General features: G+C 49.5%; 45 protein-coding genes and 3 tRNA genes (1 of these 48 running past the window's edge). 7 read left to right on the top strand and 41 right to left on the bottom strand.

The window, feature by feature from the left end:
- Positions 1-415 precede the first annotated feature (415 nt).
- The 6 genes from DL94_RS0109480 to DL94_RS0109455 form a co-directional block, all read right to left on the bottom strand.
- Positions 416-1,675, bottom strand: a complete 1,260-nt coding sequence (locus DL94_RS0109480) for an NAD(P)/FAD-dependent oxidoreductase (RefSeq protein WP_028129954.1) — start codon at positions 1,673-1,675, stop codon at positions 416-418.
- A 259-nt stretch (positions 1,676-1,934) separates the two neighbouring features.
- On the bottom strand, positions 1,935-3,506 hold the full coding sequence (locus DL94_RS0109475; RefSeq protein WP_081798796.1) for a DUF4127 family protein: 1,572 nt from the start codon (positions 3,504-3,506) through the stop codon (positions 1,935-1,937).
- A 58-nt stretch (positions 3,507-3,564) separates the two neighbouring features.
- Complete coding sequence (locus tag DL94_RS0109470; RefSeq protein ID WP_028129952.1) at positions 3,565-4,266, bottom strand: hypothetical protein; 702 nt, start codon at positions 4,264-4,266, stop codon at positions 3,565-3,567.
- Between the two features lie 13 nt (positions 4,267-4,279).
- A complete protein-coding gene (locus tag DL94_RS0109465; protein WP_028129951.1) occupies positions 4,280-4,957 on the bottom strand; it encodes a DUF2225 domain-containing protein in 678 nt (225 codons plus the stop codon).
- 55 nt (positions 4,958-5,012) lie between these two features.
- The gene (locus DL94_RS0109460) at positions 5,013-5,684 is read right to left on the bottom strand and encodes a hypothetical protein (RefSeq protein WP_028129950.1); all 672 of its coding nucleotides are present in this window, start codon (positions 5,682-5,684) and stop codon (positions 5,013-5,015) included.
- Between the two features lie 108 nt (positions 5,685-5,792).
- Positions 5,793-6,638, bottom strand: a complete 846-nt coding sequence (locus DL94_RS0109455; protein ID WP_028129949.1) for a MerR family transcriptional regulator — start codon at positions 6,636-6,638, stop codon at positions 5,793-5,795.
- A gap of 104 nt (positions 6,639-6,742) precedes the next feature.
- Here DL94_RS0109455 and DL94_RS0109450 point away from each other — a divergent pair, with 104 nt between their 5' ends.
- The 4 genes from DL94_RS0109450 to DL94_RS0109435 all read left to right on the top strand — a co-directional run bounded on the left by DL94_RS0109450 (position 6,743) and on the right by DL94_RS0109435 (position 9,147).
- Positions 6,743-8,143, top strand: coding sequence for an MATE family efflux transporter (locus DL94_RS0109450; RefSeq protein WP_028129948.1), 1,401 nt, complete (start codon positions 6,743-6,745; stop codon positions 8,141-8,143).
- A gap of 69 nt (positions 8,144-8,212) precedes the next feature.
- A tRNA-Gln gene (locus DL94_RS0109445) sits at positions 8,213-8,288 on the top strand.
- Positions 8,289-8,417: 129 nt separating this feature from the next.
- Complete coding sequence (locus DL94_RS0109440) at positions 8,418-8,792, top strand: DUF4234 domain-containing protein (protein WP_028129947.1); 375 nt, start codon at positions 8,418-8,420, stop codon at positions 8,790-8,792.
- Between the two features lie 4 nt (positions 8,793-8,796).
- A complete protein-coding gene (locus DL94_RS0109435) occupies positions 8,797-9,147 on the top strand; it encodes a DUF2752 domain-containing protein (RefSeq protein WP_028129946.1) in 351 nt (116 codons plus the stop codon).
- Between the two features lie 75 nt (positions 9,148-9,222).
- Here the strand turns inward: DL94_RS0109435 and DL94_RS0109430 are convergent, their stop codons facing one another.
- From DL94_RS0109430 to DL94_RS0109415, 4 genes are all read right to left on the bottom strand, one after another.
- The gene (locus DL94_RS0109430) at positions 9,223-9,534 is read right to left on the bottom strand and encodes a hypothetical protein (RefSeq protein ID WP_028129945.1); all 312 of its coding nucleotides are present in this window, start codon (positions 9,532-9,534) and stop codon (positions 9,223-9,225) included.
- A gap of 25 nt (positions 9,535-9,559) precedes the next feature.
- Positions 9,560-9,925: a bacteriocin gene (locus tag DL94_RS0109425; RefSeq protein ID WP_028129944.1), complete on the bottom strand. Its 366-nt coding sequence runs from the start codon at positions 9,923-9,925 to the stop codon at positions 9,560-9,562.
- 31 nt (positions 9,926-9,956) lie between these two features.
- Positions 9,957-10,295 carry a hypothetical protein gene (locus tag DL94_RS0109420; protein ID WP_028129943.1) on the bottom strand — a complete coding sequence of 113 codons (339 nt, stop codon included), beginning with the start codon at positions 10,293-10,295 and terminating at the stop codon, positions 9,957-9,959.
- Between the two features lie 176 nt (positions 10,296-10,471).
- Positions 10,472-11,095: a DedA family protein gene (locus DL94_RS0109415; RefSeq protein ID WP_028129942.1), complete on the bottom strand. Its 624-nt coding sequence runs from the start codon at positions 11,093-11,095 to the stop codon at positions 10,472-10,474.
- A gap of 143 nt (positions 11,096-11,238) precedes the next feature.
- Here DL94_RS0109415 and DL94_RS0109410 point away from each other — a divergent pair, with 143 nt between their 5' ends.
- A complete protein-coding gene (locus tag DL94_RS0109410) occupies positions 11,239-12,192 on the top strand; it encodes an AEC family transporter (protein WP_028129941.1) in 954 nt (317 codons plus the stop codon).
- Between the two features lie 131 nt (positions 12,193-12,323).
- On the opposite strand, the gene DL94_RS0109405 is transcribed toward DL94_RS0109410, so the two are convergent.
- The 25 genes from DL94_RS0109405 to DL94_RS0109285 all read right to left on the bottom strand — a co-directional run bounded on the left by DL94_RS0109405 (position 12,324) and on the right by DL94_RS0109285 (position 42,487).
- Entirely contained in the window at positions 12,324-12,632 is a 309-nt protein-coding gene (locus tag DL94_RS0109405) for a hypothetical protein (protein WP_028129940.1), read from the bottom strand.
- Positions 12,633-12,784: 152 nt separating this feature from the next.
- Positions 12,785-14,317 carry a glutamine-hydrolyzing GMP synthase gene (gene guaA, locus DL94_RS0109400; RefSeq protein WP_072023112.1) on the bottom strand — a complete coding sequence of 511 codons (1,533 nt, stop codon included), beginning with the start codon at positions 14,315-14,317 and terminating at the stop codon, positions 12,785-12,787.
- A gap of 221 nt (positions 14,318-14,538) precedes the next feature.
- Positions 14,539-18,012 (bottom strand): 4-alpha-glucanotransferase, encoded by a 3,474-nt coding sequence (malQ, locus tag DL94_RS0109395; RefSeq protein WP_028129938.1) that lies wholly within the window; start codon positions 18,010-18,012, stop codon positions 14,539-14,541.
- A gap of 71 nt (positions 18,013-18,083) precedes the next feature.
- On the bottom strand, positions 18,084-19,520 hold the full coding sequence (gene glgA / locus DL94_RS0109390) for a glycogen synthase GlgA (RefSeq protein ID WP_028129937.1): 1,437 nt from the start codon (positions 19,518-19,520) through the stop codon (positions 18,084-18,086).
- Between the two features lie 38 nt (positions 19,521-19,558).
- Positions 19,559-21,886 (bottom strand): 1,4-alpha-glucan branching protein GlgB, encoded by a 2,328-nt coding sequence (gene glgB, locus DL94_RS14635; protein ID WP_037371678.1) that lies wholly within the window; start codon positions 21,884-21,886, stop codon positions 19,559-19,561.
- A 38-nt stretch (positions 21,887-21,924) separates the two neighbouring features.
- Positions 21,925-24,432, bottom strand: coding sequence for a glycogen/starch/alpha-glucan phosphorylase (locus DL94_RS0109380; RefSeq protein WP_037371675.1), 2,508 nt, complete (start codon positions 24,430-24,432; stop codon positions 21,925-21,927).
- A 72-nt stretch (positions 24,433-24,504) separates the two neighbouring features.
- Positions 24,505-25,611 (bottom strand): glucose-1-phosphate adenylyltransferase subunit GlgD, encoded by a 1,107-nt coding sequence (glgD, locus tag DL94_RS0109375; RefSeq protein WP_028129935.1) that lies wholly within the window; start codon positions 25,609-25,611, stop codon positions 24,505-24,507.
- Positions 25,612-25,659: 48 nt separating this feature from the next.
- A complete protein-coding gene (locus DL94_RS0109370; protein WP_028129934.1) occupies positions 25,660-26,814 on the bottom strand; it encodes a glucose-1-phosphate adenylyltransferase in 1,155 nt (384 codons plus the stop codon).
- Between the two features lie 311 nt (positions 26,815-27,125).
- Positions 27,126-27,458: a hypothetical protein gene (locus DL94_RS0109365; RefSeq protein ID WP_028129933.1), complete on the bottom strand. Its 333-nt coding sequence runs from the start codon at positions 27,456-27,458 to the stop codon at positions 27,126-27,128.
- Positions 27,459-27,471: 13 nt separating this feature from the next.
- Entirely contained in the window at positions 27,472-28,080 is a 609-nt protein-coding gene (locus DL94_RS0109360; protein WP_028129932.1) for an N-acetylmuramoyl-L-alanine amidase, read from the bottom strand.
- A 140-nt stretch (positions 28,081-28,220) separates the two neighbouring features.
- Positions 28,221-28,297: transfer RNA gene (locus tag DL94_RS0109355), tRNA-Met, on the bottom strand.
- A 5-nt stretch (positions 28,298-28,302) separates the two neighbouring features.
- Positions 28,303-28,388: transfer RNA gene (locus DL94_RS0109350), tRNA-Tyr, on the bottom strand.
- A gap of 67 nt (positions 28,389-28,455) precedes the next feature.
- On the bottom strand, positions 28,456-29,580 hold the full coding sequence (gene ftsZ, locus DL94_RS14630; RefSeq protein WP_037371687.1) for a cell division protein FtsZ: 1,125 nt from the start codon (positions 29,578-29,580) through the stop codon (positions 28,456-28,458).
- 299 nt (positions 29,581-29,879) lie between these two features.
- The gene (locus DL94_RS0109340) at positions 29,880-30,683 is read right to left on the bottom strand and encodes a cell division protein FtsQ/DivIB (protein WP_037371673.1); all 804 of its coding nucleotides are present in this window, start codon (positions 30,681-30,683) and stop codon (positions 29,880-29,882) included.
- A 41-nt stretch (positions 30,684-30,724) separates the two neighbouring features.
- Complete coding sequence (locus tag DL94_RS0109335) at positions 30,725-31,669, bottom strand: D-alanine--D-alanine ligase family protein (RefSeq protein WP_028129930.1); 945 nt, start codon at positions 31,667-31,669, stop codon at positions 30,725-30,727.
- Positions 31,670-31,688: 19 nt separating this feature from the next.
- Entirely contained in the window at positions 31,689-33,080 is a 1,392-nt protein-coding gene (gene murC, locus DL94_RS0109330) for a UDP-N-acetylmuramate--L-alanine ligase (protein ID WP_028129929.1), read from the bottom strand.
- On the bottom strand, positions 33,077-34,198 hold the full coding sequence (gene murG / locus DL94_RS0109325) for an undecaprenyldiphospho-muramoylpentapeptide beta-N-acetylglucosaminyltransferase (protein WP_028129928.1): 1,122 nt from the start codon (positions 34,196-34,198) through the stop codon (positions 33,077-33,079). The genes murC and murG overlap by 4 nt, the downstream gene beginning before the upstream one ends.
- A 12-nt stretch (positions 34,199-34,210) precedes the next feature.
- Positions 34,211-35,575: a UDP-N-acetylmuramoyl-L-alanine--D-glutamate ligase gene (gene murD / locus DL94_RS0109320; protein ID WP_028129927.1), complete on the bottom strand. Its 1,365-nt coding sequence runs from the start codon at positions 35,573-35,575 to the stop codon at positions 34,211-34,213.
- A 26-nt stretch (positions 35,576-35,601) separates the two neighbouring features.
- Positions 35,602-36,552: a phospho-N-acetylmuramoyl-pentapeptide-transferase gene (gene mraY, locus DL94_RS0109315; protein ID WP_028129926.1), complete on the bottom strand. Its 951-nt coding sequence runs from the start codon at positions 36,550-36,552 to the stop codon at positions 35,602-35,604.
- 17 nt (positions 36,553-36,569) lie between these two features.
- Positions 36,570-37,937, bottom strand: a complete 1,368-nt coding sequence (murF, locus tag DL94_RS0109310; protein WP_028129925.1) for a UDP-N-acetylmuramoyl-tripeptide--D-alanyl-D-alanine ligase — start codon at positions 37,935-37,937, stop codon at positions 36,570-36,572.
- On the bottom strand, positions 37,937-39,439 hold the full coding sequence (locus DL94_RS0109305) for a UDP-N-acetylmuramoyl-L-alanyl-D-glutamate--2,6-diaminopimelate ligase (protein WP_028129924.1): 1,503 nt from the start codon (positions 39,437-39,439) through the stop codon (positions 37,937-37,939). The genes murF and DL94_RS0109305 overlap by 1 nt, the downstream gene beginning before the upstream one ends.
- 179 nt (positions 39,440-39,618) lie before the next feature.
- Positions 39,619-40,011, bottom strand: coding sequence for a cell division protein FtsL (gene ftsL / locus DL94_RS0109300; protein WP_028129923.1), 393 nt, complete (start codon positions 40,009-40,011; stop codon positions 39,619-39,621).
- Positions 40,012-40,013: 2 nt separating this feature from the next.
- The gene (rsmH, locus tag DL94_RS0109295) at positions 40,014-40,970 is read right to left on the bottom strand and encodes a 16S rRNA (cytosine(1402)-N(4))-methyltransferase RsmH (RefSeq protein WP_028129922.1); all 957 of its coding nucleotides are present in this window, start codon (positions 40,968-40,970) and stop codon (positions 40,014-40,016) included.
- A 24-nt stretch (positions 40,971-40,994) separates the two neighbouring features.
- On the bottom strand, positions 40,995-41,432 hold the full coding sequence (mraZ, locus tag DL94_RS0109290; protein ID WP_028129921.1) for a division/cell wall cluster transcriptional repressor MraZ: 438 nt from the start codon (positions 41,430-41,432) through the stop codon (positions 40,995-40,997).
- A gap of 224 nt (positions 41,433-41,656) precedes the next feature.
- Entirely contained in the window at positions 41,657-42,487 is an 831-nt protein-coding gene (locus DL94_RS0109285; RefSeq protein ID WP_028129920.1) for a polysaccharide deacetylase family protein, read from the bottom strand.
- 189 nt (positions 42,488-42,676) lie between these two features.
- Here DL94_RS0109285 and DL94_RS0109280 point away from each other — a divergent pair, with 189 nt between their 5' ends.
- A complete protein-coding gene (locus DL94_RS0109280) occupies positions 42,677-42,880 on the top strand; it encodes a DUF1858 domain-containing protein (RefSeq protein ID WP_028129919.1) in 204 nt (67 codons plus the stop codon).
- 59 nt (positions 42,881-42,939) lie between these two features.
- On the opposite strand, the gene DL94_RS0109275 is transcribed toward DL94_RS0109280, so the two are convergent.
- From DL94_RS0109275 to DL94_RS0109265, 3 genes are all read right to left on the bottom strand, one after another.
- Positions 42,940-43,377, bottom strand: coding sequence for an Rrf2 family transcriptional regulator (locus DL94_RS0109275; protein WP_028129918.1), 438 nt, complete (start codon positions 43,375-43,377; stop codon positions 42,940-42,942).
- 87 nt (positions 43,378-43,464) lie between these two features.
- The gene (locus DL94_RS0109270; protein ID WP_028129917.1) at positions 43,465-43,821 is read right to left on the bottom strand and encodes a cupin domain-containing protein; all 357 of its coding nucleotides are present in this window, start codon (positions 43,819-43,821) and stop codon (positions 43,465-43,467) included.
- A gap of 244 nt (positions 43,822-44,065) precedes the next feature.
- Positions 44,066-44,950, bottom strand: a complete 885-nt coding sequence (locus tag DL94_RS0109265) for a DMT family transporter (RefSeq protein WP_028129916.1) — start codon at positions 44,948-44,950, stop codon at positions 44,066-44,068.
- Positions 44,951-45,807: 857 nt separating this feature from the next.
- Here DL94_RS0109265 and DL94_RS0109260 point away from each other — a divergent pair.
- Positions 45,808-47,064 (top strand): diaminopimelate decarboxylase family protein, encoded by a 1,257-nt coding sequence (locus tag DL94_RS0109260; RefSeq protein WP_028129915.1) that lies wholly within the window; start codon positions 45,808-45,810, stop codon positions 47,062-47,064.
- A 22-nt stretch (positions 47,065-47,086) separates the two neighbouring features.
- On the opposite strand, the gene DL94_RS0109255 is transcribed toward DL94_RS0109260, so the two are convergent.
- From DL94_RS0109255 to DL94_RS0109245, 3 genes are all read right to left on the bottom strand, one after another.
- Complete coding sequence (locus tag DL94_RS0109255; RefSeq protein ID WP_028129914.1) at positions 47,087-48,301, bottom strand: GGDEF domain-containing protein; 1,215 nt, start codon at positions 48,299-48,301, stop codon at positions 47,087-47,089.
- A 21-nt stretch (positions 48,302-48,322) separates the two neighbouring features.
- Entirely contained in the window at positions 48,323-49,960 is a 1,638-nt protein-coding gene (locus tag DL94_RS0109250) for a GGDEF domain-containing protein (RefSeq protein ID WP_028129913.1), read from the bottom strand.
- Positions 49,961-50,034: 74 nt separating this feature from the next.
- On the bottom strand, positions 50,035-50,932 hold the 3' portion of the coding sequence (locus DL94_RS0109245) for a GGDEF domain-containing protein (RefSeq protein ID WP_037371670.1). It continues 842 nt past the right edge of the window; 898 of the gene's 1,740 nt are visible here — the last part of the coding sequence; the start codon falls outside the window, past its right edge — the gene reads right to left on this strand; the stop codon is at positions 50,035-50,037.

Raw genomic sequence — 50,932 nt, 5'->3', positions numbered from 1 at the left:
ATCAAGCTCTCAATTATCTATTAAAGAAATTGCCGATTGCTATGTTGTTCATACCAATCGATGTTTTAATAAGAAACTAAAAGTTTCTCAAACATCTGGCTTTAATCATGTTGCATGATTATTTGCATTGTTTAGTTTTCAAAGAACAATCTGTTTATCGCCTGTCGTTTCAAGCGACTCACTTATCTTATCGCATTCAGCTTAGCTTGTCAACATCTTTTTTAGAAAATTTTCAAAGCTTTGCGGCCGTTCACAACTTCTTTCCCTTTCAGGGTTTGTCGGGTTTTTGTCTGCCGTGTCTGTCAGCGACTTGTATTATATTACACGACTCCGGCGTGCCTGTCAATACTATTTTTAAATTTATTTTAAAAAATAAAGGGGAGCACTATCAGCTCCCCTTTATGGTATTTTACATTTAGAGTTTTATATTGGTGATAATACGTCCCAGACGCGTACCTGACAGCAAATTCCAGGTCCATTTAATGGCTACAGTAATATTGGTATGCGTGCCTGCCAGACGAATAAGGTGAACAAACATCCAGGCGCACCAAGCGATAAAGCCCGTCATTTCCGGGTTCATGCTGGTCTTGGCCACTACAGCCTGGCCACGGCCAATCGTTGCCATAGCTCCCAGGTCCTTATAGTGGAAAGTTTCGAGGTTCTTGTCCCCCTTGATGAGCCGCATGATATTGTCATGCGCCACCTTTGCCTCCTGCGTAGCTACCGGTGCCACCGTCGGCAGCGGGCGTTCCGTACCATGGCAGAAGTTCGCACAGTCACCGATGGCAAAGACATTTTCACTGCCATTCACCTGCAGTTTTTCATTGACAATAATGCGACCGGCTCTGTCCACTTCACCGCCGCATTCAGCGATAAACGGTACAGCCTTAACACCGGCGGCCCAAATAAGCGTCCGTGTCGGGATTTCGCCGCCATCCTTCAATTTAATAACCTGACCGTCATAACCCACTACCTGCGTATTGAGCATAACGTCTACGCCTTTTTTTCTGAGTACATCTACCGTATGCTCACGGAGATTCTGCGGCATCATCGGCAGGACATTCGGCGTTGCCTCAATGAGCTTTATGGATACTTCATCAAAATTGAGATTATGGAATTCCTTTTTCTGAATCCCTACCAGTTCCGAAATAGCTCCGGCCTCCTCGATACCGGTCGGGCCGCCGCCCACGATAACAAAGCTCAACATCTTGCGGCGTTCTGCTTCGTCCTGGGATTTATTGGCACGTTCAAACATGTGTAAAACGTGGTTGCGGATATGGACGGCCTCCTGCAAGGTTTTCATGCCAAAGGAATGTTCTTCGACTTCCTGCATGCCGAAGAAGTTCGTCGTTGCACCAGCGGCGAGAATCAGATAATCGTAGGGAATTTCCCCATGATTAGTCAGCAGCACCTGACGAGCCTGGTCCACGCCCTGAGCTTTAGCCATGAAGAACTCCACATTGCGTGCCTTGCGGAAGAACGTACGAATCGGATAAGCAATTTCATCTGTAGACAAAACAGCTGTAGATACCTGGTACAACAACGGCTGGAACAAATGGAAATTATGCCGGTCTACCAAAGTGACTTCCACATCATCTTTGCTAAACAACTTTGCCAACTTCACACCGCCAAAACCAGCTCCTACAATTACAATTCGTGGTTTCTTGTCTGCCATGAAAAGCCCTCCCAATCAAAACACATTACCATTCGTGAATTTTTTAACTTAAGCTTGTGAAAAAAAGCACTTTGCTTTCATGACTATCATAATAGCACGTTTATTTATAATTGCAATAGGAAATTTGTATTTTTCACACAATTTATTACTTTTTATCATTAGTCACATTGATAGACATATAAATTCTTCCTATTTCCATTGTTTTTCACGCATTACAAAAGGGACCTTCACCTTTGTGAAAAGTCCCTTTCTTACTCATTTATTCACTTTTACTAAAAAATTTTATCTCCCGGCGCGGATTGCGCTGCACATCGGCCTCGAACATTCTGTTCCACGGTAAAGCGACATTTATTTCTTCCAGACTTTTGAACGGTGGGAAGTTTTCACCGACAAATCTGGTCATCATTCTGGTCGTACGCTCTGCTACCGCCTGCCGCTTATCGCCCAGACGGCCGTATACGCCATCACCGCGCAGCCAGGTCAGCTGACGGGCTATGGTGTTGCGGACATTAGCCTGATAAGCCCAGTCGTCCAGATAGCGTGTCAGGAGCAGTTCATCTACGTCCGCGTCTTTCATGTGACGTACCAATACGCCTTCACCGACGGCAAACCCCGTGCTGTTAGTCGGCGTATTCCAGCCGGAATACGCTCTTATTTTGAACAACAGTCCCCGTTTTTTCAGCTCATCCATAAGGGCATTGTCAGCACCATTGGCATAAGCAATATCGGCAATTCCGACCGGATAACCGGCGCTCAGATGTTCACTGACCAGGTCGGCAAAATATTTTGAGCCTTCCCTCTCGCTCCCATCGTTAGCCCGGGAACCGGCCTCATACGTCTTGCCGTTCGGATTGGTATTAACCATCAGTACAAAATCCGCCCGCTGCGGTGTCGTTATCGGCGTTCCACCGGCCGCAATAATAGCCGAATTTATGGATTCACTGATTTTTTCATCGGAATACGCCGGCACGGTATTGCCGCCGCGTCCCCAGTTGTAACGGGTGTACACATACGGCACCTCATGACGCATGGTATTAACCGCCCTGGCCAGCAGCAGAATGGCAATTTCATCAATGCCGGCCATGGCCTGGAACTCATTTTTGCCCAAATCTTTGCCGGCTTTGGCTAAATGACGGCTCTCTAAGTGCGTGCGCGAGTAAGGCGCATTATCATCACGGCCTAAAGCCAGATAATCAAAGACACTCTGTCTGGTTAAATTTATAAGTGCTTCATTGACGGCATAATTCTTTTCACGCCGTCCCAGCCAATCCTGTAAATTATTTTTCGGGATAAGTTCTTCCAAAAAGGCCTTTTCCTTGGTTTCCCGCCGGCTCAGGCCTTCGACTTCCTGTTTGTCCTGCAATACGGTGTAACGGAAAATATCTGAACCATACTTGCGGTAATAAGGCGGTTCTTCATAGCCGGAGGCCTCCGCGCTTCGCGGCGTTCTCATTATCGAGCTGAACACATACAACGGCAGTTTCGGATTTGTCTTATGGAACTGCGAAAAACGGTTCACCCGTTCGATAACCTCAGCCTTGCTGTAGTTATGTTTGCGCGAACCCACCAGACTGCCGTAAATCATCGAATCCGAGGATATTACTGCTGCCTGTGCGTCTAGGGAGTTTTCCTTGAGCCATGACCACAGCTTATCAGGATGCCCCCAGTCCTCCCGGTTGCCCAGTATTTCGTCCGGCGGTACCACTACATTATACCCCAGCTTTTCCACTACTTCCTTAGTCTGCTTGTCAGAAATCGGCCTGTTATCATGTGGGATAAAGATAATTTTCGGCGGCTGCGCCTCTTTCGGCCGTGCCCAGGTCTGGGGCATGGCTGCAAAAATCGTCACTAAAACTGTAACAAGCACCACTATCCGCTTGTTCAAAAAATCACGCCTTTCCTTTTCCTTCCTGTTTTACAACTAAAGCCTTTAAAGCCTCTTTCACATCGTCCGGCACATTAAGTTTTGTTTTAAACATAATGCCGCCTTCCTTCACTGTAGCTCCCTGAATCTCAATCATATCCAGCATGCGGTGACCACGGAACTCTGTCTTGCCAAAATCTGATTCGGCCAAGGCCTTACTATAATCAACAGTCACCGTATTGCCTTTGATTTTTATCGGCAGGTCCTCGGAAATATCCACCTTGCCCACCATACGCTGAGCCATGCCTAAGGACACCCGCGAAAAAATCCAGGACATCAGGCCGTGATTGGGGATATTACGCTCGCGGACGCGATATACCATATAGGATTTATCACCTTCATGAACAAATTCCTTGACCTGCCCTGACAATTCCACTTTACCGATTTTGGCCGTATCCACACAGATATCCAGCCGTCCATTTTCATGTGATTTTAACACCACAGATTTAGCAGGGCCATCAGCCTTGATATTTTTAGCAATAGCCTCATTCATCATTTCATCGGTGACAAAGAGATTACCCTGGCTGATTTCGGCCAGGGTTTCTCGATTCCATGTTTCCTTTACCACCGTCAAGGCCGGGCCATAGTCAGCGACCTTTTCCTTGACTGCGGCCCAGTCTATATTACGCAGTTGTTCCTGCCAATTTGCCGGTAAATCAATAACCAATTATTTTACCTCCTCACTCCGGTTTTAACTCCCGGATTGTCTGCCACAAATCCCTGGTACGTTTATAAAGCTGTATATCCCGTTCACGCAGGCCTTGGTCACCTATCAGACGGGAAAGATACTGGGTTGCCTTTTCGTAATTCTGCAGGCGCGTATAAATGGCCCCCACCAGGTAAAGGGCCGTATCATCTGTCATGCCGCCTATCGGATAGCGTTCTGTCATTAGGGACCTGTCATAGAACTCCGCAGCCTTTTCCATCATTTCCTGCTCTTTTTCCTGTTCCTCAGAATAGCGGTATATCCACGCCAGTTCGAGGTACATGCCGGCTCTTTTGGCCAGTGGCTGTTCCAGCATTTCTGCGTAGAAAATAGCCAGTTTAAAGGCCGCTACCGCATCAGGAACGCCACGCTCTTCCACAAACTCGAGGCCAAGTTTCTTCTGGTCAAGAAACTCCTTGATTTTGCGTTTATGCGTCACAGGCATGGAGCCCAGGAAGGTCTTTTCATCAGCAGCATAGCCGCAGTGCTCGCAGAACCAAATCTTATACAGATAAGGATTGAAGTCCTTGTAGTGGACGCAGAAATCTTCATCTGTTTTCACTACGCTCAGTTTCGACTTGGTTTTCACTACCCGCGTGGCTTCACCGCAAATCGGACAGGTCTTGCTCACTGTAAACGTAAAGTCCCCCATGTCACTTCCTCCTTCAGCTCCACTATAACAGGCTTTTTTTAAAAAACACTTAAAATTACTGCCAGCCCTGCAAAGTCCAATAATCTTCTATTCCCTTAACCACGGGATAAAACACCTCTTCCACATTAGAGAGGCCTACCACCTGCCAGTGACCATCAGATTGCTGCTCCAGCGCCGCCTTCAAGGTCAGTTCCGGCACCAGACGGCCATAAGTGGTATCACTGCCCTTAATGTAAACGATGGCCACAGCCTTATTCCCGTCTTTTACTACCTCGCCCAGTCTGGCACTGTAATCACGCTGGAAAATTTCGGCCTCGCCGGCTATCCACTTAGCCTCACCCTGAGTTTTGCCCACAGGCAGTTTTTTCTCGTCCCAGAAGTAAGTAAAGCTTTCCTTGATAAACTTCAAGTCATTATCGCGCCTGTCGGCTATGTATTTTTGCATGAAAGCGCTGTCATGACGAAAAAACCAGTCCTGCGGATAAAGTCTATGCAATTTTTCAATATCTCTTACCAGAATGGCCGTGCTTTCATCGTAGGTACTGGCCAAAAGCCGATCCATATCCACATACTTTTCCACTCGGGGCTGGTCACGTTTTACTACGCCGGTCATAATCTCCTGCAGTGCATACTCCGGAGTCCGTTCGGCCTGATAGCCGTACGCCAGCGTCCCACAAGCTAAAATAACCAACACTAAAAGTATGGATAAAAACCTGCCTTTGGACATAAAACCGCCCCCTGCCAATCAATTACAATTACTTAAAGTATATCATTTATTGAAAAAAAAATAAATCAAAAATCCTCTATCAGCCCGGCCTTGCCTGCCTCTGTAAAACTAAGCCTGCTGTATCGGAATGGCTACACGCGTGATGAACTCCTGTGAATCAGCCGTACTCATATCTTCAATCAGACTTTCCTCATAAGAAAATTCTCCGGGGCTCAGCCCCTGCTCGGCCATAAAGCTGCGCAGCCTTACATAAGACGGCGTCGTGTTCATATAATCACCGGAAAAATATGTAACCACATACCGGCCAGCCGGCCGCAGGCAGCGGTGTTCCTTGGGCAGGCCACGCCAGTTTTTGTCCGTAGGAACATAGAAAAAGCTCACCGTTTGTTCCCGGCCTGGCTCCATAAAGTCCCGGCGTGCCACCATAGCACCAAAGGTGTAGCCGATCAGCATTTCACCATCAATGACCTCACGCATATGCGTGGCAAATTCAGCCTCCACCTTCTCCCAGTTTTCCTGCTCAAATAAATGCCGCAGATTGGCTGACAATACCAGCCGCTGCTCCGGCAGTTCCAACACCTCGACTTTATCCAGCCGGACATTTTTAGCCTGCGCCAGCACATGCCGCTGATTGGCCACAATCTGCTCCATACGCCGCAGTTTTTTGATTTCCTGTTTCAGCCATGCCTCCTGCCCGGCCAGGAGAGCAGCCAGTTTTTCCGGTGTACGTCCCTGCATGTATTCTTTAATTTCCGCCAGGTCCAGCCCCATATCCCGAAACATTCTTACCATATAGAAGGGATAGAACTGACGGGACGAATAGCTCCGATAGCCATTGGGCTCCACGGAATCCGGACAAAATATCCCCTCGGCGTCATAATAATGCAGTGTGCGCTTATTCACCCCGGTCATTTTGGCAAATTCTCCGACATGGAAAGTCATGTGCCGTGCCATCAAAACTCCCCCTTGACATTACAGTTACTGTATCCTTTATGCTTAATATACACGAGAAAATTTTAGGATTCAAGAATAATTCATTATCAGAAAGGAACATTTTTATGACAAAAAAAACTCATAATCCCCTGGCTTATCACCACAGTATGTGGTCACTGCTGATGTTTGCGGCCCCCTCCATCGGAATGATGATTGTGATTTCACTCTACACCGTCACCGATGGCATATTTATCGGCCGTTTCGTTGGCAGTGACGCACTTGCAGCCTCCAATATCGTCTACCCGGCGTTCAATCTCGTATTGGGGCTGGCCATTATGCTCGCCGCCGGCGGTTCGGCACTGGTTGCCAAAACTCTGGGCGAGGGTAATCGCGAGCTTGCCAGCAGACGATTCAGTCTTATCACCATCAGCAGCGTGATATTAAGCACCTTGCTGGCCATTGTCCTTTGGCTGTTTAAAGATTCGCTGCTTTCACTGCTCGGCGCCAGTCCGGCACTCTATGATGACTGCATACGCTACATCGTCACCCTGCTCCCGTTCTTTCCGGCAGCTGCCTTGATGATGATATTTAATGCCAGTTTCATCGCTGACGGCCGTCCCATTCAAGGCTTTATGGTATCCGTAGTTTCCGGCCTCCTGAATGCCTGCCTCGATTACCTGTTTATGGCCAAGTGGGGCTTGGGCATTACGGGTGCCGCCCTGGGTACTGGCTTAGGCGCCACCGCGGCCGCCCTTATCGGCCTGCACTATTTTACCTGCCGTAGCCGTCTGCTGCACTTAGTAAAGCCGGTCCTCGAATGGCGCGCCCTTGCACAGGCCATGTACAATGGTTCCTCCGAACTGGTAACGGAACTGTCTGTCGGCCTGACAACATTCCTTTTTAATGTAATTACTTTTGCCTGGGCCGGCGAAGATGGCGTGGCCGCGATTTCCGTTATCCTTTATGCAGAAATGCTCCTGACCTCCGTATTGGTAGGTTTCAGCAACGGCATTGCCCCCATCTTTTCCTACCAGTTTGGTGCGAAGAACTACCGTGAACTTCTGCGCCTGCTGCGGCTGGCCCTGTTCGGCATTGCCGTTTTCTCCCTTACAGCCTTTATCGGCTCCCGGCTTTTGGCCGAACCGCTTATCAGCCTTTTCCTGCCGGACGGCGGTGCTGTGTATGCCATTACGGTCAACGGCTTTTTACTCTTTGCGTTCAGCTTTTTGCTCTCCGGCTTTAATCTCTTTACCTCCGGCTTTTTCACCGCCATTGCCGACGGCAAAACCTCTGCGCTGGCCTCGTTTGCCCGCAACCTGTTAGGCATTGTAATCTTTTTACTGCTGCTGCCTAAAATCATCGGGTTCAGCGGCGTCTGGCTGGCCGTACCGGCAGCTGACCTGTCAGCCTTCCTGCTGTCCGCTTTCCTGCTCTATGAGCAATGGCAAAGTTTCCGTGGCCTGCAAGCCGCACAAAAGCGCCGGCAAAGCTACGCACGTTGGGAACGCGCTGCCAGTTTTAAATAATTTTTAAAAAGCTATTGACAAGAGTTAAAACTCCCCGTATAATATATTTTCGTTGACGGTTAGTCACACAGGGGTATCGCCAAGTTGGTAAGGCACGGGTCTCTGAATCCCGCATGCGTTGGTTCGAGTCCAGCTACCCCTGCCATTAAAAAATACAGGCTGTTGCTTAGCAACAGCCTTTTTTGTATAAATAATGCTCTTGTGAAGGAAAATCCCCCTCTTGCCGCGAACTTATATCATGTTATTATCCTATATTATCTGGGGAGGAATTTTTATGCAAAAAAGAAGTGTGGGATTAGCTATCGTCTTATCCCTTGTTACCTGCGGTATCTATGCTATTTACTGGATGTACACCATAACCAATGATGTCCACGAAGTAACCGGACGACAGACCACGGCCTCCGGCGGCATGGTGATTCTCTACAGCCTGATAACCTGCGGCATCTACTCTTTTTACTGGATGTACAAAATGGGCGAAAGCCTTGCCGAGGCCAAAGAACAACGCGGTATGCGTGTGGACAACAATGCCGGCCTCTTGTATCTGATACTGACATTCTTCATGCTGGCTCTTGTTTCCTATGCCCTTATCCAGAGCAGTATCAACGATATCATCGATTTCGATGAAAACGACACCGGTGCAGTTGCTTAACAAAATGAAAATGCCTGTATGCTGTCTGCTGCTGGGCATTGCTTATTTTCTGTGGGTTAAGTTCACAGGACTTTCCCTGCCGTGCCCCTTCCATTATCTGACCGGCTATTATTGCCCCGGCTGCGGCATTACCACTATGATTCTCAGCCTTAGCGCAGGCGATATACCAAGCGCCTTCGCCGCCAACCGGGCACTATTCGTACTCGCCCCGGTCATTATCTGGCTGATAATCCAGGACCAAACCGGCCTGCTAATGCAGACAGCAAAACAACGCCAAGCACATAAAGCCCTGCTCCTAATGGTGCTTATATGCCTGCTGGCCTATGGGGTAATGAGGAATGTTTATCCTATTTGAAACGTACAACAAAAGGCACTGTGATTCATCACAGCGCCTTTTTAGTTTAAACAAATCATAATTCTTCCCCAGCCCTTAGAGATATGGCTTAATATTGAAATTTGGTTTGCCCACATACCGTGCTACCAAAATCAAGGCATCGCAGCGTTTAATTTTCTTACCTTTATAGATATATTCAGATTCATCGATTAAATTATCCCCTTTTACCGTTATTCCGGCTGCTGCAAACACCCTATGCATGGTCCTTGACCCATCATATATATCATTCTTGAAACCTCTGTTCAAAAGCGCTTTTATGAATTCTATGTCACCCAATTGATTGTTTCTTCCGCCGCTCACCATTTCCAGTTCTTCTATATTGAGCTTTTGTTCCTCTGTCTTTTTCATGATCGCTGCCTTCCTTCCCACATAGCTACGTAGCCGGATAATACTGCTTAACCATCTTCATGACATCCTTATGGGACAGATTTACTGTTTTGCCGTTGCTATCGATATAAGAGTATGTATTATGGGTACCAGGCGATCCGTTCTGATTCCGTATGCCGGTATAATAGCAGCGGGCTGTGGCACTTTTACTGCCGGTTGCTGCCATGATAGCCTTTTCGACAAAAGCCTGTGGCACATGCGGCCAGCAGTTTACATCCGAGATATCCATTGGCTCTTTCTTATGGGTGCCGCAAATCCACATCCAGGTCAATATCTCGCGGGTCTCATCATCATTGCCGCCGGAAACCTGTTCCAGCTCAGCGTCTGTCATTTGCTTTATCAGCTTGTCCATATTATTACCCCCTATTCCATACAGCAGAGGATTAAACTTCTATATCCGGATTCCGCCATGGTTTGGCATCATCCTTACATCCATGTGATATCCAATACTTCAGCTCATCATGACGGATATACCGTCCGGTTGTCTTTTCCCGATACAAGTTGTCATCAAAAGCACCGGTTTCTGCCGTTATGCCAAGCTTGGCGAGCATCTTTTCGCAATCGCTGCCAATCCCGCCAAAGAGCGTAGAACATTCTTTATATATGCCGGGAAAGTGCTTCATCATCAAGGCCACGATTTCACTGGACTCTTTCCGCGTGCCACCGGAAACTGTGTCCAGCATTTCGTTATCCAGCTTTTTCTGTTCCATTCGCTTATCCATGCTAAAACCTCCTTAGGAAAAATTTTATCTCTTCTTACTCTTTATACCCTAAAAGTCATAAGAGTGTTTAGTGGTAAGTGAAATATTGCTGGCTGTAAATATATTTTTTTACTAAAAAAGCCCGCTGACTTTTGTCAGCGGACGTTTTGACTGTCAAGCAGCTTGCTCACAGCACTTTATTCTATTTCCATTTTGGCCTGTGCCTGTTTGCGTTTGCGGTAACGCAGGTACATCACGACGATAATCACAGCGCAGACGCCGACGAAAATCAGGCTGGCCTGATGGCCGATTTTCAGCATGATTTCCCAGCTCTTGCCCAGCATCATCCCAGCGGCCAGAATCATAGCCGTCCACGGGAGTGAACCTAAGAACGTCAGCGTGAGGAACTTCTTCATGTCGACATGGGCAAAACCAGCCGGCAGGGAAATGAAGGTACGCACAACCGGCAGCATACGGCTGAAGAACACAGCCTTCAGGCCATATTTATCAAACCAATTCTGGGCGATGTCCACATGGGACTTCTTCACAAAGAAATAATGACCGTATTTATCCACGAAGGAACGGCCGCCACGATGGCCCACCACATAAGCGAAGATGGAACCTGCCATACCACCGACCATACCGGCAACCAGGGCACCGGTGAAAGTCATCTGGTCAGCAAAAATCAAGTAACCGGCAAAACCGAGAATGAGCTCACTAGGAATAGGAATACACGCATTTTCCGCAGCCATGAGAATAGCCACAGCCACATAGCCCCAAGAGGCAATAAACTCTAAAAATAAGGTTGAAAACTGTTCCATTACAATCTCCTTTCGTATATCTTGGGCTATTATATCATTTAACTTCCTCTATAAGCAATGGTATTTTGTCCTTTTTTTCATTTACACTCCGAAAAAAAAATGCTAGGATAACATTATTCATTGGTGTTTTAAGGAGTGATATCTTGGACGGTGCTTCCCTGCGGATTCTCTATGTGCTTACAGATTTGATTATGCCTTTGGCGGTGGGCTATCTGCTCCATCAGCGTCATTTAGTATCTGATAGTGTCATCAATAAGGTTATCCGCTTTAATGTTATTTGTGTCTATACCACCCTGTCCCTGCTGAGTTTTTGGGTGCTGCCCTTATCCTGGAGCCTGCTGCTCGTGCCATTTTTAGGCATGCTGCTGGTATTGCTGCCCGGTGCTATCGGCTATGGACTCTTTGCCCGGCACATTGAAAACCTGCTGGACAGAGGTGCTTTTATCGCCAGTGCCATGCTGGCCAATCTAGGAACCCTCGGCGGTGTCTGTGCTTTTATCCTTTATAACGAACAGGGTTTTGCCTACTCGCAAATCATCGGCACCATGCAGAACTTTCTGCTCTGTGTGGTTGTCTTTCCGTTGGCTCAGTACTATTACATGAAACATACTTCCGCTATCCGCAAATCCAGCGGCAGCCATAACTTTCGGGATATGTTCTTCTCCATCAATCAGCTGAGCCTGTTGGGTATGACCGGCGGCCTTATCCTCAATGCCAACGGTATAACGCGGCCGGAAATTCTCGGTCAGCTGTTTCAGTATCTCGTCCATATCGCCGCCTGGATTGCCATGCTGCCGGTGGGCTTTCTCATTGACTTCCGTCAGATACGCCGCTACGCTCGCGACGTGCGCACCTTGACCTTCCTGCGTTTTGTCATTACGCCTGTCATTTTTATCGGGCTGGCTTATCTGATCGTTACGGACCCGGTACTGCGGGGAACGTTGCTTATCCTGACCTTCTGTCCCACGGCTATCAATGCTGTGCTGGCGTCAAAAATATATAAGCTCAATGTAGATTTGGCGGTTTCCTCATTTGTCATTACCACCACCGCTTACTTGCTCATCATCTTCCCGTTACTCTTTCTCTTACTTCACTAAATATATAAAAATAAAAAAGCAAGGTTTCAGCTTAATGCCAAAACCTTGCTTTTTCTTTACGACATTCCATTATCTCCCAATCCCTTCTCAACGCCTCCAAGCGCTGAGCCTTTCTTTTCCCTTAATTTCTTTTAAATGGACATTTGCGCTGCGGCCATACCAGCGAGCTGCTGTTGCAGGACAGTACTGCCATCCAGCCTGGCCTCAGAAATCACCCGGTTGCCCTGCATTTTGAGCAATACCAGGGAGCCATCAGCCAGTGTTTTGGTGAGCGTCACAGTTCCTGCACTATCCCCAGTCTCAGAAACAACCGCCTGCTTGGCTTTAGCCAAAATCTGCCCAAACGTGCCGTTTGCCGCTTGCAGGTCGTAGTCACTGCGTGCTTTCTGCTCCTGTTGCCAGTAATTCAGATTGCTGGCCGCCGCAATATTTATATCCATATTCACACCTCCTTTCACAACTGTCAGTGACCTCTACAACACTACTATCGCATAAATAGCATAAAAAGTTAATAGTTTGCGGTGATTTTAATCAAAATATAATGTGTTTGTAATAAAAAGGTTCAGGAGAATGTACTCCTGAACCCCAATGTTTATTCAAACTCAATAGTTGCTGGCGGTTTGCCAGTGCAATCGTAGAGCACGCGATTTACGCCTTTGACTTCATTGACGATACGGGTAGTTACCGTCTGCAGTACCTCCCAGGGGAGCTGTGCGCTTTCTGCCGTCATAAAGTCGGAGGTCATTACAGCACGCAGGGCAATAGCATAATCGTAGGTACGGCCATCGCCCATAACGCCTACGGAGCGCATGTTGGTCAGGGCAGCGAAATACTGGCCCAGGTTCTTGTCAGCGCCAGCCTTGGCCACTTCCTCACGGTAGATGGCGTCAGCTTCCTGCACGATTTTGACCTTTTCTTCCGTCACTTCACCGATAATGCGGATACCGAGTCCCGGGCCAGGGAACGGCTGACGGCTGACCAGATACTCAGGAATTCCCAATTCACGGCCAGCGGTGCGCACTTCGTCCTTAAAGAGCAGGCGCAGCGGTTCCACGATTTCCTTGAAGTCTACGAAATCCGGCAGGCCGCCCACGTTGTGATGGGATTTAATCACAGCGGATTTGCCCAGGCCGCTTTCAATTACGTCAGGATAAATCGTGCCCTGTACCAGGAAATCTACCGCGCCGATTTTCTTGGCCTCTTCCTCAAAGACGCGGATAAATTCTTCCCCGATAATCTTGCGCTTGGCCTCGGGTTCCGTTACACCCTTTAATTTTTCGTAGAATCTGTCCTTAGCATTAACGCGGATAAAGTTCACATCATAAGGACCATTGGGGCCAAAGACAGCCTCTACCTGGTCACCCTCGTCCTTGCGCAGCAGGCCGTGGTCTACAAACACACAAGTGAGCTGCTTGCCGATAGCCTTGGACATTAGTACAGCCGCCACAGAGGAATCCACCCCGCCGGACAGGGCACAAAGCGCCTTGCCCGTGCCGATTTTGGCCTTGAGTTCGGCAATGGTCTTTTCGACAAAGGAATCCATCTTCCAGTCACCGCTGCAGGCGCAGACATTGTAAACGAAATTTTTGAGCATGAGTTTGCCCTGCACCGTATGCAGCACTTCCGGATGGAACTGCACGGCGTAGAGATTTTCCGCTGCATTTTCCATGGCCGCTACGGGACATACCGGCGTGCAGGCTGTCACCTGAAAATCTGCCGGGGCAGCAGCGATGTAATCCGTATGACTCATCCAGCAAATGGTCTTGGCGTCCACGCCGGCAAACAGTTTGGACGCAGCGTCCTTGATGGTAACTTCCGTCTTGCCGTATTCACTGGTCGGAGCCGTATCCACCTTGCCGCCCAGTTTATGCGCCATCAGCTGGGAGCCGTAGCAAATGCCCAGAACAGGAATCCCCAGCTTAAAGAGTTCCTCACTGCAGGTAGCAGAATCTTCCTTATACACGCTGTTGGGGCCGCCGGTGAGAATAATGCCCTTGGGTGCCATTTCCCGGATAGCGTCCAGCGTCATGGTATGCGGGTGAACCTCACAATAAACGTGATTTTCACGCACGCGACGGGCAATCAGCTGATTGTACTGACCGCCGAAATCCAACACCAAAATCATTTCATTTGCAGGCTTGCTCAAAATATCGTCCTCCTGTTTCTTTATCTCTACAATGCTTTTTTAAGATTATAACACAAGGATATCGTAATTAAAAGTGAAAAAAGCCCGTGGGGCTGGTAATGCTTTGCGGCAGCGTCTGACATTATGTCTCAGCAGCGTAAAAAGTATTACCAGCCCCACGGGCGTCCTGGTATCGCTATAAACCTAAAGACAGTGTGCCCTTAGCAGCGTTTGTACTTCTTGCACAAGTTTTTCAGTTCTGCAGCATCTACCTCAAACTGGTAATCCGGCTTTAAGCACCATTTCCAGTTAAGTCCCACGGTCCCCGGGGTATTCATGCGTCCCCGTTCGTCCATGCCCAGCAGATCCTGCATGGGCACTATCGCCAGCCGGGCCTCAGAGGCCAGGGCAAAACTCAGCAGGCCTTTGGCCACATCCCGTGGCCGGTCAATCGGCTTATTCAGCAGGGCTGCCACGGCCGCCCGTGTTGCCTCATCAATATCATTGTTATACCAGCCCACGGTAGTGTTGTTATCGTGCGTGCCGGTATAGACGATACTGTTTTCCGGTGCGACAAAGCCCAGCCGTCCCTGCTCATTGAAGTGCAGGGTGAAGTGCAGTACCTTCATGCCGGGGAAACCGCAGGCCTCGCGCAGGGTCTCCACCTCATCGGTGATAATGCCCAGGTCCTCAGCCACAATTTCCATATCGCCGATTTCCTTCTTGATGATATCGAAGAAGGCCTTGCCCGGCCCCTTGCGCCAATGACCGTTGATGGCGGTTTCTGCCTTGCCGTCCACTTCCCAATAGGACTCAAAGCCCCGGAAGTGGTCAATGCGCACAATGTCTACCAGCCGGGAAAGATTCTGGAAACGTTTCTTCCACCAGCTGTAGTTTTCTTTTTCCATGGCCTTCCAGTCATACTGGGGATTGCCCCAAAGCTGGCCGGTAGCACTAAAGTAATCAGGCGGTACACCGGCAACAGTCTTGGCCGTGCCGTCCTCGTTCAAATCAAACAGTTTTTGATTTGCCCAGGTATCAGCGCTGTCATGAGAGATAAAGATAGGCATATCACCCATAATCTTTATGCCCTTTTCCTTAGCGTAGTCATGCAGTTTATGCCACTGTTTATGGAAAATAAACTGCACAAATTTGGCATAGCCGATGTTTTCTTCCAGGCGCTCAGCCAGTTTCTTAAGGGCTTTGGCCTCACGGCTGCGGATAGGTTCGGGCCACTCAAACCAGGCCTTGTTCTTAAATTCTTTCTTGGCGGCATCAAAGAGGGCGTAATCATCCAGCCAATATGCCTCCTGTTCACAAAAGGCCTGGAACTGTCCTTTTATCTCCACGTCCTTGCTCTTTTGGAACTCCGTCCAGGCTTTCTTGAAACATTTCTGCTTGAAGGCAATAACCCGGTCAAAGTCGATAAAGGATGATTTGCTGGTAAAGGGCACGCGCACATCAGACGGCGTCAGCCATTTATTTTCCAGCAATTCTTCTATATCAATGAGCAAAGGATTCCCGGCGAATGCCGACGGCGACTGATAGGGCGAGTAGCCAAAGCCCACAGGCCCGAGCGGCAGAATCTGCCAAACCTTCTGTCCAGCCTGCACGAGGAAGTCCACAAATCTGTAAGCCTCTTTGCCCAGGTCACCAATGCCATATTTCGACGGCAGGCAGGTCGGGTGCAGTAAAACACCTGCCCCGCGCTCGTATTTCTGGGGCAGCGGTTCATATTCAAGCAAACGTCCGGTAAGAGGCGGCATCTTGACCGTGAGTTTGCCTCGGACAGACGTCAGCCGTTCCGGCTTATGGTCAGCATCGCCTACCATATCAATGAACTGTCCATCGGCAAAGTCGCTGATATCCAGTGTAACCGTCTGTTTTTCCGTGCGGCTGCGGTTAAAAATGACAATATAGGCGCCGTTATCGGCGTCTGCACCAAATACATCATGACCGCTGCGCACCACGCGGGCAAAGGCCAGTACGTCGCCCTCCGCCGTCAGCGGCAGCAGTTCACCGGTCTGCAGGGCATCATGTTCATTGCGTGCCTTGATGATGCTGCGGTAATAATCGCGCAGTTCCACATCGCCGCCCGTCCATTTGTAAGGCCGGCGGTTAGTCGGGTCCTTGAACCCTTCCATGCCGATTTCATCACCATAATATATACAGGGCACACCAGGATAAGTCATCTGGAACAGAGCAGCCATCTTCAGACGGGACTTGCCCACTTTATACATTTCCGGTGACAGTTTGGCGCGGCACTGTTCAATGGCCGGCATGCCATCGTAATAAGGCGTTTCGCCCAAAATGGTAATTGCGCGCTGCACATCATGGCTGCCGATAAGATTCATCATGGCGTAGAAGTTTTCCGGCGGATAATTTTCGCGGAGGCTTTCGAGCTGCAGCATGGTATTATGCGCATTAACATAGCCCAGCAGATAATCCAGCAAAATCTTGCGGAAGGGATAGTTCATGGCCGAATCCATTTCCTGACCACAAAGATACTTTCTTTGCGTCCCATAGGCAATTTTGTTGGAGGCATCTTCCCAGACCTCGCCAATCATCACCGCGTCCTTGTTCGTCTTTTTCAATTCTGCATAGAAACCTTGCGAAAAAGGTTCCGGCAGTTCATCGATAACGTCCAGACGCCAGCCGGCAATCCCCTCATCGAGCCAGTGGTGCAATACACTGTCCGGCGAACGGAAAATAAAGTCCATATAGGACGGGGTTGTTTCCGTCACATTGGGCAAGGTGTCAAAATTCCACCAGCACTCGTACTCATAGGGGAAATTACGGAAGTTATACCATTCATAATAAGGGGATTTTTCTGACTGAAAAGCACCTACACCTTCATACTGGCCCTTGCGGTTAAAGTAGCGGCTGTTGCTGCCGGTATGGCTGAACACGCCGTCCAGAATAATGCGTATACCTTTCTTCTTTGCCAGTTCCACCAGGTCATGAAATTCTTCATTTGTACCTAAAATGGGGTCTATCTTATGGTAATCACCAGTATCGTAGTGATGATTGCTTTCTGACTCAAACACCGGGTTAAAGTAAATAACACTGATACCCATTTCTTTCAGGTAATCCAGCTTGGCCATAATCCCGGCTATATTACCGCCGTAAAAATCATAGGACACGATTTCCTTGGTATCCGGGTCTTTGTAATAACAGGGATCATCCGTCCAGCTGGCGTGATAAACCGCCCCTTCTTTGGCAATGAGCTTATCGCCCTGACGGTAGAACCGGTCGGGAAAAATCTGATACATCACAGCATGCTTGAACCAGTCTGGAGTCTTGGCGCCCTTATTGTAAACGGTAATCTGGTATGATGGCGGCACATTGGGATATACAGCACCCTGTCCGCCCCAGTGTTCCATGTTATTGCCATAATAGCAGGTACCATCGCTGCAGGAAATAATGAAATAATACCATAGGAGACAGCCCTTCTCCGGCATCTCCAAATCCAGCGAATAATAGCGGACTTCTGCCTCCTGTGGGTCTTTACTGGTCAGCGGTAAAAGTTTTTCCCCTTTTTGGTCCTGCCACAGTCGGAGTAAGACCTGATTTATCTGCTGCTCTGTCTTGATTTGCAGCCCGATTCTCACTTTGCTCCCTGCCTCGGCAGCCCCAATTGGGCTGCGATAATACACGTTGTGGGAGTTATGCTCAACTTCATTACGTGTAAGCAATTAAACCCCTCCTTACCCTTGCTTGCGGTTAAGGGCGGCAAATAATTGCCGCCCTGACCATACATATATGCTTATTTACTTGTCAGCTGCTCATAGAGTTTCTTGTATTCCTTAGCGGAATTTGTCCAGCTGAAGTCCGTAGCCATCGCATTATGGACAATCTGATTCCACTCAGCGTAGTTCTCGTAAGAACTGAGTGCCTTCTTCAAGGCATACATCATTTCATGGGCATTGTAGTCGCTGAATACAAAGCCGTTGCCGGTCTGCGTGTACTTATCAAACTGCTGTACGGTATCCTTCAAGCCGCCCGTTTCGCGAACGACAGGAATCGTACCATAGCGCATGGCCACAATCTGACCGATACCACAGGGTTCGTAATTGGAAGGCATGAGGAAAATATCAGCACCGGCATAAATGCGCTGTGCCAGTTCATTGGAGAACTTGATATTAGCCGAAACCTTATGCGGATAACGCCAAGCCAGTCCTTTGAACCAGTCCTCATATTCCTTGTCACCAGTACCCAGTACCACAAACTGGATATCTTCATGCATGAGGATTTCGTCCATCATACGCACGATAAGGTCAAGCCCTTTAGCTGCCACCAGACGGGAAACCAAGGCTACCATCGGGGTACGGCGGCCTTCCGGCAGTCCGAGCATCTTCTGCAGCGCGGACTTATTATCCATCTTCCTGTCCTGACTGTCCACGTCATAAGTTTCAAAAAGGTGCTTATCCGTCATGGGGTTATAAACATCATAGTCTATACCGTTGACGATACCGAAAAGCGTATCCTTGCGGCTGCGCAGCAGGCCATCGAGGTGCTCGCCAAAGTATTCATACTGAATTTCCTTGGCATAGGTCTTGCTGACCGTAGAAACGTAATCCGCGTAGATAATGCCGCCCTTCATGAAGTTTACGGCATCATAGAACTCCAGGTCGCCATTGTTGAAATACTTCCAATCGAGCCCCAGTACATCCGGCATGATATCCTTCGGGAACACTCCTTGATATTTGAGGTTGTGAATAGTGTACAGCGTCTTGATGTTCTGGTAGCGTTCATCGTCCATATGCTCCAGTTTCAGGAACACATTGACCAGACCTGCATGCCAGTCATTGGTATGAATGACATCCGGCCAGAAATCCATCGCGGGCAGGAGGTTCAGTACAGCCCGGCTGAAGAAGGAGAAACGCTCGGCGTCATCATCATAACCATAGAAACCTTCACGGTTATAATACTCCTGATTATCCACAAAATAATAGGTCACATTGTCCAGAACAATTTTATCCAGGCCAACATACTTGCTGCGCCAGGCAACTTCGAGTTCACCGTCATAAACGTGTTCCATGCTGTCAATATATTCCTTGGCAATCGCACCGTATTTCGGCATGATTACACGAATATCAACATCTTCCTTAAGAAGTGCTTTGGGGAGTGAACCGGCTACGTCTGCCAGGCCTCCCGTCTTGACAAAAGGTACTGCTTCCGATGCTACATAAAGAACTTTCATTTCGGATTTCCTCCCTAACCTTTAAAAACGCCCTAAATTTACGCATTAACAGCAGCGTCTTCGGCAACGGCTGGCGTTGCCGCCTTACGCGTAGTTTTCTTCGCCACAGTTTTTGCTCTGGGCGCTGCCTTGGTGGTTTTAGCTCTTGTCTTTTTTTCCACCTTAGGCTCTGTTCCTGCAGCCGCGGCCTTAGTTGTCTTGGTGCCGGCCTTGGCAGCAGTTTTTGCTGTCTTGGTAGTCGTCGTTTTGGCTGTCGTTTTTGTTGTTTTTGTTGTTTTTGTTGTCTTGGTTGTCTTTTTAGTTGCTGCCGCTTTCGTTGTCTTAGCTGTTTTAGCAGCGGCCGTCTTTTTCGCCGGCGTCTTTTTCGTTTTGGCTGCTACAGCTGCCGAGGTCTTTTCCGCCTCTGTTTCAAAGCCCTTGGCCTCTACATCTGCAGCAGCCTCAGGAAAAGACACGCCTGAGCCATCCTGACGTTTTAGACGCAGGTAAATCGTCGCCAGCGGCGGAATCGTCAGAGTAATGGACTGTTCCCGGTTTTGCCAGGGGATATCCTGACTCATGATTTCACCGGTATTCTTTACGCCGCTGCCGCCAAAGCATTCCTCGTCGGAGTTAAAGACCTCGACATAGCTGCCCTTGGCCGGTACGCCAATGCGATAATCATGGTGTACCTCCGGCGTAAAGTTACTGATGACAACAACGAAATCATTGCGGTCCTCTGCCTTGCGGATAAAGGAAACAATGCTGTTATTGTTATCATTGGGGTCAATCCACTGAAAGCCATTCCAGTCAAAATCGACCTGCCAAAAAGCACGGGTGTCCACATAGAATTTATTAAGTGCCTGGGAATATGCCCGCATTTTTCTATGCATTTCATATTCCTTGATTAAATGCCAATCTAAGCTGTCATCAAAATTCCATTCAATGAACTGGCCAAACTCACCGCCCATAAAGAGCAGTTTCTTGCCGGGATGTGCCATCCAGTAACCGAAGAAACCGCGCAGGCCGGCAAATTTCTGCCAGTAGTCACCGGGCATTTTGCTGATAAGAGAACACTTGCCATGAACTACTTCGTCATGGGACAGGGGCAGGACAAAATTCTCCGAGAAGGCATACATAAAGGAGAATGTCACCTTATCATGGTTCCACTTGCGGTAAATGGGGTCGAGGCTGACATACTTGAGCATATCATTCATCCAGCCCATGTTCCACTTGTAGTTAAAGCCCATGCCGCCCATGTAGACGGGTTTGGATATAAGGGGCCAGGCCGTGGATTCCTCAGCTATCATCAGTGCCTGGGGATGGAACTTGAAAATAGCCTCATTGAGTTTCCGCAGGAAGTCCATAGCTTCCAAATTGCCTGTATCGCCATACTTGTTTGGCATCCATTCGCCGTCTTTGCGTCCATAGTTCAGATAGAGCATATTGGCTACTGCGTCAATGCGCAGGCCATCGATATGGAACTCCTCGAACCAGAACATCGCGTTGGAAATCAGGAAACTCTGCACTTCCGTACGGCCGTAGTCGAAATTGGTTGTGCCCCATTCCCAGTTTTCCGCGCGCTGCTCATTATCGGATTCATAAAGATTCTGACCATCAAAATGACGCAGTCCCTGTTCGTCCTTGCAGAAATGTCCCGGCACCCAGTCCATGATAATACCTATACCATTCTGGTGCGCGGTATCTACAAGGTAGCGGAAATCATCCGGCGTGCCGTAGCGGCTGGTCACCGCATAATAGCCTGTAGCCTGATATCCCCAGGAACCATCAAAGGGATGTTCGCATAAGGGCATGAACTCAATATGCGTGTAGTTCATTTCCTTAACGTAACTGATAAGCTGGTCAGCAGCCTCGCGATAAGTGAGATACTCACCGTCCGGATTGCGGCGCCAGGAGCCTAAGTGTACCTCATAGGTGAGCATGGGCCGCTCATAAGAGGATTCCCTGCTCTTTTGTACCTTCCAGGCATCATCGCCCCATTTGTAATGGTTCATGTCAAAGGTCCGGGAGGCCGTTTCCGGCTTTTTCTCCGCATAGAACCCGTATGGGTCAGCCTTCATGATATGAGGGCCGCCCCACTGCGGTTCAATGGCATACTTGTAAAGCTCACCTTCGCCCATGCCTTCGATGAAAGTCACCCAAATCTCACCGTCGCCGATTTTATGCATGGTATTTACCCTGGTGTCCCAGTTGTTAAAATCACCAACCAGGCTGACAGATTTCGCATGCGGAGCCCAGACAGCAAAGCGAATGCCTTTTTTACCCTTCTGCTCCATAAAATGGGCGCCTAACATCTCGTAGGCATGAAAATTTGTTCCCTGATGAAATAAATAACGGTCAAACTCTGTTAAATCCGAAGTTTTCAAAAGTAATCCCCCTTGGCTGGAACTCCAATTACAGTTCCTTAGGAAATTCTGACAGGCTTAACGTGCCAGATTTCGTTGGCATATTCGTCTATTGTACGGTCAGAGGAGAACCGGCCAGAGTTGGCAATGTTCATGGCCGAAGACCTCAGCCAGCCAAGCTTGTCCTTATAGCGGCGCATAATCTCCTCGTGCGCTCCTGCGTAAGAGCTCAAATCCTTCATGATGAAGAATTCATCATTACCGTGAATGAGATAATCATAGAGGGACCGGAAATCGCCATAGGTGCCATCGATAAGCTGATTTACCACCAAACGTACCATGTCATTGCTGTTGTACTCATCCCAGGCAGAATATGTACCCGTCATGTAGTAGCTCAGCACTTCTTCTGCCCGGAGGCCGAAGATTACGCAATGGTCGTCACCGCCCACAGCTTCACGGATTTCAACATTGGCACCGTCCATGGTTCCCAAGGTGATAGCCCCGTTCATCATGAACTTCATGTTACCCGTGCCGGATGCTTCCTTAGATGCCGTGGAAATCTGTTCACTGACATCCGCAGCCGGATAGACAATTTCACCGATGGATACGCCGAAGTTTTCGATAAAGACAACTTTAATCTTGTCCTTGATGGACTTATCATTGTTGACCTTATCAGCCACAGCGTTAATCAGGCGAATGGTTTCTTTAGCTATATAGTAGCCCGGAGCCGCCTTGCCACCGAAGATATAGGTGGTAGGAATCATATCATAGCCCTTATCGTTTTTCAGACTGTGATACTGATACATGATATGGAGAATATTCATCAGCTGACGCTTGTAAGAATGAATACGCTTTACCTGAATATCAAAAATCGTATCCGGGTTCACTTTTATGAGATTGTGTTCCAGAATGTACTGGGCCAGAGCCTCCTTGCGCAGGTGCTTGATTTTGCCCAGGTCAGTAAGGAACGGTCTGTCATTTACATAATCATTGAGCATATCCAGCTGTTCCGGATATCTGTGCCAGCGGCGGCTGCCCAGCGTGCTGTCGATGAGGCCGGCCAGTTCCGGGTTAGCCCCCATCAGCCAGCGGCGGTGCGTGATGCCGTTGGTCTTGTTGTTGAACATCCGGTTGTTATACTCATAGAAGTCATGCAACGTGGAGGCCTTCAGAATATCGGAGTGAATCTGTGCTACGCCATTGACGCTGTGGCAGCCCACAATCGCCAGACGGGCCATATGCACAAGGCCATCCTGAATGATGGACATTGCCCGTACCTTATCCTCATTTTTCGGATAACGCTTACGTACGTTCTCTACATGACGGCGGTTGATTTCTTCGATAATCATGTAAACACGGGGCAGCAGTTCCTTGAACATATCTGCGGACCAGGTTTCCAAAGCCTCCGGCATAATCGTATGATTCGTGTAAGCGATGGTATCCTTGGTAATGGACCAGGCTTCGCTCCATTCCAGACCATATTCATCAATAAGAATACGCATGAGCTCAGCCACTGCCACTGCCGGGTGGGTATCATTGATATGAATAGCAATCTTCTGGCTGAGTTTTTCAATCTTCATACCCGTCTTGACATAATGGCGTACGATACTCTGTACACCGGCCGAAGTCATGAAGTATTCCTGAATCAGGCGCATCTTGCGGCCTTCCCAGGTACTGTCATCAGGATAAAGATAGCGCGTGATACTTTCGACAAAGGAACGGTACTCGTTCTTCTGACGAATCTGTTCCTGCGTGAGATAACCGTAATCGGAGAAATCACGATTTACTTCAGCATTCCACAGGCGCAGGTTGTTTACCGTGTTGTTATGATAACCAACGATAGGTACATCATAAGGAACGGCCATGACTATCATGGGGTTCTCATGTACCAGTTTGAGGCTGCCATCCGGCATTTTCTTCATATAGGCATTGCCGTAGAATTTAACATCAATGGCCTTATCAGGTTTGCGGTATTCCCAGGCGAAACCATTTTTCAGCCAGTTATCAGGAATTTCTACCTGGTTGCCATTGATGATTTTCTGCTCAAACAAACCGTACTGATAACGGATAGAGCAGCCATGCCCCGGCAGATGATGAGCAGCCATGGAATCAATAAAGCAGGCTGCCAGGCGGCCCAAACCACCGTTGCCCAGGCCAGCGTCCGGTTCTTCCTCATAAACCTTATCAAGATTCAGCTTGAAGTCGCTAAGTACTTCTTTCATAGCCTCCTCGATACCAAGGTTAATCAGATTGGATTTTAACAGACGCCCCATCAGGAACTCAATGGAAAAGTAGTAAATCTGCTTTTCTTCACGTTCCATATAGGCCTTGTTGGTCTTAATCCAATTCTCGGAAATGACCTGCTTGGCTACTGCCGCTACCGTCTGGTATATTTCATTTTCCGACAGGTCGTCCAAGTCACGCCCCCACATGATATGAGCAGCATTCACAAATCTGGTCTTTAAATTATCCTTGAGTTTTTTGAATTCCGCATCATTTACCTTTTTCTTTTCCTTTGCCAAAAAAACCACTCCCTTTTGGCTGGCACGACAATTGCCGTACAGCATAAATAAAGGCCGTTGCAACTAAGCTCATGCCCGTTATAGGCATGCAGCCTTGTTACAACGGCCCTTCCCATATCAGATTACGACATTTTTAGTTATAATCAACGGATAGTTGTTGGCACCTTTAAGCCATTTTTCCTTTGAAATAACTACATTTTTGTCGCAGATGACATTTTCTACCAAAGAATCATCCTGTATATCACACTTCTGCATGATAATGGAGTTCTTGATTTTTACGCCCTTGCCTACGGTGACACCTCTGAACAAAATGCTGTTTTCCACTTCGCCGCGAATTACGCAGCCATTGGCCACCAGCGAATTTTTAATCTTAGCCGTCTCCTTATATTGAACAGGAACCTCGTCCTTGCCTTTTGTGTAAATGGAATTTTCACCCATAAAGAGTTCTTCCCATACCTCAGGCTGCAAGATATCCATATTCGACTTGTAATATGCAGACGTAGAATCTACATGGGCTACATAACCATCATGCTCGCAAGCGTAAATATTATACTCGCTGGCCCGACGGATAATACCATCCATCAGCAAATCCTGTCCGCCATGCTCATAAGTGAAACGTACCAGTTCAACAAAGATACGCTTTTCAATGAGGTAAACGCTCATTGCCACCTTGGAGCCATCATAAATAGCCGGTTTTTCCGCCAAATCAGTTACCAGGCCATTTTCTGCAGTTTCCAGAACCACATTGTTGCCTGCCTGCTCGCTGCTTGCCGTGTAGTACACCATCGTGATATCCGCCGAGGTGTTCTGATGGAAACGCAGGAGCTGGCTGAAGTCTACATTGTAAACAAAGCTGCCGCTGGTCAGTAAAACATATTTCTGGCTGCTGTGTTCGAAGAAATCCAGATTATGATAAAAATTCTTTAAATCGCCTTTACGGATACTGTCTTCCTCACTGGGGGACGGCAGGTAGAATAAGCCATCGTGACGACGAGCCAAATCCCAATCCTTACCGGAACGGAGATGGTCGAGAACCGAACGCGGTTTATCCGGCAGCATAACACCAACGTTAAAGATACCGGAGTTCACCATACTCGACAACGTAAAGTCAATCAGCCGATAGCGTCCTGCAAACGGCAGGGACTCCACAGCTCTTTTTTCCGTAAGCTCACGAATCAATTTATTATCTTCTTGAAGATTTATAATCCCCATTACATCTTTCAATTTCTTCCACTCCTTGCTGTATCTAGGCTATAACGATAGGGAAAAGTCTCAGCCAGCCTGCTTGCCGCTGTCTTCAGCGACAACAGTTTCGCCTTCGGCTACCACTGTGATAGCTCCGAGCTCACCGACTACCTTGGCACCAGCTGCTACTTCGCAGTTCTGCGCCAAAATCGCATAATCCACTACCGCACCATCGCGGATAATTGTGGAGGGCATGATAACGGAATTCGTCACCTTTACGCCCTTGCCAATGCGTACACCAGGGAAGATAACCGAATTTTCCACTTCGCCGAGAACCATGGAACCTTCGCTGATCATGGAATTTTTCACTTTGGCATCCGGCCCAATGTAATGCGGCGGCATGGACTGCGTTGAAGAATAAATTCTCTTTTCACCCTTGAGGTCGAAAGGAGGCTCATCCTGCAGCAGGTCCATATTAGCCTGCCAGAGGCTTTCAATGGTTCCTACATCCTTCCAGTAGCCTTCAAAAGCATAGGAATACAGACGTGCCTTATCCTGCAGCATCTTCGGGATGATATTCTTACCGAAGTCATGGCTGCTGGTTTCGTCCTTGGCATCTTCTTCCAAGTACTTCTTGAGGAAGTTCTTGTTGAATACATAGATACCCATGGATGCCAGGTTGCTCTTCGGTTTTGCCGGTTTCTCCTCAAACTCTTCAATACGTCCCGTCTTGTCCGTGTTCATGATACCAAAGCGGGGAGCCTCTTCCCAGGGCACTTCAATAACACCAATGGTCGCTTCAGCTTTATTCATTTTATGTGCTTCCAGCATCCACGAATAATCCATAGTGTAAATGTGGTCACCAGACAGAATGAGTACATATTCCGGGTCAGCTAAATCAATGAAATTCAAATTCTGATAGATAGCATCTGCCGTGCCCTGATACCAGTCTGCACCTTTTTCACGGGCATACGGAGGCAGAATGAAAATACCGCCGTCCTTCTGGTCCAGGTCCCAGGCGCTGCCCGAGGCCAGATAATTGTGTAATTCCAGCGGACGGTACTGGGTGAGTACACCCACCTTGTCGATACCGGAATTAGCGCAGTTGCTCAGAGGGAAGTCGATAATTCTGTACTTTCCCCCAAACGGTACAGCTGGTTTTGCAATTTTCTTTGTAAGCGCGCCGAGGCGGCTGCCCTGACCACCAGCCAGAATCATAGCTAAGCATTCTGTCTTTCTCATAAAAAATCCCCCTTGGATATCATAGTAAACAAAAATCTCCCCTTATTCGACTTTAGTTTACTTTTATGTATATATTTTAACAGATTTTACTCTGTTAGTATACAGATTTATGCCTTTTTTATTTATATATCAGGCAAATTTAAATAAGCATTTCATTCATTTGTGACTGCACTCCACCAGCAATCACTCTCTTTTGTTTAAGTTTCGCCACAAATTTACATTTTCCTGCTCTGTCTGCGAAAAAAATATAAAATATGTATTTAAATTTATTTTTTGTAAATAACTGAAAATTTAAGTTACAAAAAATAATTCTACATAAATGACCAAACCACGGCACCGACAAACAATGCAACACTAAAACCGGACAGCGCATTGCTGGCAGCCTCGCCATTTCGTCCCAAAAACTCTCTGGCCAAAGGACGCATCTCAAAAGTCAGAAAGGAAATGCACATGGCCAACAGCGGATTATCATCTGTTGTCCACTCATAAAGCATAATAAACATCACCACGACGATAGCCAAAAGCTCTCCACGCTGATATAGCTTCTTCTGTGGATGAAGTGCCTCATCATATTCCGCCCGGCTGACAGGCACGCCGAACTCGTCCGTCTGCTTGTCCTTGTCGATAAACCACCGATAATGCATAGCCTTCTCCTTATCAGTACTGCTTGCTGGCCATCTCTATCAGATGCGGCAGCTCATCATAAAGCAGCTGCCCTGGGCAGGCTGTGTTGTTAAAATCACGATGGCCTTTAATGGTATCCTCGTCAGGCTTTAAACCATAATACCGGCAAAGAGCAGCCAGCAGCTTGGCGGCCGCTGCCAGTTGTTCCGGCTCCGGTTCATTGTCATCAAAGGCCCCTACAAGATTTACACCGACAGTATGCCAGTTATGCTCATAGCAATGCGCGCCGAGCATATCCATAGGCCGCCCGCGTTCAATGGTCCCGTCCTTACGTATGACAAAATGATAGCCAATGCCTGACCAGCCGTTATTTCTGTGCCAGCGGTGGATTTCTGCCGCCGACACGTCGCGGTTTGTATTGCCCACATGATGGATAATGATTGCATCAGTAGTACTGCGATTCTCCAAATATGAAAATTCCAGGTCTGTTTCCTTTACAGGAATTCCCAGCAACGGGTCCAGATTTCTGCTGCCTTCCGTTTTCCAGGCAGCCTCAGCGGCCTTCATGCCCCATACCTGTGGCAGCAGTACAGTCCCTGTCCCCAAAAGTATCATATTTTTTAAAAAATCTCTGCGCCTCATACAATCAATCCCACTTTATCCATAACAAACGTTATATATTATAATCTTCTTTTCTGAAAAAATCTAGGAAGGTTGTCCCTGTGTATCCCCAGAATAAGCAATTAAAAACGCACCCATAAAGGTGCGCTTACGTTTGCAAATGGTGGCGGCAAAGAGATTTGAACTCCTGACACTGCGGGTATGAACCGCATGCTCTAGCCAACTGAGCTATGCCGCCATATATGGTGGGCAGGGATGGATTCGAACCATCGTAATCCGAAGATGACAGATTTACAGTCTGTTGCCTTTAACCACTCGGCCACCTACCCATGTCCTGACAAGCGTCAGCGACAAAATATATTATACTCATATCCCATCAGCTTGTCAATTATTTTTTTATTTTCTTTGCATCCACACAGGAATGTCGATAAAATCTGCTGCCGGAGCAACTTCCTCAGCCTCACCAGGCTTGCTGTTGGTGTTCAAAGGTGCGCCCGTCAGATTCGGAACAACCGGCTGAGCGGCCGAAGGTTTGCCCTGCGGCTGTACGCCGATGGTCTCCGGTGCGTCAAAGCCCGTAGCGATAACGGTTACGCGTACAGTATCACCCATGGTGTTGTCGATAGAGGCACCCCAGATGATGTTAGCCTGACTATCAGCCGCATCGTGAATTGCCTCCGATGCCTCCTGAATCTCGTACATGCTGAGGCTTTCCTCGGCACCCGTAACGTTGAGCAGAATACCGCGGGCACCATCGATGCTGGTTTCCAACAACGGCGATGCGATAGCAGCTTTAGCAGCCTCCACAGCGGCATTTTCGCCGGAGGCCTCACCGATACCCATCAGGGCAGAACCGGCATTGCTCATAACGCTCTGCACGTCAGCAAAGTCCAGATTTACCAGACCAGGCATAGCGATAAGGTCGGAAATACCCTTAACACCCTGACGCAGAACATCATCAGCAATCTGGAATGCCTGCGTAATCGGCGTTTTCTTATCAACGACCTGCATCAGGCGGTCATTAGGAATAGTAATAATCGTATCAACATGCTGTTTGAGGTTTTCAATACCGGATTCAGCATTGCGTTTGCGTTTCATTCCTTCAAAACCGAAAGGACGCGTCACAACGCCTACAGTCAGCGCGCCAATTTCCCGGGCGCACTCAGCTACAACCGGCGCAGCGCCCGTACCAGTACCGCCCCCCATGCCAGCTGTAACAAAAACCATATCTGCACCGCGCAGCGCCTCAAGAATATCGTCGCGGCTTTCCTCGGCCGCCTTCTGGCCGATTTCCGGACGCGCACCAGCACCAAGTCCACGAGTTAATTTCTCGCCAATCTGCATGCGTTTGGGTGCCAAAGATTTTAACAATGCCTGAGCATCTGTATTAACTGCGATAAATTCGACTCCCTGCAGTCCGAAATTTATCATGCGGTTCACAGCATTGCTGCCGCCGCCGCCAACACCGATTACTTTAATTTTAGCCAATTGGTCGAGGCCATTATCATCCAATTCAAACACAGCGTTAACCCCCATGACGTACATATTTTATATCCCCTCAGAACGGTATTCCGTCCACAGGGATTTCTAACTTACACAAATATACTCCTTAATTTTACCATTTATCCGCGCATAATGCTATAACTTTCACAAAAAAATTACAAAAAAAACCAAATCAGTGTTTTCTGCCATCTTTTTTCTTATTTATGTTACTATCCGCAGATAAAGAAAAAGCCCGCCGGCCTGAAATTCCTCCCCTCATTTCTCAGGAAAGTATTATCAGCTCCGCGGGCTTTTCTGTTATCGCAGCACTAGCAATTTTACTGTGCTTTTGCGTTGACTTTAGCCTCAGGGTCCACCAGTTTATCTTTCAGACGGATAAATGGGGCCGTGTAGCTAAAGTCCACAAATTCAATCTGATGACGGCTGTTGGGCAAATTATGCAGGAACTCTTTGGTCTGCTCGGCTTTTTCCTCCCAGCGCTCAAAATTCCCCAGGCGAATCTGTACGGACTGATTGGTGTAGGCAGTCACCGCCTCAGGATTAGCCACGCTTATTTCCGACAGGCTGTTAATCGCCTCCTGATTCAATGAGGCTAACAATACCAGCACTTTGGCCACACGCGTATCCTTGTTGTCATCACCGATGTACATATCATGCATCTTCACCCCGGTTATCATCGGAATGGGCATTTTGCGCAAGGATTTGTAACTGCCGATAACCTTGCCCTGACGGTCCAGGTCCAGATAACCATAGTCGCAGGCCACAGTTGCCACCGGCGTGCGTTCCGTTATCTCCACTTCCAGTGTATCCGGCAGGCGGCGGCGCACGACAGCAGACTCAATCCGCAAATCACGAAGCAGATTTTGCGTGACTTCGCTTGTTTCCAGCTGGAAAAGAGGCTGCCCCTTATGCAGGCGGCCGCTGGTGAGAATATCCGTTTCCGTGATATAGGTATTTCCCTGCAGTCTCACTCTCTGCAGCGTAAAAAGAGGCGAATAGACGATAAAGGCCACCAAACCGCCGCAAATCAACAAAAAAGCCAGACCTTTCAACAGGCGCCGCGGGCTGCGCCGGCGTCTGAGGGGGCGCATTTCTAACGTCCCCAACTTATCTTCGTCCATTTAACCTCCTCCTTTCCCCGTCAGTTTTCCTTGCAGATGGCTCAGGCATTTACCTCAAAACCTGCCATGGCAAGAATGCGCAGGCACAGGTCAGGAAATTCAACGCCCATAGCCCGGCCGGCATCAGGTACCAGGGAGGTTTCCGTCATGCCCGGTACGGAATTAACTTCGATGACATACGGCGTTTCGTCCTCACTGAACATCATATCCACACGGGCCACACCTTTGCAGCCGCAGGCCGTATAGGTCTTTATAGCCAGTTCCTGCATTTCGCGCGTCTTTTCTTCACTGACCGGTGCCGGAATGATATGCGCAGACGCCCCTTTGGTATACTTGCTGTTATAGTCATAACGGCCGGACGTCGTCGTGATTTCGATAATCGGGAATGCCTCCTTCTTATCTTCATCGCCCCAAACTGCCACAGTCATTTCGCGGCCTTTGATAAATTCTTCGACGAGAATTTCATCATTATAAGAGAACGCCTCTTTGATGGCCGGTGCCAGTTCTTCGGCTTTTTCCACAATATACACGCCGATGCTCGACCCCTGGGACGCAGCCTTGACCACTACCGGCAGGCCAAATTCCGCCATAATTTCTCCAGCCAGATCGCGTTTCTGTTCAAAGCTGTTGTAAGTGTGGCACTTCGGCGTGGAAATGCCCTCACTGATGAAAACGCGCTTGGACGCTGCTTTATCCATCGTGACAGCCGCAGCCAGTACACCGGAACCGGTATAGGGGATTCCCAGCATATCGAGAGTTCCCTGCAGCAGACCGTCCTCACCGAACTTGCCATGCAAAGCATTAAAGACCATCTTAGCGCCGGCTTTTTGGATATCCATAGCAAAGGTCTTGGGATTCAGCTCCATGCCTTCGGCATTACAGCCCTTTTCCTGCAAAGCGGCCAAAATAGCAGCGCCCGTGCGCCGGGAAACTTCGGCCTCCGTGGACGTACCGCCCATTACGACAACGATTTTATCCTGATTCATGATATATCTCAAACTCCCATTATTTGTTCAACAGTTCTACCAATTCTTCGCCGGTTTTGTATATGTCGCCGGCTCCCATGGTGATGATTAAATCGCCTTCATGGGATTCTCTTTCCAAATAAGCCGCCAGTTTTTCCCGGGACGGAATGTAGATTACATCCTGCTCGGACTGCTTGCGAACCTCGTTAAGGATAGTTTCGCCGTTAATGCCCTCAATCGGTGCCTCACCGGCAGCATAAATATCAGTCAAAATGAGCAGGTCTGCCGAAACAAAAGCCTTGCCAAATTCCGCATGTAACAGCTGCGTACGGGAATAGCGATGGGGCTGGAACACGCAGACCAGACGCTGCGGCTTAAGTTCTTTGGCCGCCTTCAGCGTTGCGGCGATTTCCGTCGGATGATGAGCATAGTCATCCACTACCCAGACGCCACGGGCTCTGCCCTTGGTCTGGAAACGGCGCTTGGCTCCGTGGAACTCGGCCAGGCCGGCTGCCAGCTTTTCAAACTCCACGCCGATGGTCAGGCCGGTCACAATGCAGGCCAGTGCGTTCAACACGTTATGGCGGCCGGGAATGTTCAGCGACACATGGCCGAGCATTTCTTCACCATGCATGACGTCAAAAGCAATGCCCTTGCCATTGCTCTTGATATTTTTTGCTGTATAATCGGCCTCATGGTCAATAGCATAGGTGTAGAACTTGCGGTCCACTGTCTTGGCGATATTGCGCAGATTCTCATTATCAAAGCACAGAACGGCCCAGCCGCTTTCCTTGTCCACATTCTGAATGAACTGGGTAAAGGCCTTGATGATGTTTTCCATCGTGCCGTAATGGTCCATATGGTCATCTTCCACATTGGTAACTACCGCGATATGCGGATGAAGTTTCAGGAAGGAACCATCACTTTCATCAGCCTCAGAAGTCAGATATTCACTTTCACCTAAAATGGCATTCGTACCGAGGTCCGGCATTTCACCGCCTACAACTACCGTTGGGGATACGCCGGCCTTAGTCAGGGCTACGCCCAGCATGGAGGTCGTAGTGGTTTTGCCATGAGCACCGGCAACAGCAATGCCCTTGTACTCATTTACAAGTGCCGCATTGATATCAGAGCGGTGCAGCTTGCGAATGCCGAGGTCACGCGCAGCCAGCACTTCCGGGTTGTCAAAGGGAATTGCCGTAGACACCACGATAGCGTCAGCTCCTTTGACATTTTCGCCCTTCTGACCGTCCAGCGTGATTTTGGCCCCCAGTTTTTGGAGGTTCTGAATCACTTCCGAATCAGCGCGGTCCGAACCGGTTACTTCGTAGCCCAGTTCCACCATAATCTTGGCCAGCGGACTCATTCCGGCGCCGCCAATACCGACAAAATGGATTTTTTCTATATCTTTAAGCTCTTTCAGCCGTTTCATTTAGTCTTTCTCCCCTGTGTCATTTCAATAACCATGGCTGCAATATCATCTGCCGCCTGCGGTCTGCCCAGCTGTTTGCTGGCCGCCGCCATCGCGGCCAGTTTATCCTCATCTGCCAGCAGTTCCTGCAGCGTGCTTTGCAGATTCTCACTCTTCAAGTCGCGGTTGAGGATTACCTTGGCCGCTCCGGCATTTTCCAATGCTCTGGCGTTGTGTTCCTGATGATTCTCCGCCGCATACGGATACGGTACGAGAATGGACGGCAGGCCTCTGGCCGTCAGTTCAGCCAGCCCTGTAGCCCCAGCCCGGTACACCACCAAATCTGCCATCGCCATGGCGTCGGGCATGTTGTAAAGATAGGGCTCCACCTTAATGTTAGGTGTTGCGTCCAGATTTACGCCTTTTTCCGTCAGGCGGCTGATGATATCCTCGTAATCGAGTTTGCCGGTGACATGCAGGTACTGTACATCCTGCTGCCTGGCTGCCTCTGCCAACACATCGACCATGGCGTTGTTGATGGTGCGTGCCCCCCGGCTGCCACCGGAAACCAGCACTGTCTTTTTGGCCGGGTCAAAACCGAAAGCCCTGGCGCCATCTTCCCGTGTCGCCGTAAGCACTTCCTTGCGTATGGGGTTGCCTGTGCAAACCACCCGGCCGGCCGGAAAATGCTTTACGGCCTCCGGCGTGCCTGCGGCAATACGTGTCACAAACTTAGCCAGAATCTTATTGGTAATGCCGGGTACCACATTCTGCTCCTGAATAAGCGTGGGAATCCCCAGCATGCTGGCCGCCATCAGCACCGGGCCGCACACATAGCCGCCGGTACCGATTACCGCGTCAGGCTTGAACTTGCGCACGACATTCATGGCCTTGGCTACGCCGACAGCCGCCAGCCCGGCCCGGACAAAATTAGCCGGTGACAGGCTGCGCTTAAAGCCCTGAATATCAACCGTAGCGAAGGGGATATTTTCCTTGGGGATGATATCCGCCTCCAAACCCTTATGAGTTCCCACATAGAGAAAACTGGTGTCCGGGTATTTTTCCTCAATGGTGCGCATGATGGTCAGGGCCGGGTATATGTGCCCGCCAGTGCCGCCACCAGAAACGATTATCTTCATGCTAAAATCCCCTTAATGCAAATCATTAACCAGCTGTTTAAACTCACGGCCGCGTTCTGCCATGCCATTGTACATGTCAAAGCTGGCGCAGGCCGGCGACAGGAGTACCACCTGCGGTGCCTTGGCTAACGAACGGGCAAGTTCCACCGCCTTGGCCATCGAGAAACCAGCCCGATGAATGCGTTCTGCCGGATAGCCGTTCTTCAGGGCCTCCTGCTCAAAGCGGTCAGCCGCCGCCCCCACAAGCACCAAAGCGGTAACACGTTCCTTGACACGCTGCATGAAATCCGTCAGGTCAGTCATTTTATCATGGCCGCCAGCCAGAAGGACGATACCATCGTCAAAGGTTTCCAAAGCCTTAATGGCCGAGTCCGTGTTAGTAGCCTTGGAGTCATTATAATATTCCACGCCGTCCAAAGTACGGACATATTCAATGCGATGTTCCACGCCGCGGAAAGACTTGAGTACAGGAATCATTTCCTGGGCGCCACAACCGGCCAGATAAGCCGTCATGGCAGCTGCCAACGCATTTTCCACATTGTGGGGGCCCTTAATCCCCAGTTCGCCGATGGTGCATAACGGATAAGCCTGACCGTCCCAGGCAATGGTCAGCATATCATCTTCCAGATATGCCCCCTCGAGCAAATGCACCTGCCGGCTGAAATAAACCACATGAGCGCTGGCACGTTTGGCCATATCCCTAACCCGTTCATCATCATAGTTGAGCACGAGGAAATCCTTGCTTTTCTGCTGCGCAAACATGCGCTCCTTCATGCGCTGATACTCTTCCATGGAGCCATGACGCACGATATGGTCGGGAGTAACATTGAGGACTGTTGCCACATGCGGACGAAATTCCTCCGTTACTTCCATCTGATAGCTGGAAATCTCTGCAGCAATGCAGCCATCAGCCGGAATAGTCAGTGCCACTTCCGACAACGGCACACCGATATTGCCACCGACACCCACTTTGTTAAAATGAGTTTCGAGCAGGAGTCCGAGCAGGGTTACCGTCGTGGTCTTGCCATTGGTACCGGTTACAGCACAGATGGGCGCTTTTTTCAGTTGATAGCCCAGCTCCACTTCACTGGCAACCCGGATATGGCGTTTATACGCCTCCTGAATCAAGGGGATACGGGCAGGTACGGCCGGTGAAACCACCACCAGGCTAACCCCGTCCAGCAGTTCCTCTGACTGAGGGCCGAACACGAGCTTTATGCCCATATCCCGCAGTTCCTCAAAATCATAGTCCAAATCGGCCTCATCCTTGGCGTCACTGAGGGTTACCTGCGCCCCCAGACGGCGCGTGATTTTCGCCGCGGCAAAACCACTTACCCCGGCGCCGATAATGAGTACCTTTTTGCCCGTTAAATCCATTATGATTCCCCCTAAATGTTATAGCGTTATAACAGTTTCAATGCAGCAACACTGGCGAGCAGCCCCACCGTCCAAAAGACGAAAACCACCTTCCACTCAGACCAGCCCCCCAGTTCAAAGTGATGATGAATGGGGCTCATACGGAATACCCGTTTACCCGTGGATTTGAACGAGGCCACCTGAATGATTACCGACAGGGCCTCGCAGACAAACACGATGCCGATAAGCGCCAGCAATATTTCCGTATGGGTGAGAATCCCCAGAGCCGCCATCGCACCGCCCAGGGCCAGAGAACCAGTATCGCCCATGAACACCTTGGCCGGATGGGCATTAAAACGTAAAAAGCCCACACAGGCCGCAGCCACAGCGGTGGCAAAAATAGCCAGGTCATTATGTCCCAAGAGCAGGCAGACAACAGCATAGGAACTGGCGGCAATAGCTACCGTACCGGACGCCAGCCCGTCAAGGCCGTCAGTGAGGTTCACCGCATTGCTCGTGCCTACCATAACGAAGAGCAGCAGCGCATAATAACCGGCCCCGATATTGATATGGCTGTCCAGCACCGGCACCCAGACGGTCGTGTCAATGCCCAGCATTCGCGTACCGATAACCATGGTTACTACAGCGATGATAATCTGCCCCAGCATTTTCTGCTTAGCCTTTAAGCCCAGATTACGTTTCTTGACTACCTTTATATAGTCATCGAGAAAGCCCAGCACAAAATGTCCCAGCATGATGAAGAGTGCCAGCAGTATTTCCGTGGAAAACGGCGCAGCTACGAGAGTGGCAATGGTAATCCCCAGGATTATCATGATACCGCCCATGGTCGGGGTACCGCTTTTAGCCTGATGGCTGGCCGGCCCTTCCTCACGAATGCTCTGGCCAAACTTCAACTTATGCAGTTCCGGGATAAAAAACGGCCCGGTAAGCAAAACGAAACCTGCGGCAATGGCTGCCGCCAATATAAAGCTATCCAATGTAATGCCTCACTCTATCATAATAAATCAATAATCTTTTCCATAGCCATGCCCCGGGAGCCCTTAAAGAGCAGGGTATCGCCCGGCTGCAGCAATTCATGAAGTTTTTCTGCCGCTATTTCATGGCTGGCGCAGCGGTAAACGGCTGTCATGCCCTTGTTTTCCGCACCCTGGGCGATGAATTCGCCCATCTCGCCCCGGGTAACAAGTGCCGTAAAACCATGTTCAGCCACTTCTTCGCCCACATGCAGGTGTGCCTCCTCCGACACACTGCCCAGCTCGAGCATATCACCGAGAACAGCGATTTTGCGTCCCTTGGCCAGTTCACTCAGGGTGTTGATGGCCGCCGTCATGGACATAGGGCTGGCGTTATAGGCGTCATTGACCACGTTCCACTCCTTGACCTGCTGCAGTTCAAAGCGCATTTTCGTGGCCTCCAGATTGCCCAGTCCCTCCCGGACTTCTGCCGGTGTCAGCCCCATGGCAAAACCGGCCGCAATCGCCGCCAAGGTGTTGTAGACATTGTGACGGCCCACCATATTCACTTCGTATTCATGACGTTCATGGGCATAGGTCACCATAAATTTGGTCACATTGCCCTCAGTATGAATGGCCTCACCTTTGACATCAGCGTCCTTTTCCAGGCCGAACGTGATGACCTTTACGCCTTCGTTTACAGCCGCACGCATACCGGCCACATATTCATTGTCGGCATTTAAGATAACCGTACCGCCGGCCGGAATGGCCTCCACGAGTTCCTGTTTGGCCTTGGCAATGTTTTCCAGCGAGCCCAGCAGTTCCATGTGGGTTTCACCCACATTGGTCACAATGCCAATCTGCGGCGACGCAATTGGTGCCAACGCCTCAATCTGATGAAAACCACGCATGCCGATTTCCACCACAGCCGCGCTATGCTCCGGCTTTAAGCCCAGCAAAGTCAGTGGCAGGCCGATTTCATTGTTGAAGTTGGCCTGTGTTTTCAGCACCGCTCCCTTGGCTGACAGGACAGCCGCCGTCAGGTCCTTGGTCGTAGTTTTGCCGTTAGAACCCGTGATGGCCACCACAGGAATTTTGGGGAACTTGTCACGCCAGGCCTTGGCAATCAGCTGATAGGCCAGGAGCGTATCCTTTACCTGCAGCACTGTACCCTGACATTTTTCCAGCTGTTTGCTGTCACAGTCCTCACTGACCACGACACCGGCCGCACCCTTAGCCAGCGCCTCGGCAGCAAAATCCTCGCCATTGAAACGTTCGCCCCGCAGCGCCACAAAGAGCACACCTTCACTGATTTTGCGCGTGTCCGTCACGACAGCAGCAAATTTCTGTTTTTCTTCTTTATATATTTTGGCGTCAGTTGCCGCCACTATTTCCTTAAGCGTAAACATCAGTTCTGCTCCTTCTTTGCTGCCACGGCCTCGCGGGCCACTTCCTTATCATCAAAGTGAATGGTCTTGTCCTTCAGAATCTGATAATCCTCGTGCCCCTTGCCCAGGATAATCACAATATCGTCCGTCTCCGCCAGTTCTACGGCGCGGAAGATTGCCTCCCGGCGGTCGATAATGCACTCATGCTGTTTATTGCCAATGGTTTCCTTTACACCGGCCTCCACCTCACTGAGGATAAATGCCGGGTCCTCGCTGCGCGGATTGTCGGAAGTAGCGATAACCACATCGGCAAGTTCCGCCGCCAGTCTGCCCATAATCGGGCGTTTCGTGCGGTCGCGGTCACCACCGCAGCCAAAGACCGCGATAATCTTCTTTCTGGCAATACGCCGTGCCGTGCGCAGTACATTTTCCACCCCGTCCGGCGTATGTGCATAGTCTACAATAATTGAGAAGTCCTGGCCGGCTTTCACGAGTTCAAAACGGCCGGGTACGCTGGTAAAATTCGTCAGCGCTTTCTTAATCACAGCCGGGTCAATCTTTTCCGCAATAGCCGCACCTACGGCAGCCATGACGTTATACACATTGAAGATACCCGTAATATGCAGCTGCAAAGCCATTTCCCCGAGGAATTCTTCCGTCAGGGTGAAGTTGGCGCCACTGGCCAGTACCTCCACCTTGGAGGCCTGCAAAGCAGCTTTATTGTCAATACCATAGGTCAGATGACGGCACGCAGCATGTGCGAGCATGGTCTTGCCGGCCTCGTCATCAGCATTGACCACAGCCGTCTTGTTTTCCTTAACGCCCTTTTGCCCCAGCAGGTCAAAGAGCTTGGCCTTGGCCAGCTTGTAGTTATCCAAGGTCTTATGATAGTCCAGATGGTCCTGCGTAAGGTTGGAGAACACCGCCGTATCAAATTCGATACCGGCCACGCGGTTCTGGTCAAGCGCATGGGAGGAAACTTCCATAACTACATAATCCATACCTTTTGCCCGCATGATGGCCAGCGTGTGCTGCAGTTCCACCACATCGGGAGTCGTATTATGAATGGGGAATACTTCTTCCTCCATCATTATCTGAATGGTACCGATAAGCCCCACCTTGTAGCCGGCCTCGCGCAGAATGGCACGGATAAGGTAACTGGTCGTGGTTTTGCCGTTAGTACCCGTAATACCGATTATCCGCATATTCCGGGCAGGATAATCATGGAAAAACGGCACGATTATATCCAGGGCCGTCTTTAATTCCGGCACCTGCAATACAGCCACGCCCTCCGGCACTGCCACTTCTCCTGCCGGCCGGGTGGTAAGAATGGCTTTGGCGCCCTTCTCCACAGCCTGCGGTATAAACTTATGGCCGTCCACATGAAAGCCCGCTATACACACAAACAGTGTGCCATTTTCGGCCTTGCGTGAATCATGCTCAATGCCGGTAATCTCTATGTTCTTATCCCCTGTAATTACAGAACCTGCAACGAGCTCTGCCAACTGGGCTAATGTCTTCATATAATGTCCTCCCTTGCCTGGTAGTGCAAACCGTTTTTTATTATAACGCTAATATGTGTATTTTGCCATAGGAAAAATACACATATTAGCGTTTCGCCGCCTGCCAGCTTAACCTCTCCGGGCAAAAAATTACAGGATTTTTCTCCGAAAAATCCTGTAATTTTTATACTTGCATAATATTATTTATCAGTGCTGAAATATGTATGTTTAGGTATGCTCATGCCCAACTGGTCCTGCGCAATAGCTTTAATGCGTTCCGGAGATTTCAGTTTGGCAATTTCAATGCGCAGGCGTTCATTTTCCTGTTCCTTCTGCTCCACCTGCTGCTGTACGGCAATCAGTTCATAACCACGGCTGGCGCTTACGCCGCTGCCTACCGTGACCAGCAAACCGAGTACTGCCATGGTAAGAAATAACAACTGGCAATGTGACCTGGTCGTGGTATCCAAAACCGTCTTATAAAGCGGTTCCTTGGCTGATTTTCTCAGCTCCTTAATCTCAACCTCATCATATATATGACGCGGCTGCTCCTGGTATTCTTCCTCGTAATAACTTTCCTGTCTTGCCAGCATTGTCAGTTCCCCCCCTCACTATTTGCCAGCTTTTCCCCGATACGCAGTTTAGCACTTTTAGAACGGGAATTATGTTCCAATTCCGCCACACTGGCCTGAATCGGCTTGCCGATAATCTTAATCTCCGGCTTATGATTGCACATGCACACCGGCAATTCCGGCGGGCAAATGCAGCCCCGGGACATTTCCTTCAAGACCGTCTTGGCAATGCGGTCCTCCAACGAATGGAAAGTGATTATCGCAATCCGGCCGCCCGGTTTCAGATGCGCTACAGCCGTTCTAAAGGTATTGGCTAAAATCCCCAATTCATCATTTACCTCTATGCGGATAGCTTGAAAAACCCGTTTGGCAGGGTGTCCCCCGGCAGCCTGACGCACTGCCTTGGGTACAGCCTTACAGATGATATCCACCAGCTGTCCGGTGGTCTCAATCGGTGCCTTTTCCCGAGCCTGAACGATAAACTGGGCAATACGCTTGCTCCAACGTTCCTCGCCGTATTCCTTAAAAATGCGGTTCAGTTCCGTCTCTTCATAGCCATTGACCACATCATAGGCGCTAAAGTCAGCCTCAGGATTCATGCGCATATCCAGGGGTGCGTCCTGTATATAGGAAAACCCCCGTTCTGCCGTATCGATTTGATGGGAAGAAACTCCTAAGTCAAATACCACACCATCCACGGACGTGGCCCCCTGTTCCTCAAGAATCTCTCCCAAGCGGGAAAAATTACTGTGGACTATATCCACCTTGCACGGAAAATCCTTTAACCGTTCCTCAGCCGCCGCAATGGCCGCCGGGTCCTGGTCTATGCCGATAAGCCTGCCTTTTTCTGTCAGCAGGGAGGCTATCCGGCTGGAATGTCCCGCGCCGCCCAGGGTGCAGTCTACATAGATGCCATCTTTATTTGTTACGAGGCCCTTAACGGTTTCCTCCAGCATAACGCTGATATGATGAAACTCCATGTTTCCTACAATCCCCTCAATAAGTTAAATCCCTAATTCTGCCAAAGATGCAGCAATGGACGTCACATCAGGTTCCACTTCACTGCTGTAACTATTCCAGTTGTCCTTGCTCCACACTTCAATGCGGTTGTCCACACCTGTGAGGATAACATCTTCCTTCAGCACAATTTCTGCATGATTGCGCAGGTTCGCCGGTATCAAAAAGCGTCCCTGCTTGTCGCACTCCAGGGTTCTGGCCCCGGAGAAGAAAAAGCGGACGATGGCACGGGCCTCCGGTTTCACCAACGGCAAAGCCCTGAGTTTGGCCGCGAGCTCTTCCCAGGCCTGCTGACCGTACAGAAAGAGACACTTATCCAGGCCCTTCGTGATAACAAAGGAAACGCCCAATTCCTGACGGAAATCGGCCGGCAGAATGATACGCCCCTTGGCGTCAATCGAATGGGTATATTCCCCCATAAACATCCTGCCTCACCACCTTTGCGTCACTTTTTACCACTTTCTACCACTTTTCCCCACTTTCATAATTCTTATTTTATAGCAAAACCCGGTCAATAGCAAGACTTCCTTATAGATATGTAGAAAAAAATGACTTTGCCCATAAAAAAACGGGCTGTCTTTACTGCGTTCAGACGCCCAGCGTCTAAGCTCAGTAAAGATAGCCCGGCCTATTGGCCCATAGCCTTTTTTCAGTTTTTCATCCAGCCCAGGCTCTCAAAAACCGGCTGAAAACGTATCCGTTCTACAAACTCCTTGTTGGTTTCTTCCGTGTGGAAAATGGGAACGCGCTCCAAAGCGTAAATGTTGCTGGCCTTATCCACATTGCCATACTTAATGGTAAAGGCCGCCTTGTAGCCTGCCTCCTTCACCATCTGGGCAATATGCAGGTTGTAGGTACCGGTGGGGTAAGCAATATAACCGACTTCATGTCCGAGTTCCGCCTCTGCTTTTTTCTTGGACTCCACCAGCTCCATACGCAGCTCATCATCTGACAGGTCAGTCATGGAACGGTGATTCACCGTGTGGGATTCGATATTGATACCGTTCTTATTCATTTCCCGGGCCTCATCCCAGCTGAGGTAGCCCTTCTTGTGCTTGTCCAAAAAGCCGGTCACCACAAAGATAGTCGCCTTAAAGCCATATTTTTTGAGAATGGGATAGGCATTCGTGTAATTATCCTCATAACCGTCATCAAAGGTAATGAGCACCGGATTTTCCGGCAGCTCCCCATTGCCGGCCAGACTCTCATAGAGTTCATCCGGGGTAATGGTATGGTAGCCGTTGTCGCGCAAATATTTCATCTGCGCATCAAAATCCTCCGGCCTTACCGACAGGGAAATAAAGGTATGGTCTATCTTATGATAGTTCAGTACCAGCACCTTGGCCCCATTTTCACTGTCCGATACCATAGTGGCCTGCAATGGTTTAGGCTGCTGCCAAAGGCACAAGCCTCCCACCAGCGTTACGCACAAAAGTGCCAACAGGACAAACCGCCAAATTCGTTTTCGCCGCAACTCCATGTATACTCTGCCTCCGCAATTCATAATCAACTGCCATTTTACTCCAAATCCGCAAAAAAAACCACAATTTTCTTTTCCGTAACATTTGTTTCTTGTAACCAACCAGATAACTATGCTATAATTCCTGTGATGGGAAATTCCCACAATAAATTTGTTTTTACGTGTGTCTATACAGGAGGATTTTATACTATGGCTATCACTAAGGACATGAGCATTCTCGAAGTTGTACAGAAGTACCCGGATACGGTTGATGTATTTGTCAACGCCGGCATGGGCTGCCTGGGCTGTGCTGCCGCACATTTCGAAAACATCGAACAGGGTGCTATGGCTCATGGCATTGATATCGACGCTCTCATCAGCAACCTCAACGAGGCTGTAGGTGCTGAGGCATAATTCACCAACGCCAAAGACCTGAGTTCCGTCAGCGGATACTCAGGTCTTTTTTCTTGTCCTTATTTATTATGTTCCTGTTCGGCACTGTCTATGTCCGCCAGTAAATCAGCCAGCGTCATCTGCGCAAAATCCGCCAGCATATTGTCTTTCACCAAAGCCAGGCGCTTTCCCAGCACCTGCTGAATATTGCGGCCTACGGGGCACTGCGGATTGGGATTGTCCTGAATGTGAAATAAATCCTCATCTTCTTCCACAGCCTGAAAGACTTCGCGCAAGGTTATTTCCCCCGGCGTTCGCAATAGTTTGGCGCCGCCCACGCCGGCAGCCACCTCCACCAGACCTGCAGCTTTCAGCTGCCCCAACGTCTTACGGATAATCACCGGATTGACATTGACACTGGAGGCCAAAAAATTCGAGGTCAGCTTGAACACGCCGTCAAACTTGGCCAGACATAGCAAAATCTGCACCGCCACCGGCATACGAAATGAAAACTGCATAAACACGCTCCTTCAACAGGGACAACCAACAAATCAGGCTCATTGTGATACATGGTATTACAATGAGCCTGACTTGTCAATTAAGTTTTACTGTTCGATGCCGGCATCGTCAGCCGTGTATTCCTCCAGCGAATTTGCCCTTACCTGTATGCAGATATAGCTGATACCTTCCTGCGCAGCGGCAAAGAACTGACGGCGTGCTGCCGGCGAAATCCGCAGCCAGTCACCAGCGCTCAGTTCCACAGTTTCACCATCAATCACAGCCTTGCCCTGGCCAGCCGTGATGAAATAGATTTCCTCATTCTTCTTGTGATAATGCACAAAGGGAACGCTGGCCCCTGCCGGCAGATTATTGACACTGACCTCAGCCCCGGTCAGCTGCAGTTTGTCATGCAGTTCCGTTCTTGCCTCATTTGCCACACTAACTTTGTTGAAATTTGCCATTTTGCTCTCCTCCAAATAATAAAACACTTTTACCTTAACGCCCAGCACATTTAGGCTGTTCGTTGTAACCATTTCGTTTACAATGATAGATTAACAGACTTTCGTTGTAATGTCAACACTTACATCAAAAAAAATAAACACAATAAAATAACAGGCCGTGTGAACTTATCCATAAGCGTTTTAAGCGCCTCGCGCATTAACGCAGGAATAAGCTCCACGACCTGTTGACTGTCAACAGCACATATTATTTATTTTTTGCCAATAAGAATACCGTACCGATAATCAGCGCCGTTCCCAGCAGTTCCATAAGCCCAAAACTGACACTGAGGAAGATTATCGACAGCAGAATCGCTGCTAAAGGTTCCACCGAGCCGAGAATTGAGGCCTCAGCCGGCTGAATATATTTGATGCTGCCCAGATAAAAGCCAAAGGCTGCCACCGTACCAAAGATAATGATATAAGCATAAATCAGCCCCGACAACAGAGTCCACTCCCCGGTAAACTGCCACGGCGGACAAACCGGCAGCAAAAACAAACCGCCCACCAGCATGCCCCAGCCGATAATCAGCGTTGGCCGCCATTTGCGTATCAGTCTTTTCGGTTTCATTGTATAATAGGCTGCCGCCACGGCCGAGGCCAGTCCCCACAGCAAGGCATTGCAGGGGATAGACAACTCATGCAGGCTGCCATGGGTGACCAGTAAAAACGTGCCGCCGATAGCCATGGCCACGCAGATAAGTTCGCGATATTGCGGCAGTTTACGGCTGACAGCAGCCGTGTACCCCACGATGATTATCGGCATCAAATACTGCAGCACCGTAGCAGCCGCCGCATTGCCATATTTTATACAGGCAAAATATGTATACTGCACCGCCAAAAGCCCCATAATAGCAAACAACAGCAGGTCCCACGCATCTTTTTTATCCTGCCAGATACGCAGAACGCTTTCCTTATATTGCCAAACATCTATAAGCAGCAGGATTACCCCGGCCAGCAGCATACGTGACACCACCAGCCAGGCCGTCGAAAAGCCGCAGTCCTGCAGCAAATACTGTCCGGCCACACCACTGCCGCCCCACATAGCCGCCCCCAGGCAAACCATAGCCAGGCCTTTTTTACGTTCATTCATAATTAGCACACCTTATCAACGGAAAATATACTTGTAAGTTTACTAGGAAAACTCCATAAGTCAAGCCATAAGCTGCAAACCACCGACTTAAGTTATTTCCTTATCACCTATGCTTAGGAGGCTGCGATGAATTGCAGTTTTTAGGTCAATACGTTCTTAAAAGTAACCCGTTCATGCGTGCATGGGGTTCACGGGGTAGTAATTTTTCTGCCTCCGCTAAACGACACACCTCGTTAAATAGCGCTGTCCAGTTACCTGCGCCGGGCAGGCCAACGGCGCTCCTTTCAGCGTAGTTGCTTAGCTGCGTACTACAGTGTGCCGGCCTTCGCTGCGCTCAGGCAGTCGCTCCCCGCATAAAAATCACTACCCCGTTCGCCCCCGGCAAGGCCTGTACAATTGCCACGAATCCGTTGCTCCCGTTACAAGAACATCGATGTTCTTGTTCCATGTCATTGCGAAAGAATCCTTTTAAACGGACGACGCTTAGGGTGGAGGTGGTGATGCTTTTCGCAGTGGAACGACCGTCCGAACGTAGTGAGGACTGGCCCACAAACAACAGTCCCTGGATACTATGATGAATAATCGCGCCGCTGGCCTGCCCGGCGCAAAGTCGCTAAAAAGCCCAGTCGTTTGCTGGTGGGACATTTAGTGAAACAGCGAAAAGTATTACCACCTCCACCCCACTGAGCTGTAACAAATAAAATAAAGCAGGCATTAACCGTCAAACTGCAATTTAAAGAAGTTCTCCCTCATTATAACATCATGCATATATCAATTGACAATAGTATGCCCTCCTGTTATAATTATTTACAAATTTACACCTAATAATCATTCTCTTTACACACGGGAGGAAAGCAATGAGTAAAAAATATTTCCCTTTGTCCATTGACAAACTACAAGAAATAATCAAAAAGTATCCCACACCCTTTCATATATATGAAGAAAAAGCTATCCGTCAGAATATCCGCGCCTTAAAGGCTGCCTTTGCCTGGGCACCGGCTTTTTATGAGCAGTTTGCCGTCAAAGCCCTGCCCAATCCCCGGATTGTGCAGATTCTGCATGAGGAAGGTGCCGGTACAGATTGCAGCAGCCTGGCAGAGCTGCTCATCTCTGAGGCTGCCGGCCTCAAAGGCGAAGAAATCCTGCTGACCTCCAACGATACCCCGGCTGATGAATTTCAAAAAGCTGTGGAACTGGGCGCTATCATCAACCTTGATGACATCACCCATCTTGATTACCTGGAAAAACACGCCGGCCTGCCACAGGTATTATGTTTCCGTTACAATCCCGGCGACGCCGTAGAGGGCAATGATATCATCGGCAAACCCACCGAGGCCAAATACGGCCTCACGCACGACCAGATGCTCGAAGGTTACCGCCGCGCCAAGGAAAAGGGCGTGAAACGCTTTGGCCTGCACACCATGGTGGCCTCCAATGAACGCCGCACCGAGGCCTTCCTGCTCACGGCACGTCTGATGTTTGAACTGGCCGTGGAACTCAAGGAAAAACTGGATATCACCGTGGAATTCGTCAACCTTGGCGGCGGCTTTGGCATTCCCTATCTGCCGGAGGAAGAACCGCTGAACCTGCAGGAAATCGGTGAAGGCATTCACCATCTCTATCAGGAAATGATGGTACCCCACGGCCTCGACAAGACGGCCATTATGACAGAAAGCGGCCGCGCCATGACCGGCCCTGCCGGCTGGCTGGTGTCCACAGTACTCCACGAAAAGCACACCTACAAGGACTATATCGGTCTTGATTCCTGCATGGCCAATCTGATGCGCCCGGCCCTCTATGGTTCTTACCACCACATTACGGTTGCCGGCAAGGAAAACGCCCCGCTTGACCATGTGTACGATGTCACCGGCTCTCTCTGCGAGAACAACGATAAATTTGCCATCGACAGAAAACTGCCGGAAATCAATGTGGGCGATATTGTCATCATTCACGACACCGGCGCTCACGGCAGCGCCATGGGCTTTAACTACAACGGCAAGCTCTGGTGTGCTGAGCTCCTGCTCCGGGAGGACGGCTCCATTGAACTCATCCGCCGCGCTCAGACAATTGATGACTATTTTGCCACATTAAAATACCCAGGCTCACTGCTGTAAGCCCGGGTTCAACAATCTTATACTATTCCGCCATACACACGCAATTGCGTCCCTGATTCTTGGCTTTATACAAGGCACGGTCTACCCGCTTGAACAGCTGGTCGGCCGTGTCTTTTTCGCCTTGCCAAAAAGCTATGCCAATGCTGCAGGTTATTTTGTGGCCAGCCAGCATGGTCGCCTCGACATGCTGACGAATATTTTCCGCCAGCTGCCTGATACTATCTCCCCCACAATTTGGCGACAGGACAATAAATTCTTCGCCGCCCCAGCGCACACAGTACTGATTCTTGCGCAGCTGCTGCCTGACCGCCATGGCAAAAGCCCGCAGCACCGCGTCCCCTGCCTCATGACCGTAGCTGTCATTTATCTTCTTGAAGAAATCAATATCGAGCAACAACATGGCAAAATCTTCATTCTGCTGCCGGCAATTCTTCATAACCTGCAGGAGCAGGCTTTTTAATTTTTTACGGCTGTAACTGCCCGTAAGCGGGTCAATCTCCAGCTTAGCCTGCGCCTGTATGGCCTCATACTCCAGTCCGATAATACGTTCCTGCAGTTTTTGCTCGTAACGAATCTGTTCACGCAAAATGATTATGACAAAATGCAGGAACGCATATACCGCCAATGGCGTCATAAAAACGCGCCAGCCATGCATCGCAAAATAATCCGAAAAGCCATCAAAAAGCCCCAGCAATGTAAACGCTATAGCCGACGGGGCAACGGCCTTACAAAGAATATCACCTTCCCTGGCCGCCTTTATACACCAGTAAATAGCCAGAGGTTCACCGATGCCGAGCAACGGATAATAGTAGCTCATACAGCCGTCCAAGGTTTCATAGCCCCTGAGCTGACCGCCTATGGCCAGCGTTCCGAGCAGACTGTAAGCAGCCAGAACCCAGCCCATGTGCGCATAACTCCGCCCCTTAAGCAGTTCATAGATGACCAGATTCGCTGTAATGGGCAGAAAATAGGCCATCAGACGCAGGCCATAGTAATTTATGTCCTGCCAGCCCCATAGCATTTCCAGCACATTGGAGGACATCAGCAGCCAGACGGTAAACACCGCCATAAATAAGACAATATAGGCGTACAACTTTTTCCAGCCCTGCGGATTGAAATAATAATATATGAACATGATGATAATGATGGCCACACCTACGGGCAGGGCCAAAACCACCGGTATGTCCGAGTAAAAGAGGCCGGCTATTTCCGCCACTTCCTTGCCAGTTTGCAACATATCCCTTACCCCTCTGTTTCCTCACGATTCCGTAACCACCTGATTGCGGCCGCCGCATTTAGCACTGTACAAGGCATCATCCATGCGCCGGAAAATCCCGGCCTGGGTATCTGCATGTCCATGCCACTGCGCCACCCCGGCACTGACGGTTATCGTTTTTCCGGCCAGTAGTTCCGCAGCCGCCACACGGTGGCAGATTTTACCAGCCAGTGCGGCCGCCTCTTCCTTGCAGCCGTCAGGGCAATAAACAACAAATTCCTCGCCGCCCCAGCGGAAGAACTCACATTCCTGTGGCAGGACAGTCTCAATTGTCCGGCAGAATTTTACCAGCACTGCGTCGCCACAGTCATGCCCATAAGTATCATTTATCTTCTTAAAGAAATCAATATCCAGCATAATCAGGGCAAAAGGCCGGCCAGCGGCAATCTCATGCTGAATGAAACCTTCAAAGGCACCGCGGTTGCGGCAGCCAGTCAGTTCGTCCCGCTCTGCCCGTTGCAGGGCCACAGCTATTTCCTCCTGCAGGCCATCAGCCTGTGCTGCCAGGCTCCGCTCGTACATAACCTGATCCCTTACCATACAGACAATAAAGACAACGAAGGTATAAATGCTCAGGGGCAGTAAGTAGACATGCCAATTCCAAAAATGCCGGTAGAATAAAATACCGTCGGCAATGCCCAAAACACCCATAACCACCATGGGAATCATGATGTATTTCAAGTAGACATTACCCTTCTGCGCCGCCTGCCACATCACCCAGCCCACGATTGTCTGCAGCAGCAGCAGGGCCGCATACAGCAGCTGCCGGCAGCCGATAAAGCCCTCGTAACCAAAGGCCTCCGTTACCAGTGCCAGTATAGCTATACAGCCATAAACCTGAATGGTCCGCAAGATTATCTTGCGGTAAGCACGGGATACCATCTCCAAGACCACAGCATTGGCCACCATGGGCAGCAGATAACAGACATAACCGGACACAAAGTCCCAAAACACCGGATAATTCCAGACCATCTGTTTGACATTTGTCAGGCTGACCGTCCACACAGCCATCAGAACCAGCAGGGTCAGGACATGTCTATTAAGCCGTTTGTGCCGCTGGCTGTTCATTACATACATAAGGAATATCAGCCCCAGCAGTACCGCTACTGGCAGGGTAATGATATACAACAGGTCCGTCAGAAAAATCCGCCGGGCCTGGTCGTCCAGGCTGTCCAGAGTTAAACGTCCAAAAATTCCCAGCTGACGCGGACTGTCAGCGTATATATGCATAGTCAGATAAGTATCCTGTGCAAAGGCCGGCAAAGTGACCAAATGCCACTTGCGGCCATGCCCCCAGGGCTGTTGCGGCGCAAATTCGCCATCACGGTAAATCTCCCTGTCCCCCAGGAAAATCTGTACCGCCTGACCTTTGGTCGTAAACAGCAGCGTATCGGCCTGAGGCGTTTCCGCCTTTATCGGGATACGCAGCCAGACCTCATGCACATCGCCCTGCACAGGTACCGGTGTATTCTCAATGTAATTCACCCATTCGCCAGCGTCCGGACGCAGCCGGTACTGCCATTCACCATCGAGCACCGCCGCCTGACAGACTGGCGGCAAAACGGGTACAAAAAAAGACAGGAGAAAAAGACTTAGAACAAATAGTACTATCCGTTTCATTTGTTCACGCCTCCTACACCTGTCCCGCCATCCCTTGGCTATATTACACAATAAACAGCTGCACAGCCAGAACCTTAATCCTTGTCTTCATTACCAACATCATCAGAATAAATGTTCTCAAACCAGTGCATATTGGTTTTAGGCTCCCGGCACACACGATTGCGCCCTGTGCGTTTTGCCATATACAGGGCATCGTCCACCCGTTTTAACAATTTCATCGCTGAATCTTCCGCGCCATGCCAGGAGGCCACCCCCAGACTGCAGGTGATTTTCAACTGGTCATGCGGCCGGCTTTCCGCCACCTTCATACGCAGGCGTTCAGCAATCTGCATACATTCTTCACCATTACAATTACGACATAAAAGGATAAATTCCTCCCCGCCCCAGCGGACAAATAAATCATTGCGCTTAACATTTTGCCGAACAGTTTCCGCAAAGCTGGCCAGCACCTTATCGCCCACTTCGTGGCCATAAGTATCATTGACCTTTTTAAAGAAATCAATATCCAGCATAATCATCGAGAAAGGCTCTTCCTGACTTTGATGATGCACTATTTCCTGCGTGAGGACTTCCTCCAGCTTGGTGCGGTTATAACATTGGGTAAGATTATCCACCGTGGCCTTCTCAATTGCCTGGTCCACCTCATGCTGCAAGCCCACCGTCCGCCTCATCAGCATGCGCTCACGCATTATCTGATTGCTGACGATATAAACGAAGAACACACACAGGGATAAGGTGGTATAAGGCAGCAGATACCCGTCCATGATATACCAGTGACGATACATGGACATACCGTCAATCGTCCCGGCCCCGGCCATAAAAATCAACGGTACCATAACCGCCCGGGCGTATAGATTACCGCGCCAGGTCGAACGTATAATAGCATAAAACGCTGTAATCTCCATAACAGGCAGCAACAGGTAAAAAACAGCCAGGCCGCGGCTCATACCGTTAAAGCCCAAGACTTCCGTT

It is taken from the genome of Selenomonas sp. AE3005, assembly GCF_000686945.1.
In the GTDB taxonomy this organism is placed as follows: domain Bacteria; phylum Bacillota; class Negativicutes; order Selenomonadales; family Selenomonadaceae; genus Selenomonas_A.
The sequence above is the reverse complement of the archived record's forward strand: the minus strand, read 5'-3'. Positions and strand labels throughout refer to the sequence as shown.

Coding starts and splice junctions, on each gene's coding strand:
- DL94_RS0109415 (WP_028129942.1), bottom strand. CDS start 11,095: ATGGAACAGTTTTCAACCTTATTTTTAGAGTTTATTGCCTCTTGGGGC.
- DL94_RS0109465 (WP_028129951.1), bottom strand. CDS start 4,957: ATGGGGGACTTTACGTTTACAGTGAGCAAGACCTGTCCGATTTGCGGT.
- DL94_RS0109270 (WP_028129917.1), bottom strand. CDS start 43,821: ATGGCAAATTTCAACAAAGTTAGTGTGGCAAATGAGGCAAGAACGGAA.
- DL94_RS0109275 (WP_028129918.1), bottom strand. CDS start 43,377: ATGCAGTTTTCATTTCGTATGCCGGTGGCGGTGCAGATTTTGCTATGT.
- murF (WP_028129925.1), bottom strand. CDS start 37,937: ATGTTTACGCTTAAGGAAATAGTGGCGGCAACTGACGCCAAAATATAT.
- DL94_RS0109255 (WP_028129914.1), bottom strand. CDS start 48,301: ATGTTGCAAACTGGCAAGGAAGTGGCGGAAATAGCCGGCCTCTTTTAC.
- murD (WP_028129927.1), bottom strand. CDS start 35,575: ATGGATTTAACGGGCAAAAAGGTACTCATTATCGGCGCCGGGGTAAGT.
- mraZ (WP_028129921.1), bottom strand. CDS start 41,432: ATGTTTATGGGGGAATATACCCATTCGATTGACGCCAAGGGGCGTATC.
- DL94_RS0109265 (WP_028129916.1), bottom strand. CDS start 44,950: ATGAATGAACGTAAAAAAGGCCTGGCTATGGTTTGCCTGGGGGCGGCT.
- DL94_RS0109335 (WP_028129930.1), bottom strand. CDS start 31,669: ATGAATCAGGATAAAATCGTTGTCGTAATGGGCGGTACGTCCACGGAG.
- DL94_RS0109405 (WP_028129940.1), bottom strand. CDS start 12,632: ATGGATATAAATATTGCGGCGGCCAGCAATCTGAATTACTGGCAACAG.
- DL94_RS0109450 (WP_028129948.1), top strand. CDS start 6,743: ATGACAAAAAAAACTCATAATCCCCTGGCTTATCACCACAGTATGTGG.
- DL94_RS0109370 (WP_028129934.1), bottom strand. CDS start 26,814: ATGAGAAAGACAGAATGCTTAGCTATGATTCTGGCTGGTGGTCAGGGC.
- DL94_RS0109420 (WP_028129943.1), bottom strand. CDS start 10,295: ATGGATAAGCGAATGGAACAGAAAAAGCTGGATAACGAAATGCTGGAC.
- glgA (WP_028129937.1), bottom strand. CDS start 19,520: ATGAAAGTTCTTTATGTAGCATCGGAAGCAGTACCTTTTGTCAAGACG.
- rsmH (WP_028129922.1), bottom strand. CDS start 40,970: ATGGAGTTTCATCATATCAGCGTTATGCTGGAGGAAACCGTTAAGGGC.
- DL94_RS0109460 (WP_028129950.1), bottom strand. CDS start 5,684: ATGTCCAAAGGCAGGTTTTTATCCATACTTTTAGTGTTGGTTATTTTA.
- DL94_RS0109305 (WP_028129924.1), bottom strand. CDS start 39,439: ATGAAGACATTAGCCCAGTTGGCAGAGCTCGTTGCAGGTTCTGTAATT.
- murC (WP_028129929.1), bottom strand. CDS start 33,080: ATGAAACGGCTGAAAGAGCTTAAAGATATAGAAAAAATCCATTTTGTC.
- DL94_RS0109440 (WP_028129947.1), top strand. CDS start 8,418: ATGCAAAAAAGAAGTGTGGGATTAGCTATCGTCTTATCCCTTGTTACC.
- DL94_RS0109280 (WP_028129919.1), top strand. CDS start 42,677: ATGGCTATCACTAAGGACATGAGCATTCTCGAAGTTGTACAGAAGTAC.
- guaA (WP_072023112.1), bottom strand. CDS start 14,317: ATGATTTTGGTGTTGGATTTCGGCGGTCAGTACAATCAGCTGATTGCC.
- DL94_RS0109365 (WP_028129933.1), bottom strand. CDS start 27,458: ATGCATTATCGGTGGTTTATCGACAAGGACAAGCAGACGGACGAGTTC.
- DL94_RS0109260 (WP_028129915.1), top strand. CDS start 45,808: ATGAGTAAAAAATATTTCCCTTTGTCCATTGACAAACTACAAGAAATA.
- DL94_RS0109480 (WP_028129954.1), bottom strand. CDS start 1,675: ATGGCAGACAAGAAACCACGAATTGTAATTGTAGGAGCTGGTTTTGGC.
- DL94_RS0109455 (WP_028129949.1), bottom strand. CDS start 6,638: ATGGCACGGCACATGACTTTCCATGTCGGAGAATTTGCCAAAATGACC.
- DL94_RS0109360 (WP_028129932.1), bottom strand. CDS start 28,080: ATGAGGCGCAGAGATTTTTTAAAAAATATGATACTTTTGGGGACAGGG.
- DL94_RS0109425 (WP_028129944.1), bottom strand. CDS start 9,925: ATGGACAAGCTGATAAAGCAAATGACAGACGCTGAGCTGGAACAGGTT.
- DL94_RS0109340 (WP_037371673.1), bottom strand. CDS start 30,683: ATGGACGAAGATAAGTTGGGGACGTTAGAAATGCGCCCCCTCAGACGC.
- DL94_RS0109435 (WP_028129946.1), top strand. CDS start 8,797: ATGAAAATGCCTGTATGCTGTCTGCTGCTGGGCATTGCTTATTTTCTG.
- murG (WP_028129928.1), bottom strand. CDS start 34,198: ATGAAGATAATCGTTTCTGGTGGCGGCACTGGCGGGCACATATACCCG.
- DL94_RS0109475 (WP_081798796.1), bottom strand. CDS start 3,506: ATGCCCCAGACCTGGGCACGGCCGAAAGAGGCGCAGCCGCCGAAAATT.
- DL94_RS0109380 (WP_037371675.1), bottom strand. CDS start 24,432: ATGCTGTACGGCAATTGTCGTGCCAGCCAAAAGGGAGTGGTTTTTTTG.
- DL94_RS0109285 (WP_028129920.1), bottom strand. CDS start 42,487: ATGGAGTTGCGGCGAAAACGAATTTGGCGGTTTGTCCTGTTGGCACTT.
- DL94_RS0109250 (WP_028129913.1), bottom strand. CDS start 49,960: ATGAAACGGATAGTACTATTTGTTCTAAGTCTTTTTCTCCTGTCTTTT.
- DL94_RS0109430 (WP_028129945.1), bottom strand. CDS start 9,534: ATGAAAAAGACAGAGGAACAAAAGCTCAATATAGAAGAACTGGAAATG.
- ftsL (WP_028129923.1), bottom strand. CDS start 40,011: ATGCTGGCAAGACAGGAAAGTTATTACGAGGAAGAATACCAGGAGCAG.